Below are 44,967 nucleotides of genomic sequence, written 5' to 3'. Positions count from 1 at the left end.
CCCCCCCCCCCCCCCCCGCCGCGCCCCCCCCCCCCCCCGCCCGGCCGGGGCGCCCCCCCCCCCCCCCCACCCCCCCCCCCCCCCGCCCCCCCCCCCCCGGGGGGGGGGGGGGCCCCCCCGCGAAAGGGCCGGCACAGACAAAAAGAAAGCCCCGCTTCGATCGCGGGGCTTGTCGTCTCAGCCAGCCTTACTGCTGCGCCTGGCTCACCGAACGCGGGGCCACCGGCTGGTTATCGTTGGAGATGGTCACCTCCACCCGACGGTTCTGCGCACGCCCCGAGTTGCTCGAGTTGTCCGCTACCGGGTACTCCTTGCCGTAACCCTGCGAGACGATGCGCGCCGGGTCGACGCCAGCCCGTACCAGGGCCATGCGCACGCTGTTGGCGCGGCGCTCGGAAAGGGTCTGGTTGTAGTTGGCCGAGCCGACGCTGTCGGTGTAGCCCTCGACGATCACCTTGCGCTCCGGGTTTTCCTGGAGGAACTGCGCCAGCTTGGTGACGTTCGGGTAGGCATTGCTCTTGAGTTCGGCCTTGTTGAAGTCGAACAGCACATCACCGAAGGTGACCAAGGTGCCGCGGTCGGTCTGCTTGGCGTTGAGGCTGTCCTGCAGCTTGGCGATCTGGGCGTCGCGGGCGTCCAGCTTGGCCTGGGCACGCTGCGCCGAAGCGTTCTTCAGGTCACCCTCGGCAGTGCGCAGGGCGATGGTCTGTTTGGCCACTTCGACGCGCTGGTTGGTCAGGTAGGCCAGTTGGTCGACCTTCTGCTCGTCCTCACGCTCCATGAAGGCCTTGTCGGCCTTGTTCAACCAATCCTGGGCGTCTTTGGTTTCCAGCGCCGCGACCTTGCTCGCCTGCGGGTCGCTCTGCAGCGAGGAGAAGTTGCTGCGGGCCGCTTCCAGGTTGGCATTCGGGTCGTGCGAGCAGGCGGCGAGGCCGACGCTCAGGGCCAGCAAAGCGGGAATCATGACGTAGTTGCGCATAGTGTTCATCCTTTGATCGTGTGCGAAGACAGAGGCGGGCGGGGCAGGGCTCACTGAGCGCTGCGCAGGCCTTCCTCACGTACGTCCTGAACGCCCTCGCGGGCATCCTGCACAGCCTTCTGGGCCTTGGCCGCCTGGGCCTTGCGTTCGGCCAGGCGAGCGTCCCATTCGGCCTGTTCGGCCAGGCGCCTGGCTTCGTCGTACTGCTTGTCGTGCATGGCGATTTCGGCCTGCTTGAACTTGTCCTGCGCCGCTTTCATCTCGACGGCGGCGAACTCGGTGCCGCCAGCGCTGACGGCGGAGTTCACGGCGGACTGGGTGACGGCATACTGCTCGGTGGGCGGGTTGCCCGCACAGCCGGCCAGGACCAGGCTACTGCCCAGGGCCAGCGCTGCCAGCTTGAACCCGCGCACAGGCGTGGATGACGGTTTGCAAGTGCGGGTTTTGATGGTGGTCAGTTCCATTGGATCACTCCTGTTTACGACGATGTCCGTAGCAGTCCATCGCTCATTCCCTGGCACGTCCGCGCGCTTCAGCTCAACGGTGCACAACGGCGGTGTGCAGGGTTTTAGCGTGATGGCTATTGGCTGTGACTGAGGCGTTTTTCGAATAGTTCAGAAAAAAAGCCCGCTGCGGGGCAACTATTTCTGACTGATCGGTCAGCGGTTTTGGCCTGGAACTTTCGTCAACCGGAGCGGTATTCCGGGCCCTGGGCGAGCCCGGAAAAGGCGGTGGCCGTTACTTTTCGCGGTCAGCGCTGGTGCTGCTCATGGCGTGCAGGTGTTGGCGGGACAATGTCAGAAAGCGCGGCGTGGGGCCGATGTCCTCGTACAGCGGGTCGCCTTCTTCGTCGGTGGCGATGACCTGGCGCCCCTGCACATACGGGAAGCTGGCTTCGAGTTCTTCGAGGGCGGCGGCTACCAGTTCGCCGAGCAGTTCCTCGGCGGTGCGCTTGGGGTACATGTCGATCAGCGCGGCCAGGCGCGCTTCCGATTCCAGGTCCAGGTGCAGGACATGGCCGGTGGGGCTGAGGGGGCCGGCGGCATTCTGTTCCCAGTGCCGGGCAAGTTCACGGATTTTCATGGTGACCTCTGTTTACGCCTGCTGGTCTGCATTGCATGGGAGTGCTGTGCTTTCACTTTAGTTTGCTTTGGCCGATCACGGCTTGCCATTGCCGCTCGGCTGTGGGCACTCTTGCCGCGAATAGCGCGCACCCTAGTGGGAGCGGGTAAAGCCTGAAAAAGGATGCAGTGCGCCAGAGCCGCGCCGGGGAGAGGCCGATGACCGATATCGATGTGCGTTTGCGTGAAGATGTCCATGTGCTGGGTGAGCTGCTCGGTGAAACCATTCGCCAGCAGCACGGTGACGCGTTCCTGCAGAAGATCGAGGACATCCGCCACAGTGCCAAGGCCGACCGCCGTGGGCCCGGCGAGCAACTGAGCTCGACCCTGGGCGACCTCGCCGAGGAAGACCTGCTGCCAGTGGCCAGGGCCTTCAACCAGTTTCTCAATCTGGCCAACATGGCCGAGCAGTACCAGTTGATCCGCCGTCGCGATGCCGAGCAGGCGCAGCCGTTCGAGGCCCGCGTGCTGCCCGAGCTGCTGGCACGCCTGAAGCAGGCCGGGCACAGCAACGATGCGCTGGCCCGGCAGCTGGCCAAGCTCGACATCCAGCTGGTGCTGACTGCGCACCCGACCGAGGTGGCCCGCCGCACCTTGATCCAGAAGTACGACGCCATCGCCGGCCAGCTGGCCGCCCAGGACCACCGCGACCTGACCCCGGACGAACGCCAGCAGGTGCGCGAGCGCCTGCGCCGGCTGATCGCCGAGGCCTGGCACACCGAGGAAATCCGCCGTACCCGGCCAACCCCGGTGGACGAGGCCAAATGGGGCTTCGCGGTGATCGAGCATTCGCTGTGGCACGCCATCCCCAGCCACTTGCGCAAGGTCGACAAGGCCCTGCTCGACGCGACCGGCCTGCGCCTGCCGCTGGAAGCAGCGCCGATCCGCTTCGCTTCGTGGATGGGCGGCGACCGTGATGGTAACCCCAACGTCACCGCAGCGGTAACCCGCGAGGTCTTGCTGCTGGCGCGCTGGATGGCCGCCGACCTGTTCCTGCGCGACATCGACGCGCTGGCTGCCGAGTTGTCCATGCAGCAGGCCAGTGCCGCCCTGCGCGAGCGGGTGGGCGACAGCGCCGAACCCTACCGCGCCGTGCTCAAGCAGCTGCGCGAACGCCTGCGGGCCACGCGCGCCTGGGCGCACTCGGCGTTGGCCAGCGACCCGCCGGCCACTGCCGAGGTGCTGGTGGACAACCGTGACCTGATCGCGCCGCTGGAGCTGTGCTACCAGTCGCTGCACGAATGCGGCATGGGCGTGATTGCCGAAGGCCCGCTGCTCGACTGCCTGCGCCGCGCGGTCACCTTCGGCCTGTTCCTCGGCCGGCTGGATGTGCGCCAGGACGCCGCCCGGCACCGTGATGCGCTGACCGAAATCACCGACTACCTGGGCCTGGGGCGCTATGCCGACTGGGATGAAGAGCAACGCATCGCCTTCCTTCAGGCCGAGCTGAAAAACCGCCGGCCGCTGCTGCCTGCGCATTTCCAGCCGCAGGCGGATACCGCCGAAGTGCTGGCCACCTGCCGGGAAATTGCCGCTGCGCCGGCCGCCTCGCTGGGCTCTTACGTGATTTCCATGGCGGGTGCCGCCTCGGACGTGCTGGCGGTACAGCTGTTGCTCAAGGAGGCCGGCCTGACCCGGCCGATGCGCGTGGTGCCGCTGTTCGAAACCCTGGCCGACCTCGACAATGCCGGCCCGGTGATGCAGCGCCTGCTCGGCCTGCCGGGCTACCGCGCCAACCTGCGCGGCCCGCAGGAGGTGATGATCGGCTACTCCGACTCGGCCAAGGACGCCGGCACCACGGCGGCCGCCTGGGCGCAGTACCGGGCCCAGGAAAACCTGGTGCGCATTTGCGCCGAGCACCAGGTCGAACTGCTGCTGTTCCATGGCCGTGGCGGTACCGTCGGCCGTGGCGGTGGCCCGGCCCATGCGGCGATCCTGTCGCAGCCACCGGGTTCGGTGGCGGGGCGTTTCCGCACCACCGAGCAGGGCGAGATGATCCGCTTCAAGTTCGGCTTGCCGGGGATCGCCGAGCAGAACCTCAACCTGTACCTGGCCGCAGTGCTGGAAGCCACCTTGTTGCCACCGCCACCGCCACAACCGGCCTGGCGCGAGCTGATGGACCAGCTGGCCGCCGACGGGGTCAAGGCCTACCGCAGCGTGGTGCGGGAAAACCCTGACTTCGTCGAGTACTTCCGCCAGTCGACCCCGGAACAGGAGCTGGGCCGCCTGCCGCTGGGCAGCCGCCCGGCCAAACGCCGTGCCGGTGGCATCGAAAGCCTGCGGGCCATCCCGTGGATCTTCGGCTGGACCCAGACCCGCCTGATGCTGCCGGCCTGGCTGGGGTGGGAAACCGCATTGAGCAATGCCCTTAACCGAGGCCAGGGTGAACTGCTGGCGCAGATGCGCGAACAGTGGCCGTTCTTCCGCACCCGCATCGACATGCTCGAGATGGTGCTGGCCAAGGCCGATGCACAAATCGCCGAGGCCTACGACGAACGTCTGGTGCAACCGCACCTGCTGCCTTTGGGTGCGCAGCTGCGCGACCTATTGTCGCAGTCCTGCCAGGTGGTGCTGGGCCTGACCGGGCAACCGGTGCTACTGGCGCACAGCCCCGAGACCCTGGAATTCATCCGCCTGCGCAACACCTACCTGGACCCGCTGCACCGCCTGCAGGCCGAGCTGCTGGCCCGCTCGCGCAGCCGCGAAGCCGCTCTGGACAGCCCGTTGGAGCAGGCCCTGCTGGTAACCGTGGCCGGTATCGCCGCCGGCTTGCGCAATACCGGGTGAGGGCCTGCGCAGGCCGTGCCGGGTAGTCACCCGGCAGGCCGGGCAGCGGCACGGTGAGGGTGGTTGCGCCTGGCGCAACCACCTGCGTGGTCCGCCGCAAGTGGCGCATTCCTGCAACTTTGGGACGCTTGTCTGGCTGCCGGGCGCTGTGTATCTTGAGCAGCCTTCTGACCGATTTATGGTCATACCCGATTTTCCGGACTTGGCCCTGGTCGCCGAATCCATTGAATTTCATAAAAAAATTTGAGGAGCACGAGATGCGCGTAATTCTGCTGGGAGCTCCCGGGGCCGGTAAAGGTACTCAGGCAAAGTTCATCACCGAAAAGTTCGGTATTCCGCAGATCTCCACCGGCGACATGCTGCGTGCCGCCGTCAAGGCGGGCACCCCGCTGGGCCTGGAACTGAAGAAAGTCATGGATGCCGGCCAGCTGGTCTCCGACGAGTTGATCATCAGCCTGGTCAAGGAGCGCATCGCCCAGCCTGATTGTGCCAAGGGCTGCCTGTTCGACGGTTTCCCGCGCACCATCCCGCAAGCTGAAGCCATGGTCGCTGCCGGTGTCGATATCGATGCCGTGGTCGAAATTGCCGTGGACGACGAGGAAATCGTCGGCCGCATGGCTGGCCGCCGCGTGCACCTGGCCTCGGGCCGCACCTACCACATTCAGTACAACCCACCGAAAGTGGCAGGCAAGGACGACGAGACCGGCGAAGAGCTGATCCAGCGCGACGACGACAAGGAAGAGACCGTGCGTCATCGCCTGTCGGTCTACCACAGCCAGACCAAGCCGCTGGTGGACTTCTACCAGAAGCTGTCGGCTGCCAATGGCGGCAAGCCGAAGTACAGCCACATCGAAGGCGTCGGCTCGGTCGAGGCCATCACCGCCAAGGTTCTGGCAGCCCTGAGCTGATCCAGCGCCTGACGCACCTCGACAACGGCCCGCTAGCGGGCCGTTGTCGTTTTTGGGCTGCTTACGCAACCCATCGCCGGCAAGCCAGCTCCCACAGGTACTGTGCAACTTTCGGAATTGTCGCGCTCCTGTGGGAGCCGGCTTGCCGGCGATGGGCCGCACAGCGGCCCTCCTGGGACACAACGCCTGCACTGCTCTATACTGCCGCTCTTTTCATTCGCACCTGGATACCCGTTCGATGACCACCCTGCTGGCCCTGGATACCGCCACCGAAGCCTGTTCCGTCGCGCTGCTGCATGACGGCAAGGTAACCAGCCATTACGAGGTGATCCCGCGCATGCACGCGCAAAAGCTGCTGCCGATGATCAAGCAGCTGCTGGCCGAGTCCGGCGTGGCGCTGAATGCGCTGGATGCCATTGCCTTTGGCCGTGGCCCGGGCGCATTCACCGGTGTGCGCATCGCCATCGGCGTGGTTCAGGGCCTGGCCTTCGCCCTCGAGCGCCCGGTGCTACCGGTGTCCAACCTGGCTGCGCTGGCTCAGGGGGCGTTGCGCGAACATGGTGTGCAGCAAGTCGCGGCGGCCATCGATGCGCGCATGGATGAAGTGTATTGGGGCTGCTATCAGGCCAGCGCAGGCGAAATGCGCCTGGTCGGCCACGAGGCCGTGCTGCCACCCGAGCAGGTGGCGCTACCGGCGGGCAGCAGTGGCGAGTGGTTCGGTGCCGGTACCGGCTGGGGCTACGCCGAGCGCCTGGCGGTGGCGGTGGCGGCCAGCAATGCCAGTGCATTGCCCAACGCCCTCGACATCCTCAGCCTGGCCGGCTTCGCCTGGGCCCGCGGCGAGGCGATCGTCGCCGAGCAGGCGCAACCGGTCTACCTGCGCGACAATGTCGCCACGCCGAAGAAGCGCTGAGTGCTGTTCGTCGGGTATCACCGCTGCCGCTAAACCTTTTAGCCGATCTGTGGTCCAGTTATCACTCGAGCATTAGCGATAGAACCCTGATGCTGCTAAATTGCCATCATTGGTCCTGAGTGCTCATGCCATGCGTATCGACGGTTTTTCCTCGCAGTCCTACCCGATCAAGCGCACCCCGCGCAAGGCAGCGGTGCGTGACGACGCGATCGAGGACGCCGAGCTGGTCGAGGAGGTCGAAGCCGCCCCTCAGGAAGCCACCGCCCGCCGTCGCAGCGGTGGCCTGCCAGCCCGCCAGCAGGACATGATCTTTCCGCGCGCCCGCGACCGGCGCACCGCCACCGCACTGGCCAGCTACCTGAGCACTGCCGGTTTTACCGACTGGGACATGGAAGTACTGGGGCTCGACCTGTACATTTGATGGATGAATCCATCCCCCCTGCCTTATTTTCTCGGTTGCCCTTCGTGGAGCGAAAACGCCTGGCGCGAATACCTGTATCCCGCCGAGGCCAGCAGCAGTGAAATGCTTGGCTACTACAGCCAGGTGTTCAATGCCGTCGAGGGCAATACCACCTTCTACGCACGCCCCGCACCCGCCACCGTAGCGCGCTGGGCGCAGTTGATGCCCGAACACTTCCGCTTTACCGCCAAATTCCCCAGGGACATCAGCCACGAGGGCGACCTGCGTGATCAGCTTGAGCCCGCCTTCGATTTCACCCGCCTGATGGCGCCGTTGGGCCCGCGTGTCTCGCCCTACTGGTTGCAGTTGCCGGCCCAGTTCGGCCCTGCGCGCTTGGGCGAGCTGTGCCATTTTCTCGACCAGATCGGCCTGCCGGTGGCCGTCGAGGTGCGCAACCAGGCGTTCTTCGCCAAGGGTGAAGAAGAGCGCTTGCTCAACCGCTTGCTGCACGAGCGCGGCGTGGAGCGTATCTGCCTCGACCCGCGGGCCTTGTTCAGCTGCACTTCGCGCGACCCTGCCGTGCTGCACGCGCAGGCAAAGAAGCCCAAGGTGCCGCCGCGCCCGGCGGCGTTCAGCCAGCACCCGCAGGTGCGCTTCATCGGCCATCCGCAGCTGGAGGCCAACGAGGCCTTCCTCACCCCTTGGGTAGCCAAGGTCGCTGCCTGGATCGAGGAAGGGCGCAGCCCCTACATCTTCCTGCACACATCGGACAATCGCCTGGCTGCGGCGCTGGCCCAGCGTTTTCACCAGCGCCTGATGCAGCGCCTGCCGGGGCTTGCCGCCCTGCCGGAATTGCCGCGCGCCCCTGCGGTCGAACAACTGGGGCTACTCTGACTCTTCCCTGACTGCCGGAGGTTGAACCATGGATGTGCAAACCCTGCGAGCCGAAGCCTTCAAGGCCCTGCACGAGCGCGACGGCGCCTTCGTCATCCCCAACCCGTGGGACGCAGGTTCGGCCAAATTGCTCGCCAGCCTGGGCTTCGAGGCGCTGGCTACCACCAGTGCCGGCCTGGCTTTCAGCCTGGGCCAGCCGGACGCCGAGGGCGCCTTGAGCCTGGACGATACCCTTGATAACGCCGGCGAGATCGTCGATGCCACCGCGTTGCCGGTGGCCGCCGACCTGGAGAACGGCTTTGGCGACCTGCCCGAAGACTGTGCGCAGACCATTCTGCGCGCTGCCGAGGTTGGCCTGGTAGGGGGCTCCATCGAGGATGCCAGTGGCCGCAATGATGCGCCCATCTATGACTTCGGGCTGGCAGTGGAGCGTGTTCGCGCCGCCGCGCAGGCCGCGCGCAGCCTGCCGTTCCCGTTCACCCTGTGTGCCCGGGCACAGAATTTGCTGCACGGGCGGCTCGACCTGGATGACACCATCTCGCGCCTGCAAGCCTATGCCGAGGCCGGTGCCGATGTGCTTTACGCGCCCGGGCTGCGCACGGTCGAGGAGGTACGCGCCGTGGTGCAGGCACTCGCACCCCGGCCGGTCAATGTGCTGATGGGCCTGGCTGGGGTGCCGCTGAGTGTCAACCAGTTGCAGGACCTGGGCGTGCGCCGCATCAGCGTCGGCTCGTCGCTGGCGCGTGCCGCACTCGGCGCTTTCTACCGGGCTGCACAGGAAATCCGCAACGAGGGCACTTTTGCCTACGCTGAGCAGGCGCTGCCGTTCGCCCAGCTCAACGACCTGTTCCGCCGCTGATGCGGGCCGTGCTGGCGCTGCTGGCCGGCCTGCTGGTGCTGGGCGGCCTGGCCTGGCACTTCGGCTGGCGCCTGCCCGCTGCCTGGAACCCCTGGGCGCCGCTGGACCTGCGCCAGCCGCCCAACCTGCTGACCCCGTACAAACTGTCGCGCCTGCGCGATGACCCGGCGCTGTGCCGCCAGGCGCTGGAAACCAGCCAGCTGCGCTACCGCGCGCAAGCCGACAGCCCACCGTCGGCGGCCTGCCCGCTGCAAAATGTGTGGCGCATCGAAAGCGCCCAGGCGCGGCTCAGCAGCAGCTTTCTGGCCAGTTGCCCGCTGGCGGTGGCTTTTGCGCTTTTCGAAAGGCACGGCTTGCAGCCTGTGGCACAGCGGGTACTGGGCCAGCCGGTGGCGCAGGTCGAGCACCTCGGCAGTTTTGCCTGCCGTAACGTCTACCACCGCAAGCAGGGGCGGCTGAGCCAGCACGCCACGGCCGATGCTTTAGATATCAGCGGTTTTCGCCTGCAGGATGGCCAGCGCATCGTGCTGGCGCGTGACTGGCAGGCGGGCGGGCAGAAGGCGCAATTTCTGCGTCAGGTGCAGCAGGCGGCGTGTGACAGCTTCAACACGGTATTGGGGCCGGACTACAACGCGGCGCACCACAACCACTTTCACCTGGACATGGGGCGTTGGCAGATCTGCCGCTGATCAGGCGTGAACGCGCACGTTGTTCAGAACCACCGGGCGAGCCCAGTGCAGGTCGAACTCCAGGTCGTTCTGCTGCTTGGCCAGGGTGGTGGTGTCGAATGGCTCCGGTGCCGGGTCGAGCAGATCGCTTTCGAGCTCGGCGATGGGCAGGAACAACGGCCGTGGCGCAGGGCCAGGGCCGGGCTCGGGGAGGGGCTGGCCCTGGTTGATCACCACTGGGCGCAGCCAGCTGTTGCTGATGTCGAGCTGGCGCTGCTGCTCGATCATTTCGATGGCGCTGAACGGCTCGGGGGCGGGCGGCAGCAGGTTGGCCTCGAGCTCGGCCTTGGGCAGGAACAAGGGCTCCGGCGGGGCTACCACGGTGTCACGCACCGGGCAGGTGCGCTGGGCGTCGATCAGGGCCAGGGCGCGGGCGCCTCCGATCGGTTCGCCGCTTTCCTGGTCGTAGCGCACGAACGACTGGCTGACGCTATCGGCGGGCTCTTCCTGCTGCTCGGCCATGGCCCGGGCGAAAAAATCCTGCCACAGGTGGCTGACGCCGCCGAGTGCCTGGGTGTTGTGCTGACTGTAGTTGCCGACAGGCGACAGGTAGGTCAGGCCGATGGGAAGAGTATCTGTCATGGCAGTCGCGCGCGTTGTGCTCTGGCAGAATAGCGGAATATTGCCTGTATCGGCCGTGGCGGCCGATACATTAACGGCTGGGTTCAATTTCTAGGTGTGAATGATGGAAGAGCAGGGCACAGGTATCCGGGTCGAGGCGTTGTCGGCGGAATTCGAGGCGCAAGCCAGGGCATGGGCCGAGCGCCTGGCGCTGCCGCTGCAGGACGATGCCGCCGGCTTTGCCGTGCAGGTCGGCGCGGATGGCTTGCAGATCCAGCAATTGGGCCCGCAAGCCCCGGGGCCGGTACGGGTGGACTTCGTTGAAGGCCAGGCCGCGCACCGCCGCCAGTTCGGCGGTGGCAACGGGCAGATGATCGCCAAAGCGGTGGGCATCGCCCAGGGCGTGCGGCCGCAGGTGCTGGATGCCACGGCGGGCTTGGGCAAGGACGCGTTCGTGCTGGCCAGCCTGGGCTGCCAGATGACCCTCATCGAACGCCAGCCGCTGATTGCCGCACTGCTCGAGGACGGCCTGGCGCGGGCGCGGGCGGACGAAGAGGTGGGGCCGATTGTCGGGCGCATGCGCCTGCTGGCCGGCAATGCCATCGAACGCATGCGCGCCTGGGAAGGCGAGGCGCCGCAGGTGATCTACCTCGACCCAATGTTCCCGCACCGCGACAAGAGTGCCCTGGTGAAGAAGGAAATGCGCGTGTTCCGGCCCCTGGTCGGCGACGACCTGGACGCCCCGGCCCTGCTCGAAGCCGCCCTGGCACTGGCCAGCCACCGGGTGGTGGTGAAGCGGCCGCGCAAGGCGCCGATCATCGACGGGCCGAAGCCGAGCCACAGCCTGGAGGGCAAGTCGAGCCGCTATGATATTTACCCGAAGAAGGCGTTGAAGGGCTGATTCGTTTGCCTGCGGGCCTCTTCGCGGGTAAACCCGCTCCCACAGCTGCTGCGCAATCTTCAGTAGGGCATCGAACCCTGTGGGAGCGGGTTTACCCGCGAAGAGGCACCCACAGACACCCGGATATCAAGGTCGGAACGCCCGCAAGAACACCCCCACCACCTCGCGCACATGCGCCTCGGCCTCATCCCCCTCCAGTGGCCCCGCGCACCCCAGCAGCAAGCGATAATCCGGCGCCCCCTTCACCAGGCAGAAAAAGTGCTCCGCCGCCCGCAGCGGGTTGTCGACACGCAGTAACCCACGCTCATCCGCACCGCGCAGCAGCGCTTCCATCCCCGCCAGCACGCGCTTGGGCCCGGCCTCGTAAAAGTACTCGCCAAAACTCGGGTCCAGGCTGCCCTGGGCCATGATCAGGCGGCACAGCTTGACCGCTTCGTCGCTGCTGATCAGCGCCTGGAAACCACGGGCGATGGTCAGCAGAACCTCCTCCACCGGCGCCCCGTCCGGGTACTCGAACAGCAGGTCGGGCAACTGGATCTGACAAGTGGCCATTACCGCCGAGCAGAACAGGGTCTGCTTGTCGGTGAAGTGGCTGTACACAGTGAGCTTCGAAACACCTGCCGCCGCAGCGACCGCATCCATGCTGGTGTTGGCATAGCCAAGGCTGAGGAACAGGGCCTTGGCCGCTTCGAGAATCGCCTCGCGCTTGGCCAGATCCTTGGGCCGGCCCGGGCCGATGGGTGCGTCGTTGGACATTGGAATCCGCATCTTTGCAAATGGACGACCATCTTACCGGCTTGCACAGCTTCCGGCTGCAGATCGCGTCCTGGGTTGATATGGATTTTCTTCCGGGCGTGGCTTCCCGGCTCCGGTTCGCTGATTTAATATACTGGTCAGTATAAATATTCAGTCGTACTCGTTGCGAAAGGATTCATCATGTTGCGCCATGCCTTGTCCATCGCCCTGCCTACCGTCGCTGCGCTGTTGCTGGCGGCATGCGGCCAGCAAGCCGCCCCCCCTGCCGCGCCGCGCCCGGCGCTGGTGGTGCAGCCGCAGCCGGCCGAAGCCGCTGCCGACAGTTACCCCGGCGAAGTGCGTGCGCGCTTCGAGCCGGAGCTGGCCTTCCGCATTGGCGGCAAGGTCAGCAAGCGCCTGGTCGAGGAGGGGCAGCGGGTCAAGGCCGAGCAGCCGCTGGCCGAGCTGGACCCGCAGGACGTGCGCCTGCAACTGGAAGCCAACCGCGCCCAGCTGGCCGCTGCCGAGGCCAACCTGGCGTTAGTGCGCGCCGAGCGCGATCGCTACCAGAAGCTGCTGGAGCGGCAGATGGTCAGCCGTTCGCAGTACGACAATGCGGAAAACCTCTACCGGGCAGGCCTGGCCCGCCTGAAGCAGGCCAAGGCTGAGTTCGACGTGGCCGGCAACCAGGCCGAATATGCCGTGCTGCGCGCGCCGCAGGCCGGGGTGGTCGCCAAGCGCCAAGTTGAAGTGGGCCAGGTGGTCGCCGCCGGGCAGACCGTGTTCACCCTCGCCGCCGATGGAGAGCGGGAAGTGGCCATCGGCCTGCCGGAGCAGCAGTTCGCCCGCTTCGCCGTCGGCCAGCCGGTCAGCGTGGAACTGTGGTCGCACCCGCAGGAACGCTTCCAGGGGCGCATTCGCGAACTGTCACCGGCTGCCGACCCGCGCTCGCGCACGTTCGCCGCGCGCATCGCGTTCAGCTCGGCAGCCGCCCCGGCGGAGCTGGGCCAGAGCGCCCGGGTGTTCATCGCCCACGACGGGCTGATCCCGCTGGCGGTGCCGCTGTCTGCCGTCACGGCGGAAAACGGCCAGGCCTATGTCTGGCGGGTCAACCAGGACAGCCGCCTGGAGCGGGCAGTGGTGCGCCTGGGTGCATATGGTGCCGACACGGTGCCGGTGCTCGAAGGCCTTGCCCCGGGCGACTGGGTGGTCGCCGCAGGTGGCCATGTATTGCGCGAAGGCCAGGAGGTACGCCCCGTGGACCGCAGCAACCGTGTAGTGAACCTGACGGCCAAGGAGTAAGTCCCGATGGGTTTCAACCTTTCTGCCTGGGCGCTGCGCAACCGCCAGATCGTCCTGTTCCTGATGATCCTGCTGGCGGCCATTGGCGCCATGTCCTACACCAAGCTCGGCCAGAGCGAGGACCCGCCGTTCACCTTCAAGGCCATGGTCATCCGTACCCTGTGGCCCGGCGCCAGCGCCGAGGAAGTGGCGCGCCAGGTCACCGAACGCATCGAGAAGAAGCTGATGGAAACCGGCGAGTACGAGCGCATCGTGTCGTTCTCTCGCCCGGGCGAATCGCAGGTCACGTTCATGGCCCGCGACTCGCTGCATTCCAAGGACATCCCCGAGCTGTGGTACCAGATCCGCAAGAAGGTCGCGGACATCCGCCATACCTTGCCGCCGGAAATTCAAGGCCCGTTCTTCAACGACGAGTTCGGCACCACCTTCGGCAATATCTATGCGCTGACCGGGGCGGGCTTCGACTATGCGGTGCTCAAGGATTATGCCGACCGCATCCAGATCCAGCTGCAACGGGTCAAGGATGTGGGCAAGGTCGAGCTGATCGGCCTGCAGGACGAGAAAATCTGGATCGAGCTGTCCAACCTCAAGCTGGCCACCCTCGGCGTACCGCTGGAGGCGGTGCAGCAGGCCCTGCGGGAACAGAATGCCGTCAGCACCGCCGGCTTCTTCGAAACCCCCAGCGAGCGCCTGCAATTGCGCGTGAGCGGGCGCTTCGACAGCGTCGAGCAGATTCGCCAGTTCCCCATTCGCGTGGGTGACCGCACCTTCCGTATCGGCGATGTCGCCGAGGTGCACCGCGGCTTCAACGACCCACCCGCACCGCGCATGCGCTTCATGGGCGAGGACGCCATTGGCCTGGCGGTGTCGATGAAGGACGGCGGTGACATTCTGGTGCTGGGCAAGGCCCTGGAAGCCGAGTTCGAGCGCCTGGCACGCAGCCTGCCAGCCGGTATGGCGCTGCGCAAGGTCTCCGACCAGCCGGCAGCGGTCAAGGCCGGCGTTGGCGAGTTCGTCCAGGTGCTGGTCGAGGCGCTGGTCATCGTACTGCTGGTGAGCTTCTTCTCCCTGGGCCTGCGCACCGGGCTGGTGGTCGCGCTGGCGATTCCGCTGGTGCTGGCCATGACCTTCGCCGCCATGCACTACTTCGGCATCGGCCTGCACAAGATTTCGCTCGGCGCGCTGGTGCTGGCCCTGGGCTTGCTGGTCGATGACGCGATCATTGCCGTGGAAATGATGGCGATCAAGATGGAGCAGGGCTACGACCGCCTCAAGGCGGCCAGCTACGCCTGGAGCAGTACCGCCTTCCCGATGCTTACCGGCACCCTGATCACGGCAGCGGGCTTCCTGCCGATTGCCACGGCGGCCTCTAGCACCGGCGAATACACCCGCTCGATCTTCCAGGTGGTGACCATCGCCTTGCTGACCTCCTGGGTGGCCGCCGTGGTGTTCGTGCCGTACCTGGGCGAGCGCTTGCTGCCGGACCTGGCCAGGCAGCAGGCCGCGCGCCATGGCACCGACGGTTGGGCGCCAGACCCTTATGCCACGCCGTTCTACCAGCGTGTGCGGCGTGTGGTGGAGTGGTGCGTGCGCCGGCGCAAGACGGTGATTCTGCTGACCATTGCCGCGTTTGTCGGCAGCATTCTGTTGTTCCGTTTCGTGCCTCAGCAGTTCTTCCCGGCTTCAGGGCGCCCGGAGCTGATGGTCGACCTGAAGCTGGCCGAAGGCGCTTCGCTGGTCAACACCGCCGAGCGGGTCAAGCAACTGGAGGCGCTGCTCAAGCAGCAGGAGGGCATCGACAACTACGTGGCTTATGTGGGGACCGGTTCACCGCGTTTCTACCTGCCGCTGGACCAGCAGCTGCCGGCAGCCAGCTTTGCCCAGTTCGTGGTGCTGACCCGCTCGATGGAGGACCGCGAGCGCCTGCGCAGCTGGCTGATCAGCACCGTCGACCAGCGGTTCCCCGACCTGCGTGCACGGGTTACCCGCCTGGAAAACGGCCCGCCCGTGGGTTACCCGGTGCAGTTCCGGGTGACCGGCGAACACATCGAAAAAGTCCGTGCGCTGGCCCGCGAAGTGGCCGACAAGGTGCGGCAGAACCCACATGTGGTGAACGTGCACCTGGACTGGGAGGAGCCGAGCAAGGCGGTGTTCCTGGAAATCGACCAGGACCGCGCTCGCGCCCTGGGCGTCAGTACCGCGCACCTGTCGAGCTTCCTGCAAAGTTCGCTGACCGGTACCACGGTCAGCCAGTACCGCGAAGACAACGAGCTGATCGAGATCCTGTTGCGTGGCACCCAGCAGGAGCGCAGCGAGCTGGGCAGCCTCGGCAGCCTGGCGCTGCCGACCGACAATGGCCAGAGCGTGGCGCTGGCGCAGGTGGCGACCCTGGAATATGGCTTCGAGGAGGGCATCATCTGGCACCGCAACCGCTTGCCGACGGTGACCGTGCGTGCCGATATCTACGACAAGGAGCAGCCGGCGACGCTGGTCAGGCAGATCGAGCCGACCCTGGACGAGATCCGCGCCAGGCTGCCGGATGGCTACCTGCTGGAAGTCGGCGGCACGGTGGAAGACTCCGAGCGCGGGCAGAAGTCGGTGAATGCCGGCATGCCGCTGTTCGTGGTGGTGGTGCTGAGTTTGCTGATGATCCAGCTGCGCAGTTTCTCGCGCACGCTGATGGTGTTCCTCACCGCGCCGCTGGGGCTGATCGGCGTGACCCTGTTCCTGCTGGTGTTCCGCCAGCCGTTCGGCTTTGTCGCGATGCTCGGGACCATTGCCCTGGCGGGGATGATCATGCGCAACTCGGTGATCCTGGTGGACCAGATCGAGCAGGACATCGCGGCGGGGATGGAGCGTTGGCAGGCGATCATCGAAGCGACGGTGCGGCGCTTCCGGCCGATCGTGCTGACCGCGCTGGCGGCGGTACTGGCCATGATTCCGTTGTCGCGTAGCGTGTTCTATGGGCCGATGGCGGTGGCCATCATGGGTGGGTTGATCGTGGCCACGGTGCTGACCCTGTTGTTCCTGCCGGCGTTGTATGCGGCGTGGTTCAGGGTCAAGAAGGGCTGAACACCGCAGGGGGAGGGCTTTTGCCCTCCTGTGGGAGCGGGCGAGCCCGCGAAGCCGACAACGCGCTGTATGGCACCGGCTTCGCCGGTGTTCGCGGGCGTGCCCGCTCCCACAAGGGCTGCAAAGCAGCCCCCAGGGCATCAGAGGGCGCCGAAGACCTTCTTGGCCAGGCTGGTAGCCGCCTGTGCCGGGTTCTGGCGAATGCTCTGCTCCTGCTTGGCAATCATCTCGAACAGGCCGTCCAGCGCCTTCTCGGTCACATAGCTCTCGATATTGGCGTCATCCTTCACCAGGCCCAGCCCTTTGGCCTGGGCGGCGAAGGCGTTGTATTGCTGGGCCACGCCGACCTTGTCGGTGGCCTGCTTGACGATCGGCAGGAACCTGGCGCGGATCTGCTCGCGGCTGCTCTTGTTCAGGTACTGGGTAGCCGAGTCGTCACCGCCGCTGAGAATGCCCTTGGCATCGGTCACGCTCATGTTCTTCACGGCATCCAGCAGAATCGCCTGGGCCTGCGGCACAGCTGCTTCGGCGGCTTTGTTCATGCTGGTTTCCAGGGCTTCGACCTGTTCACCTTTGCCGAACATCTTCATCGCCTTGGCGGCCTTGCCCAGGTTACCGGGCAGCTCGATGCGCACGTCCGGGTTGTTGCTGAAGCCGCCCGGGCTGCTCAGTTGCTTGACGGCCAGCTGCGCACCTTGGGTCAGGGCATCTTTCAGGCCGCCGGTGGCGTCCTTCTGGCTGAGGTCGCCCAGCGACAAGGCCAGGGCGCTGGCCGACAGCAGCAGGCCGGCGCACAGGGTGGTGAAGCGCAGGGAAGTACGGATCATGAATCTTTCCTTGTTGATGAATGATCACAAGGTGGAGGTTTCCAGCCCGTCGTCGCGGTGCAATGCCACTTGGCGGATCGACAGGCGCAGTTCGGCCGACAGTACGCGCTTGGCCACGCCTTCGGCCAGTTCGCCAAGCTTGTCGTGATAACCCAGCTTGCCTTGGGCATCGGCGTGCAGCACGCCTTGCTCGACCAGGGTCTGGATGAAGTGGCGGAACAGGGTCTTGTCGAAGAACTCCGGGGCGTTCAGGCCATGCAGGATCGACAGGCGCTGGGCCATCATTACGCACAGGTCTTCCAGCTCTTCGGCGCTGAGGCTGTTCTGCCCACTGTTGAGCAGCAGCGAGGTGGCCATGTAGAAGCGCTGCAAGGTCTGGGTGATGGTGCGGGCGAGCAGGGTCAGCAGCACGAACTGCCGCGAGCTGGGCGCCGGGCGAATGTAGATGTCGTTGTCCTGGCGCAGCAGCCCCTGTTCCACCAGCGCGGCCAGCCACTGGTCGATCACCCCGTCCAGTTGCTCCGGCGCCCAGCGCAGGAACAGTTCGGCCTGCAAGTACGGGTACAGCGCGTGCACATACTGGCCCAGCAGTTCCCGGCTCATGCGCGAACTGCTGAGGAAGAAGCTGGCCAGCAACGCCGGCAGGGCGAAGATGTGCAGCACGTTGTTGCGGTAATAGGTCATCAGTACCGCGTTGCCTTCATCCAGATAGAGGATGCGGCCCAGGGCGTCCTTCTGCTCGGCGACCAGGTTCATGCTGCGCACGTGTTCGATCAGCGCCTGGCCGTCGCCCTCGGGCAGGGTGGTGTGCGGCGAGTAGGGCACCTGGCGCAGCAGGGCCAGGTACAGGTCGAGCACGCGGGTCAGGGCGCGTTCGTCCAGGGCCAGGCGGCTGGTGGAGAGCAGCGCCAGCGCCACCAGGTTGACCGGGTTGACCGCAGCCGCCTCGTTGAGGTGACGGGCCACGGTTTCGCCCAGGCGGGTGGTGGTCGCGTTGAGCCAGGCCGGGCGGTACTGCGGGCCGTGGTCCTGCTCACGCCAGCCAGGCTGTTGCTGGTCGAGGAAGCCGGCCAGGCGAATCGGCTCGCCGAAGTTCACGTACACCTGGCCGAAACGCTGCTTGAGCGCGCCGAACACCTTGAAGATGTCGAACACCGACTCTTTCTTCTTGCTGGCACCACGCAGCTCGCCCAGGTAGGTGCGGCCCTCGAGCACCCGCTCGTAACCGATGTACACCGGCACGAACACGATCGGCGTGCGCGACGAGCGCAGGAAGCTGCGCAGGGTGATGGCCAGCATCCCGGTGCGCGGCTGCAGCATGCGCCCGGTCCGCGAGCGGCCGCCTTCGACGAAGTACTCGACCGGGAAGCCCTTGGTGTACAGGGTGTGCAGGTATTCATTGAACACGGCGGTGTACAACGGGTTGCCCTTGAACGTGCGGCGCATGAAGAACGCGCCGCCACGGCGCAGCAGGTTGCCCACTACCGGCATGTTGAGGTTGATGCCTGCCGCCACGTGGGGCGGGGTGAGGCCGTTGCGGAACAGCAGGTACGACAGCAGCAGGTAGTCGATATGGCTGCGGTGGCACGGTACGTAGATCACTTCGTGGCCCGGGGCGATGCCCTGCACCTGCTCGATGTGGTTGACCTTGATGCCGTCGTAGATCTTGTTCCAGAACCAGCTGAGCACCACTTCGAGGAAGCGGATGGCGGTGTAGGTGTAGTCCGAGGCGATTTCGTTGCCGTAGCGCAGGGCCTGGGCCTCGGCCTTGGCCAGCGGCAGGTTCTCGCGCTGTGCCTCTTCGACGATGGCCTGGCGCACCTGGGGCGCGTGGATCAGGCCCTTGACCAAGGTGCGCCGGTGCGAGATGTCCGGGCCGATGACGGCGGTCCTGAGGTTGCGAAAATGCACGCGCATCAGGCGCTGGGCCATGCGCACGGTGCGCTCGTGGCCCTTGTTGTGTTGCACCAGTTCACGCAGGTGAATGGGCGCAGAGAACTGCACGCGGGTCTTGCGCCCCAGCACCAGCACGGTCAGCAGCCGGCGCAGGCGCCCGGTAACTGCCCAGCTGTCGGCGAACAGCAGCTTCCACGGGCTGGACTCACTGGCCGGGGTCTGGCCCCAGAACACGCTGACCGGAATGATCTGCGCATCTTCTTCGGCGTGCTGGCTGACGGCGGCGACCAGGCGTTCCAGCGTGGGCGGGGCGCCGCGCTTGTCATGGCGGCCAAGCCAGTCCGGGTCGGGGGTCAGGTAGAAGAACGCCGCCGGCTCCTGCAACGCGCCGACGGCTACTGGCAGCACCGGGCGCGGCAGCCCCGCCTTGGTGCATTCGTGGTCAAGGACGGCCAGGTCGGTGAGCGCCGGCGACGGCAGCGCGTAGAACACCGGCCGGCTACGATCCAGGTTCAACGACATGGATGACTGGTTGATGGTCTCGGAGCGCACCCACAGGTACAACAGGCGACGCAGGGCGCCGAAGATCAGGCGGCGCAGGGGGGAACGGGTCATGGGGTGTCTGCCCTGGGTGTGATGTTCAGAGGGGTATCCAGCCAATTAGTCTGCCGTATCTGCGCAAGTTCAGCAAAAATCGCCGAACCACGCGGCGGTCATCAAATTTTTTTGTTCTGTGTCATATACTCGGCCTGCCGCTTGCAGGATATTTCCCAAGCGGCGTCGGCACAGGGACAAGACCCTGTGTCAACAAGGCGATCTTCACAATAAAAATCCGGAGTAGTTCAGATGTCGTCTCGTGAGACTGGGAATGTAAAGTGGTTCAACGATGCCAAGGGTTATGGCTTCATTCAGCGCGAAGGTGGGGCGGATGTGTTCGTCCACTATCGGGCGATCCGCGGTGAGGGGCATCGTACCCTGGTCGAAGGGCAGCGGGTGGAATACGCCTGCGTGCAGGGCCAGAAAGGCCTGCAAGCTGAAGACGTAGTAGGGCTCTGAGCCTCAGGCTGTAAGGCTTGTTGTGGGAGCTGGCTTGCCGGCGATCACCGGCGAAGCCGGTGCCAGGCACCGTGTTGCCTGCATCGCCGGCAAGCCGGGCTCCCACGAAGAATGCACGGCATTCAGGTACGCCAGGTGATTTCCTCTTCACCATCGGCACTGATGCGAACCCAGCGGTCGGCATCTTCTTCCCCGTCTTCTTCCACCCAGCCACCCGGCGCACAGCGCACTTCCACACCCAGTGCGGCAAATGCGGCGCGGGCGCAGGCGACGTCATCAGCCCAAGGGGTCTGGTCGCTTTCCAGGTACAGGCTGTTCCATTTCCCTACAGCCTTGGGTAACCAGGTGACCGGAATGTTACCGGCCTGGCATTTGAAGGTCTGGCCTTTCTGCTTCCATTCGCTGCACGGGCCGATCGCCTCGGCGAGCCACTGGGCGATCTGCTTGTGGTCGACGTCGGTGTCCTTCAGGTAGATCTCGATATCAGGTTGGCGCATAAGGGCTCCGGGTATGCTCAGTCTTGGCGCACGAAATAGTCATAACGCATGGAAACCGTGACTTCGAACGGCTCGGGCTGGTCGATCACCCGGGCCCGCTTCTCGGCACTGGCGCGCCAGCCGTGCGGGGTCATGGCCAGCAGGTCGGCGCGGGCCCCGGGCGCAGCCAGGCTCAGGCGGAACTCGAGGGTTTCGCTGTGGGCATGGGCCATGCCGTCGGGTACCAGGGCCAGGTGCTTGTCGTCGCTGTAGGGGCGCACTTCATCGTAAAGCACTTCGCGCAGTTCCATCAGGTGGCCGCTGGTCGGGCCGACCCGCATCAGGCCGCCGCCGGGGCTGAGCAGGCGCTTGGCCTCGGCCCAATCCAGCGGGCTGAACACGCTGGCGAGGAACTGGCAGCTGGCATCGGCCAGCGGCACACGGGCCATGCTGGCGACCATCCAGGTCACCTCGGGGGTACGGCGGCAGGCACGCTTGACCGCCTCGCGGGAGATGTCCAGGGCGTAGCCGTCGGCGCCCGGCAGGGCCTGGGCGATCTGCGCGGTGTAGTAACCCTCGCCGCAGCCGATGTCCAGCCAGGCGCCGGGCTGGCGCTCGGCGGCCAGTTCGGCCAGGCGGCGCGCCACCGGTGCGTAGTGGCCGGCGTCGAGGAAGTTGCGCCGGGCCTCGACCATGGCCTGGTTGTCACCCGGGTCGCGGCTGTTCTTGTGTTGCACCGGCAGCAGGTTCAGGTAACCCTGGCGGGCGCGGTCGAAGCGGTGGCCGGCCGGGCACACCACACCGTTGTCGAGGCGGCTCAGCGGCGCCTGGCAAAGAGGGCAGGCGAGCATCAGGCGAGCAACCGGACCAGGGTCTGATAGTAGATTTCGGTCAGCAGGTCGAGGTCGCTGGCCAGAATCCGCTCGTCCACCTGGTGGATGGTGGCGTTGACCGGGCCGAGCTCGACCACCTGGGTGCCCATGGTGGCGATGAAGCGACCGTCGGACGTGCCGCCGCTGGTGGATGGCCGGGTGTCGCGGCCGGTGACGCCCTTGATGCTGGCCGAAACCGCGTCGAGCAGCTCGCCGGGTTCGGTGAGGAACGGCAGGCCCGACAGCGCCCAGTCAATCGACCAGTCCAGGCCGTGCTTGTCGAGAATCGCCGAAACCCGCGCCTGCAGGCCTTCGACGGTCGATTCGGTGGAGAAGCGGAAGTTGAACAGCGCGGTCAGCTCACCCGGGACCACGTTGGTGGCGCCAGTGCCGGCGTTGAGGTTGGAGATCTGGAAGCTGGTCGGCGGGAAGAACGCATTGCCTTCGTCCCAGTGCTCGGCGGCCAGCTCTGCCAGGGCCGGCGTGGCCAGGTGGATCGGGTTGCGCGCCAGGTGCGGGTAGGCCACATGGCCCTGCTTGCCGCGCACGGTCAGCTTGGCGCCCAGCGAGCCACGGCGGCCGTTCTTGACCACATCACCCAGCAGGGTGGTGCTGGAGGGTTCGCCGACGATGCACCAGTCCAGGCGTTCGTTGCGCGCTTTCAGGCGCTCGACCACGGCCTTGGTGCCATGGTGGGCCGGGCCTTCCTCGTCGCTGGTGATCAGGAAGGCGACCTTGCCGCGGTGGCCAGGGTAGTCCTGCACGAAGCGCTCGCTGGCGATCACCATCGAGGCCAGGCTGCCTTTCATGTCGGCGGCGCCACGGCCGCAGAGCATGCCATCGGCGTCGATCAGCGCCTCGAACGGCTCATGCTGCCATTGCTGTACCGGGCCGGTGGGCACCACGTCGGTGTGGCCGGCGAAGCACAGCACCGGGCCTTCCTGGCTGCCATGGGTCGCCCAGAAATTGTCGACGTCCTCGATGCGCATCGGCTCCAGCTGGAAGCCCACGGCGCCCAGGCGGTTCATCATCTGCGCCTGGCAGTCGGCGTCGACGGGGGTGACCGAAGGGCGACGGATCAGGTCGCAGGCCAGTTGAAGGGTGGGCGAGAGCTCGGCAGGGGCCGTCATGGGGGACTCCGGGGCAAGGCAAGGCGGGGAAATCTGAGGGGCGTTATCTTATATCAAATGGTTTCAGGCTTCACGGCCCAATCGCCGGCAAGCCACCTCCCACAGGTACACCACAGACCCTGAGGCCTGCACTATACCTGTGGGAGCTGGCTTGCCGGCGATTGGGCTGCAAAGCAGCCCCAAAAATCTCAAGCCTGCTGCGCCTCGGCGGCCTTCTCCCCGGGCTTGGGCAGCGACGACAGGAACGCCATCACCAACGCCGCCACATAAGGCAGCGACTGCACCAGCAGCATCGCCACCCAGAAGCGCATGTCCGAGCTCGGCAGCCCCTGTACCAGGTAGATGCCCAGCGCCGCGCCCCACAGCAGCAACATGATGAACAGCTCTTCGCGCGCTTCGGATATCGCCACCAGCAGCCCGTGGCTGTCGGCGTTCTTCGGTGTGCGGAAGAACGGCATGCTGCTGGTGAAGAAACCGTACAGCACCGCCTTGGCGATGGTGTGCGACAACGCCAGCCCCGCCAGTGCCGCCGCAAAAGCATCCTTGAGGTTCACCCCCACCGCGCGGCGGTAAAGGAAGATGATCTTGCCGACCTTGAAGAAGAACAGCGCCAGCGGTGGAATGGCGAAGATCATCAACGGCGGGTCGACCCGATGCGGCACGATGATCATCGCCGCCGACCACAACAGTGCGCCGATGGTGAAGAAAATGTTCATGCCGTCGGCGATCCACGGCAGCCAGCCCGCCAGGAAGTGGTAGCGCTGGCCGCGGGTCAGTTCGCTGCCCTTGCCGCGCAGCAGGGCGCTGGCGTGGTGCTTGATGATCTGGATGGCGCCATAGGCCCAACGGAAGCGCTGCTTCTTGAAGTCGATGAAGGTATCGGGCATCAGGCCCTTGCCATAACTGTTATGGGCGTAGGCCGCCGACAGGCCCTTCTCGAACACCCGCAGGCCCAGTTCGGCGTCCTCGCAGATGCACCATTCGGCCCAGCCCAGCTCCTCCAGCACGCTGCGCCGGGTCATGGTCATGGTGCCGTGCTGGATGATCGCGTCACGGTCGTTGCGGGTGACCATGCCGATATGGAAGAAGCCCTTGTATTCGGCGTAGCACAGCTTCTTGAAGGCGCTTTCGTGCTGGTCGCGGTAGTCCTGCGGCGACTGCACCACGGCAATCTTCGGGTCGGCGAAGTGCGGCACCATGTGCTTGAGCCAGTTGCGGTCGACGCAGTAGTCCGAGTCGATCACCGCGATCACTTCGGCATCCTTGGCGGTGTGCGGGATCAGGTAGTTCAGCGCGCCGCCCTTGAAGCCCGCCAGCGGGGCGACGTGGAAGAAGCGGAAGCGCTCGCCGAGCTTTTCGCAGTGGGCCTTGAGCGGCTCCCATACCGCCGGGTCCTTGGTGTTGTTGTCGATTACCAGCACTTCGTAGTCGGGGTAGTCCAGTGCGGCCAGGGCATCCAGGGTCTGCTTGACCATTTCTGGCGGCTCGTTGTAGCACGGCACATGCACCGATACCTTGGGCCTGTAGGCGCTGTCGGCCTGCACCGGCAGGAACTCGCGGCGGCGCTTGTGTATCCACACCGCCTCGGCCAGTTCGTGGGCTTCGGTGAGCAGCACGATGAACACGCCCAGCGCGCCCAGGGCCAGCAGCACGCCCACGGTCAGGCTGAACCAGGTGCTGTATTGCTGGCTGTAGTCGTAGGCGATCCACACCAGCACCGACCCGCACAGGAAGGTGATGAAGGTGAGGAAGGTGCGGCCACGCTGGCGCAGGGCCGAACCGTCGATGAACAGCACCATCAGGGCGATCATCGCCAGCACCACCGAGGCGACCGCCAGGGCGCGCCATTGCGGGATCGCCACCACCGGGCCGTCGAAGTTGAATTTCTGCTGGCGCTCGGCGTTGTACACGCCCCAGTAGGCGCCCACCGAGCCCTCGTCGCTGGCCTTCCAGGGCTGGTCATAGGCTTCGATGACGAAGTAGTTGTAGCCACGGCGGTTGAGGGTGTTGACCAGCGTGCGCAGGTAGATGGCCTGGTCGGCCTGGGTGGCATCGGCACCACCGCGCATGCGCCCGTTGCTTGGCCAGCCGACTTCCGAGAGCAGCAGCGGTTTACGCGGGAACTGCTGCTTGAGCTCGCGGGCACGGTCGAGCACGAACTCGACCGAATCCTTCATCGGCACGAACTCCCAGTACGGCAGGATGTGCGCGGCAATCAGGTCGACGTGCCTGGCCAGCTGCGGGTTTTCCTTCCAGATGTGCCATTGCTCACTGGTGGTGACCGGCACCTTGACCGCGGCGCGTACCCGGTCCAGGTACTTGATCAGGTCTTGCGGGGTGATTTCTTCACGGAACAGCGCCTCGTTGCCGACCACCACCCGCACCACGCTGCGCGAGGTGTTGGCCAGCTGGATGGCGGTGGCGATCTCGCGCTCGTTGCGCTCGAGGTCCGGGCTGATCCAGATGCCCAGCGTGACCCGCAGGCCGAATTCCTCGGCCAGGCGCGGGATATCTGCCTGGGTGCCTTCCACGGTGTAGATGCGGATGCTGTCGGTCAGTTTGCTCAGTTGCTCCAGGTCCTGGCGCATCTCGTCGTCACTGGGGTACTGGCCCTTCTGCGGGCTTTCGCCCAGGCGGAACGGCGAATACGAGAAGCCAGAGATCTGTTCTGGCCAGGCAGGGGCGGAGACCGGGCGGTTGATCAGTGCCCAGAACCCGGTGAACAACGCGGCAATGGCCAGGACCACGACCAGGTTGAGGCCGAATTTGCGTGAAGACATTGTCGTCCATAAGTGTCGAAGTGGTAGGACATTAAAGCAGGGTTCGTAGGCTCTTTCCTAACGATGCAGGCGGTGAGCCCGCTGGCGTATACTGCGCGCCGGTTTTTTGGGGTATGAGCATGAGCACAGAAGATCCACGCTTCGCCGGCGTTGCCCGGCTGTATGGCGACCAGGGGCTGCAGCGTCTGGGCCAGGCCCATGTGGCCGTGGTCGGTATTGGCGGGGTTGGCTCGTGGGCGGCCGAAGCGCTGGCCCGCAGCGGCGTGGGCGAAATCACCCTGTTCGACCTGGACGACGTCTGCGTCAGCAACACCAACCGCCAGGCCCATGCCCTGGAAGGGCAGGTGGGGCGGCCCAAGGTCGAGGTCATGGCCGAGCGCCTGCGGGCGATCAACCCGGCGTGCACGGTGCATGCGGTGGCCGACTTCGTCACCCGCGACACCATGGCCGAGTACATCACCGAGCACCTGGACTGCGTGATCGACTGCATCGACAGCGTCATGGCCAAGGCTGCGCTGATCGCCTGGTGCCGGCGGCGCAAGATTGCCGTGGTCACCACCGGTGGTGCCGGCGGGCAGATCGACCCGACGCAAATCCAGATCGCCGACCTGAACAAGACCTTCAACGACCCGCTGGCTTCGCGGGTGCGTTCCACCCTGCGCCGTGATTACAACTTCTCGCGCAATGTCAGCCGCAACTATGGCGTGCCGTGTGTGTTTTCCAGTGAGCAGCTGCGTTATCCCAAGGGCGATGGCAGTGTCTGCCTGCAAAAAAGCTTCGTCGGTGAAGGTGTGCGCCTGGACTGCTCGGGTGGTTTTGGCGCGGTAATGATGGTGACCGCGACGTTTGGCATGGTGGCGGCGAGCAAGGCGGTGGAGAAGCTGGTCGCCGGTGCGCGGCGGCCTTCGGAACGGGTCAGGCCTGAATAGACCGCGTCGGGTTCTTCCCGGCCTTGCCCGCTCCCACAGCTACAGCGGGGCCTGTGGGAGCGGGCAAGCCCGCGAAGAAGCCAACGCTGAATCAGCGGTTGGACGCCAGTTGCGCCATCCGCTGCAACACCGCATGCAGCCCGTTGCTGCGCGACGGCGACAGTTGCCGCTCCAGCCCCAGCTGTGTGAACCACGCCCGCAGGTCGATCGCGGCCAGCTCGTCACTGGCCAGCCCTTGCACCCGCACCAGCAACAGCGCCAGCAGCCCACGCAGCAGACGCGCATCACTGCTGGCCTTGAACCGCCACAGCCCTTCGACATGCTCGGCCACCAGCCAGACCAGGCTTTCACAGCCATGCACCCGGTTGGCCTCGGTCTTTTCGGCGTCAGTCAGCGGTTCCAGGCGGTCGCCCCATTGCATCAGCAGCCGTGCGCGCTGCTCCCAGCCTTTGCTCTGCGCGAAAGCTTCAAGCGCCTGGCATGCCTGTTGCGACAGGCTCATCGCAGCAACTCCAGGCCTTGATCCAGCGCCTCGAAGAAACGCTGCAAGTCATCGCTGTCGCTATACAGCGCCAACGACACCCGGATCGCGCCCTCCAGGCCCAGGCCTTGCAACAGCGGCATGGCACAGTGATGCCCGGCACGCACGGCAATGCCTTGCTCGGTCAGCAGGTGGGCGATGTCGGCGTTGTGCACCCCTTCGATGACGAAACTGGCAAGGGCCGCCTGTGGCGTGCCGAGAATGCGCACGCCCTCGCGATCCGCCAGGCCGCCCAGCAGGTGCTGGTGCAGCCGGGTTTCATGGGCTTCGACTGCCTGCGCATCCAGGCTGGCCAGGTAATCCAGGGTCGCGCCCAGGCCAATCACCCCGGCAATTGGTGGGGTGCCGGCCTCAAAGCCCAACGGGGCCGGGCGAAAGCTGGCGCTCTGGTATTCGGCCAGTTGCACCATTTCGCCACCGAACTGCCAGTGGCGCAGCAGCGTCAGCGCCTGGCTGCGGCCATACAGCACGCCAACGCCTTCCGGGCCGTACAGCTTGTGGCTGGAGAACACATAGAAGTCGCAACCCAGTTGCTGCACATCATGGCGCCCATGCACCACGCCCTGGGCGCCGTCGATCACGGTCAGCGCGCCTTGGGCGCGGGCATGCGCCAGCAGCGCCGGCAGCGGCTGCCAGGTACCCAGCACGTTGGACAGCTGGCTGACCGCCAGCACCCGGGTGCGTGGGCCGATCAGCTGTAGCGCCTGCTCCAGGTCGATGCGGCCATGGGCGTCCAGCGGCAGCACCACGAGGCGCAGGTTGCGTCGCTGCGCCAGTTGTTGCCAGGGCAGCAGGTTGGCATGGTGCTCCAGGGCACTGACGGCGATTTCGTCACCGGCTTCGAAGCGGTGCTCCAGGCCATAGGCCAGCAAGTTAAGCGCCGAGGTGGCGCCATGGGTGAAGATGATCTGCCCTGATTGCGCGGCGTTGAGCCAGGCGGCGACCTTGTCGCGGCTGGTTTCGAAGGCCTGGGTCGCCAGTGCGCCGGGCAAGTGCTGGGCACGGTGCACGTTGGCTGCGCCATGCCCGTAGTAATGGCTCAGGGCATTGAGCAGGGCTTGCGGCTTCTGGGTGGTGGCGGCGCTGTCCAGGTAGGTCTGGTGCTGCCGTTGCAGGGCGGCGATGGCGGGGAAATCGGCACGCCAGGGGGAGGGCTGGAACATGGTCGCGGGGCCTGGAATGAAAATCGGGTCTGGCACCTTGGCGCCAGACCCGATCTTAACACTTCAAACCGCCGAGGGTTCTCAGTTGTGCGCGTGCAGCGCCTCGTTCAGCTCGATGGCCGACTTGTGGGTCTTGCACTCCACCGCGCCGTTCAGCGAGTTGCGGCGGAACAGCAGGTCGGTCTGGCCGGCCAGGTCGCGGGCCTTGACCACTTTGACCAGCTCGTTGTGCTCGTCCAGCAGGTTCACCTTGGTGCCGGCGGTGATGTACAGGCCGGCTTCGACGGTGTTGCGGTCGCCCAGCGGGATGCCGATACCGGCGTTGGCGCCGATCAGGCAGCCTTCGCCGACCTTGATGACGATGTTGCCGCCACCGGACAGGGTGCCCATGGTCGAGCAGCCGCCGCCCAGGTCCGAGCCCTTGCCGACGAATACGCCAGCGGAAACGCGGCCTTCGATCATGCCCGGGCCTTCGGTGCCAGCGTTAAAGTTGACGAAGCCTTCGTGCATGATGGTGGTGCCTTCGCCGATGTAGGCGCCCAGGCGCACACGGGCGGTGTCGGCGATACGCACGCCGGCCGGGACCACGTAGTCGGTCATTTTCGGGAACTTGTCCACCGAGAACACTTCCAGCAGCTCGCCTTTCAGGCGCGCTTCCAGTTGCAGCTCGGCCAGTTCGGCCAGGTCGACCGCGCCCTGGTTGGTCCAGGCCACGTTCGGCAGCAGCGGGAAGATGCCGGCCAGGCTCACGCCGTGCGGCTTGACCAGGCGGTGCGACAGCAGGTGCAGCTTGAGGTAGGCCTCTGGGGTCGAGGTCAGCGCGGCGTCTTCGGCCAGCAGGGTGGCGACCAGCGGCTTGTGGCTTTCGGCCAGGCGGGTCAGCAGCGCGGCCTGGGCGGCGTCCACGCCCTTCACGGCTTCGGCCAGCTGGGCGGCCTGGGCGTTGCTGAAGGCGATGGCCTGGTTGCCACCCTGGTAACCGAGAACAGGGGCGACCGCGGCGATCAGTTCGACGCTCGGGTTGAGCAGCGGTTGTGCGTAGAACACTTCCAGCCAGGCGCCCTGGCGGTTCTGGGAGCCGACACCGAAGGCCAGGCTGAACAGGGTATTGGACATGTGATTACCTCGTGCGAAATAGGGTAGAAGCTCAGGCCAGGGCAGCGGCGTACAGGTCAGGCTTGAAACCCACCAGGGTACGCGCGCCAAGGTCGAGCACCGGGCGCTTGATCATCGACGGCTGGGCCAGCATCAGTTCGACGGCCTTGGCCTGATCGAGGTCGGCCTTGCTGGCGTCGTCCAGCTTGCGGAAGGTGGTGCCGGCACGGTTGAGGATGACTTCCCAGCCGTGTTCGTCGCACCAGCGGTTCAGGCTGTCACGGTCGATGCCTTGGGTCTTGTAGTCATGGAATTCGTAGGCGATGGCCTGGTCGTCGAGCCAGGTACGTGCCTTTTTCATGGTGTCACAGGCTTTGATGCCGTAGAGCGTGTAGGTCATTGTGCGCATTGGGGATCACAGGCTGCCCCAATCTCTCCGTTTTCCGATTTCAGTCGCGGGATTATGCGGGAACGAAGTTGTGAGCGCCACGGGTGTGCTTGCCTTGAGTCTTGCAGCGCCTGTGAGATCGAGCGCCGCCCGCGCGGCGCATCGCGACGCAAGGCCGCTCCCACATTTGTTTCGGGCCAGTCCATCCTGTGCCAAGCGCGCGCGACCGCCTTGTTTGTACGACGCGATATCGCTCGGTCTCATAGGCGCTGCAAGACTGACGGCAGGCCCACGCCCCCAACCGAAGTATCATCATGTTACATATTCCCCAGCCACCTGCGACTATCGTGCAGCGGCCCGCAATCGCCAAGCACCGCTAACATATTGTTTCAATGGCGATGTTTCGCCCTGTTGTCGTTTATGGTTCACAAAGGAAGCTTTCCCGGATGCAGTCCGCCTACACCGTTCTCATCCTGCTGACGCTGGTCAGCGTGTCGAAGCTGGTCGGTCGCATGATCCCGCTGCCCTTGCCGCTGGTGCAGATTGCCGCTGGTGCCTTGCTGGCCTGGCCGACGCTGGGCCTGCATGTGGCCCTGGACCCTGAGTTGTTCCTGTTCCTGTTCCTGCCGCCACTGCTGTTCGCCGACGGCTGGCGCATCCCCAAGCGTGAACTGTGGCGCATTCGCGGGCCAGTGGTGGCGCTGGCCGTGGGCCTGGTGCTGTTCACCGTGGTCGGCGCCGGCTACTTCATCCACTGGCTGATGCCGAGCATCCCGTTGCCGGTGGCCTTCGCCTTGGCCGCCGTGTTGTCGCCGACCGATGCCGTGGCGGTGTCGGCAATTACCCAGGACCGTCTGCCGACACCGCTGATGCACATGCTGCAGGGCGAAGCGCTGATGAACGACGCCACGGGCCTGGTGACCTTCAAGTTTGCCCTGGCCGCAGCCATCACCGGGGCGTTCTCGCTGGCCGATGCCAGCTTCAGCTTTGTCCTGGTCGCCCTCGGCGGCCTGGCGGTGGGCGTGGCCCTGAGCTGGCTGATCGGCCGCCTGCGCGCCTGGATGATCGCCCGTGGCTGGGATGACCCTGCCACCCACGTGGTGTTCATGCTGTTGTTGCCGTTCGCTGCCTATGTGCTGGCCGAGCGCCTGGGGGTGTCGGGCATCCTCTCGGCGGTAGCGGCCGGCATGATGCAGAGCTGGCTCGACCTGTTGCCCCGGCAGACCAGCACCCGCCTGCTCAACCGCAGCGTCTGGTCGCTGCTGGAGTTCGCCTTCAACGGCCTGATCTTCCTGCTGCTGGGCCTGCAACTGCCGGACATCATCAAGGCGGTGGTCAGCCACGAAGCTACTGTGTGGCCGACCCTGGCCTGGCGCTGCCTGGATGTGCTGGCGATCTTTGCCGCGTTGATCCTGCTGCGCTTCGTCTGGGTGCAGAGCATCTGGCGTTCGATCGGCGTGGTGCGCCGCTGGCGCGGCAAGCCGGCGCTGGTGCTGATGCCGACCGCGCGTTCCTGCTGGCTGCTGACCCTCGGCGGGGTGCGCGGTGCGGTGACCTTGGCCGGTGTGATGTCGATCCCGTTGCTGATGGGGGCGGGCAAGGCCTTCCCGGAGCGGGACCTGCTGATCTTCATTGCCGCCGGGGTGATCCTGCTGTCGTTGATCGGTGCCTGTGTCGCCCTGCCGCTGCTGCTGCGTGGGGTGACCAGGAGCCCGGACGAGCGCCTGCATCAGGAAGTGCAGGAGGCTTGGCGGCGCACTGCGGAGGCGGCGATCCATGCCCTGGAGGCAGAGGAAGTGATCGACAGTGCGGCGCCGCAAGATGCCGCACAGGCGACCCTGGCGACTGAGCTTAAAGCGCGACTGATGGCCGAATACCGGGACGAGCTGGACAGTTACAACGACACGGCCGAAGCCAAGGCCCTGGCACAGCAGATGGACCTGCTGGAGCGGCGCTTGCGCTTGCGGGCGCTGCGGGCACAGCGGCTGGAACTGTACAACCTGCATCGCCAGCATCTGGTGGGGGATGAGGTGGTGCGGCAGGTGCTGGGTGAGCTGGACATGAGTGAGGCGAACCTGGGGCAGGTCCGGTAGACCGGTTCAAGGCCGTTCGCGGGCACGCCCGCTCCCACAGATATTGCACAGCTTTCAGGTGTGGGAGCGGGCATGCCCGCGAATGGGGCTATCAGCGGTTCTGCAAGAATTCGCGAATCCGCTGCGCAGCCTCGATGCACTCGGCCAGCGGTGCGACCAGTGCCATGCGCACACGCCCGGCGCCGGGGTTCACGCCGTCCACTTCACGCGACAGGTACGAGCCTGGCACCACCGTCACATGCTGGGCTTCGAACAGGTCACGGGTGAACTCGGCATCGCCACCTGGCACCTTGGCCCATAGGTAGAAACTGCCATCCGGGCGCTGCACATCCAGCACCGGCTGCAGGATTTCCAGCACCGCGTCGTACTTGGCGCGGTACTGGTCACGGTTCTCACGCACATGCGCCTCGTCCTGCCAGGCGGCGATACTGGCCAGCTGGGTTTGTACCGGCATGGCGCAGCCGTGGTAGGTGCGGTACAGCAGGAACGGCTTGATGATCGACGCGTCACCGGCGACGAAGCCCGAACGCAGGCCCGGCAGGTTGGAGCGCTTGGACAGGCTGTGGAACACCACGCAGCGCGCAAAATCGCTGCGGCCGAGTTCGGCGCAGGCGCTCAGCAGGCCCGGTGGCGGCGCGTCTTCGTCGAAGTACAGCTCGCTGTAGCACTCGTCGGCGGCGATCACGAAGTCGTGCTCATCGGCCAGCGCAATCAGCTTCTTCAGGGTGTCCATCGGCACCAGCGCGCCGGTCGGGTTGCCCGGCGAGCACAGGAACAGGATCTGGCAGCGCTTCCACACCTCGGCCGGTACGGCATCGAAGTCCGGGTTGAAGCCGTTGTCTTCCAGGCAGGGCAGGTAATGCGGGGTGGCACCGGCCAGCAGGGCCGCGCCTTCGTAGATCTGGTAGAACGGGTTGGGGCTGACCACCAGGCCGTCATCGGCGCGGTTGACCACGGCTTGGGTGAAGGCGAACAGCGCCTCACGGGTACCATTGACCGGCAGGATGTGGCGGTCGGCATCCAGCCAGCCGGCCGGCACGCCGAAGCGCCGTTCGCACCACTGGCCGATGGCCTGGCGCAGGGCTGGCAGGCCGAGGGTGCTCGGGTACACCGCCAGCTTGTCGAGGTTGTCGGCCATGGCCTGGGCGACGAACGCCGGCGATTCGTGCTTCGGCTCACCGATCGACAGGGCGATGGCGCGTTTGTCCGCCGTCGGTTTCACGCTGCCCAGCAGGGCGCGCAGTTTCTCGAACGGGTAGGGCTGAAGCTGGGTCAAGGCATGGTTCATCGGCGCAAGGTCTCGTCAATCGTCTAATCGTTAAAAAGTCACGCGGGTCGGGCTGGCATCACTGGCCTGGCCGGCCTGCAGCTGCTGGACGATGGCTTCCTGCAGGCGGCTGCACAGCTGTGGGTCGGACAGCGGCTGGTTGTCGGCATCGGTGATGAAGAACACGTCTTCCACCCGCTCGCCAAGGGTGGCGATCTTGGCGTTCTGCAGCGACAGGTCGAACTCGAGGAAGATCCGCCCCAGCCGGGCCAGCAGGCCTGGGCGATCGGGCGCGGTGATTTCGAGGATGGTCACCGGCCGCTGGGCATCGTTGAGAATGGTCACCTGCGGCGGGAAGTCGAAGTGCTTCAATTGCCGCGGTACCCGGCGCTGGATGATGGTCGGGTAGTCCTCGGGGTTGCGCAGCGCTTCGGTCAGGCCGTCGCGAATCTGCCTGACCCGCTGCGGGTTGTCGCCAATCGAGCCGCCGTCGTTGTCCAGCACGATGTAGGTGTCGAGGGTGAACTGGCTGCTCGAGGTGATGATCCGCGCATCATGAATGTTCAGGTTCAGCTGCGACATGGCGGCCACCGTCACGGCAAAGAAGTCGTGCTGGTCGGGGGCGTAGATGAAGATCTGCGTGCCACCTTCGAACTCGCGCTGGGTGGTTTCCTTGATCAGCACCAGCGGCCCGCCATCGGCCGGCTGCTGGAGAATCGCATCACTGTGCCAGGCCACATCGGCGGCGTTGTGCTTGAGGAAGTAGTCATCGCCCAGCTGCGACCACAGCTGCTCGACGTCGTCCGGGTCGGTGCCCTCGCGCACCAGGATGTCCAGCGCCGCCGACTGGGTCTGGCGAATCTGCTCCTCGCGGTCCAGCGGGTTTTCCAGGCCACGGCGCAGGGCGCGCTTGGTCTCGGTATACAGCTGGCGCAGCAGGCTGGCCCGCCACGAGTTCCACAGGCTGGGGTTGGTGGCGTTGATGTCGGCCACGGTCAGCACGTACAGGTAGTCCAGGCGCGTCTCATCGCCCACGTGCAGGGCAAAATCGTTGATTACCTGCGGGTCGGACAGGTCCTTGCGCTGAGCGGTGGTCGACATCACCAGGTGGTTCTGCACCAGCCAGACGATCAGCCGGCTGTCCCAGGCCGGCAACTGGTGGCGTTCGCAGAACTTCTGCGCATCCACCGCGCCCAGCTCGGAATGGTCGCCCTGGCGGCCCTTGCCGATGTCGTGGTACAGGCCGGCGAGGTAGATCAGCTCGGGCTTGGGCAGGCGGCCCATGAGCTTGCTGGCCAGCGGGAATTTCTCGGACACCGGCGTGTATTGCAGCTTGCGCAGGTGCTTGATGAGGTTGAGGGTGTGCGCATCGACCGTATAGATGTGGAACAGGTCGTGCTGCATCTGCCCGACGATCAGGCCGAACTCCGGCAGGTAGCGGCCGAGGATGCCGTAGCGGTTCATCCGCCGCAGGTTGCGGTGGATGCCGATTTCGCACTTGAACAGCTCGATGAACAGGCTGGTATTGCGGATATCGGTGCGGAACGTGTCGTCGATCAGGTGGCGGTGTTCACGCAGCAGGCGCACGGTGTCGGCACGTACGCCCTTGATCTCGGGGTGCTGGGCCATCAGCACGAAGATTTCCAGCATGGCGAACGGCGTGCGCTTGAACACGTTCGGCCTGGTGGCTTCTATATAGCCATCATGCAGGCGGAAGCGCGCATTCAGCGGCTGGGTGGTGCCGCTGTCGTCATCGGCGAGGATCACCTCCTCGAAGTGCTGGATGATCAGGTCGCACAGCTGGCTGATGCTCATCACCACCCGGTAGTACTGCTGCATGAACTGCTCGATCGCCCGCTTGGGGTTGTCGTCGCTGTAGCCCAGCAGCGCGGCGATGCTGCGCTGGTGGTCGAACAGCAGGCGGTCCTCGGCGCGCCCGGCCAGCATGTGCAGGGCGTAGCGCACCTTCCACAAAAAGTCCTGGGACGAGGCCAGCAGCTCGTTCTCGCTTTCCAGCAAAAAACCTTCGCCGGCCAGCGCATGCAGGTTGAGGGTGCCGTACTGGCGGCGGGCCACCCACAGCACGGTCTGGATATCGCGCAGGCCACCGGGCGAGCCTTTGACATTGGGCTCGAGGTTGTATTCGGTGTCGTTGTACTTGTGGTGGCGGGCCTTGAGTTCGGCGCGCTTGGCCAGGAAGAAGTCCTTGCTCGGCCACATGTGCGCGGTGCTGGTCACCTCCAGCATGCGCTGGCGCAGGGCCTCGGGGCCGGCGATGGTGCGGCTTTCCATCAGGTTGGTGATCACCGTCAGGTCGGCGCGGGCCTGCTCGGCGCATTCGTCGACGGTGCGCACGCTCTGGCCCACTTCCAGGCCGATGTCCCACAGCAAGGTGAGGAACCGTTCGATGGCGTCGCGGTACTGCTCGTGCTCGGCGGCGCCCAGCAGAATCAGCAGGTCGATGTCCGAGTGCGGGTGCAGTTCGCCGCGCCCGTAACCACCGACGGCGACCAGGGCGATGCCGCTGTGGTCGCCCCAGTCGAACTGGTTCCAGGCCTGTTGCAGGATGTTGTCGACGAGCCAGGCGCGCGCCTGGATCAGCGGGCGGATGTCGCTGCCGCTGCGAAAACGCCTGTCGAGCACCTCGCCAGCCTGGCGGATGGCCTTCTTGAAGGCGGCGATGGGGCTTGCCTTGAGGGCCAGTTCCGCCTGGAACTGGCCACGGTCGAACAGCTCGGGGTCCACCTGGGGCATCGCGTCACGTTCCTGTCGTGGGGTGGCCTGTCGGAGTGCGGTCAGGCCGAGGTGCGCGGGATGGTGTCGTCCTTGCGCAGGGTGAAGATCTCGTAGCCGGTCGCGGTGACCACCAGGGTGTGTTCCCACTGCGCCGAGAGCTTGCGGTCCTTGGTGATGGCGGTCCAGCCGTCGCCCAGCACCTTGGTATCGGCCCTGCCCTGGTTGATCATCGGTTCGATGGTGAAGGTCATGCCTTCCTTCAGTTCCATGCCGGTGCCGGCGCGGCCGTAGTGCAGGATCTGTGGTTCTTCGTGGAACACCTTGCCGATGCCGTGACCGCAGAATTCGCGTACCACCGAGAAGCCGTTCTTTTCCGCATGCTTCTGGATCACTTCGCCGATGTCGCCCAGGCGGCAGCCCGGCCTGACCAGTTCGATGGCCTTGTACATGCACTCCTGGGTGACCTTGGACAGGCGCTCGGCCCATACCGGCACGTTGCCGACATGGAACATGCGGCTGGTGTCGCCGTGGTAGCCGTCCTTGATCACGGTGACGTCGATGTTCAGCGTGTCACCGTCCTTGAGCGGCTTGTCGTTGGGGATGCCGTGGCAGACCACATGGTTGATCGAGGTGCAGATCGACTTCGGGTAGCCCTTGTAGTTGAGCGGTGCCGGGATCGCCTGCTGAACGTTGACGATGTAGTCATGGCACAGGCGGTCGAGCGCTTCGGTGGTGACCCCGGGCTTGACGTGCTCTTCGATCATTTCCAGCACTTCGGCGGCCAGACGGCCGGCGATGCGCATCTTCTCGATGTCTTCTGCGGTCTTGATGGTGACGGTCATTACAGGCTCTCTACGGCGCCGTAAACGGCGCGAACAAACGGGAAAGGCCGGATTCTAGCAGAGCAGGGCGCCGATCGGGCGGGATACGGGTGGAGAATTGGGACTGCTGCGCAGTCCATCGCCGGCAAGCCAGCTCCCACAGGAATAGTATTACGCTTGTGGGAGCTGGCTTGCCGGCGATGGGGCGCGCAGCGGCCCCAACTGCTCTGAAAGCTGCCATCCATGAACTGGCATTCTGGCGCGAAAGCCGGGGTGCTGCAAAAGCCGCTGACGGACGCAACAGTACGCGGGTTCCGTTCGGCCGCAGTCTGTGGTATAAAATGCGCCGCTTTCGGGGACGACCCCGTCAGCACTTAAACCCACACACGTGTCGACACGATGACCTGGGTGCCCCGAGTTGCAGAATTCGCGGGTTGGTCATTGGGATACGTGGAGGCCCAACCCGACTTACCAAGGAACTATCATGTCCCAAGTCAACATGCGCGATATGCTGAAGGCCGGTGTGCACTTCGGCCACCAGACCCGTTACTGGAACCCGAAAATGGGCAAGTACATTTTCGGCGCGCGCAACAAGATCCACATCGTCAACCTGGAAAAAACCCTGCCGATGTTCAACGACGCTCTGTCGTTCGTAGAGCGCCTGGCCCAGGGCAAGAACAAGATCCTGTTCGTCGGCACCAAGCGTTCCGCTGGCAAGATCGTCGCCGAGCAAGCTGCTCGTTGCGGTTCGCCGTACGTTGACCACCGTTGGTTGGGCGGCATGCTGACCAACTACAAGACCATCCGCGCTTCGATCAAGCGTCTGCGCGACCTGGAAACCCAGGCCGAAGACGGCACTTTCGCCAAGCTGACCAAGAAAGAAGCCCTGATGCGCTCCCGCGACCTGGAAAAACTGGATCGCAGCCTGGGCGGTATCAAAGACATGGGCGGTCTGCCTGACGCTCTGTTCGTGATCGACGTTGATCACGAGCGCATCGCGATCACCGAAGCCAACAAGCTGGGCATCCCGGTTATCGGCGTTGTCGATACCAACAGCAGCCCAGAAGGTGTTGACTACATCATCCCAGGTAACGATGACGCCATCCGCGCTATCGAGCTGTACATGACTTCGATGGCTGACGCAGTCATCCGCGGCCGCAACAACGTTGCCGGTGGCACCGAAGTCTACGCTGAAGAAGCGGCTGCACCTGCTGCTGAGTAATTAGACGCTAGCGTCGACTTGGCACGCGAAAAGGGGGCTCTGCCCCCTTTTTGCCACCTTGAAATCCTGCTGTCAGCATCGGCCCCGCATCATGGGCCCGCTGAGACAAACACAGCGGATTTGCAGAATTTAACGCCCGTGACGAACGGGTGGAATGGTTGAAAAACTTTCCAAGAGGATTTTGAAATGGCAGCAATTACTGCAGCGCTGGTCAAAGAACTGCGCGAGCGTACCGGCGAAGGCATGATGGATTGCAAGAAGGCCCTGGAAAAGGCCGGCGGCGACATCGAAAAAGCCATTGACGACATGCGTGCCTCGGGCGCCATCAAGGCCGCCAAGAAGGCTGGCAACGTCGCTGCTGAAGGCGCTATCGCCGTCAAGACCGACGGCAAAGCCGCCGTCCTGCTGGAAGTGAACTCGCAGACCGACTTCCTGGCTCTGCAAGACGACTTCAAGAACTTCGTGGCCGAAAGCCTGGAAGAAGCCTTCGCCCAGAAGCTGACCGACGCTGCTCCGCTGATCGCCTCGCGTGAGTCGGCTCGTGAAGCCCTGGTTGCCAAGTGCGGCGAAAACGTCAACATCCGTCGCCTGGTGCGCGTTGAGGGTGACGTTGTCGGCGCCTACCTGCACGGCAACAAGATCGGTGCTGTCGTTGTCCTGAAAGGCGGCGACGTCGAGCTGGCCAAGAACATCGCCATGCACGTTGCAGCTTCGAACCCAGAGTTCCTGGATTCGTCGGAAATCTCCGCCGAGGCCATCGAGCGCGAGAAGGGCGTCTTCCTGCAGCTGAACGCTGACAAGATCGCCGGCAAGCCGGAAAACATCGTTGAGAACATGATCAACGGTCGTATCACCAAGTTCAAAGCCGAAGCCTCGCTGAAAGAGCAAGCCTTCGTCATGAACCCAGAAGTCAAAGTTGGCGAGCTGGCCAAGAAAGCCGGCGCTGAAATCGTTTCCTTCACCTACTTCAAGGTTGGCGAAGGCATCGAGAAGCCAGTCGACGACTTCGCTGCTGAAGTTGCCGCTCAGGTAGCTGCTGCCAAGCAGTAAGACAGCCCCGTCTGTCGCCCCGAAGAGGCTGCCCGCTCACGCGCGCAGCCTCTTTGTCAAAACGGCAAAGGGTTTATGAAAACCCGGCGCCGCTGGCACCCAAACGGTGCCACGCTACAGTTAGCAAGCCGAAAACGGCTCGCACGAATTTTCTAAAAGTACGCCGCAGGAGAGACTCGCAATGGCTCAGCAGGTGAGTGGTCGCCAACCTCGCTATAAACGCATTTTGCTCAAACTTAGCGGCGAGGCCCTGATGGGCTCGGAAGACTTCGGGATCGACCCGAAAGTGCTGGATCGCATGGCCCTTGAAGTCGGCCAGCTGGTCGGGATCGGTGTCCAGGTCGGCCTGGTGATCGGCGGTGGCAACCTGTTCCGCGGCGCCGCGCTCAGTGCCGCCGGCATGGACCGCGTCACCGGTGACCACATGGGCATGCTGGCTACCGTGATGAACGCCCTGGCCATGCGCGACGCGCTGGAGCGCTCGAACATCCCGGCCCTGGTCATGTCGGCCATTTCCATGGTCGGTGTCACCGATCATTACGACCGCCGCAAAGCTATTCGTCACCTCAACTCTGGGGATGTGGTAATTTTCTCCGCCGGTACCGGCAACCCGTTCTTCACCACCGACTCCGCGGCCTGCCTGCGCGCCATCGAAATCGATGCCGACGTGGTGCTGAAAGCGACCAAGGTCGATGGCGTGTACACTGCCGATCCATTCAAGGACCCGCATGCCGAGAAGTTCGATCACCTGACCTACGACGAGGTCCTGGATCGCAAGCTGGGCGTGATGGACCTGACCGCAATCTGCCTGTGCCGTGACCACAAGATGCCATTGCGGGTATTCAACATGAACAAGCCTGGCGCCCTGCTGAACATCGTGGTGGGTGGCGCTGAAGGCACTTTGATCGAGGAAGGCCAAGCATGATCAACGACATCAAGAAAGACGCGCAGGAGCGCATGACCAAGTCCCTCGAGGCCCTGGCTCGCAACCTCGCGGCAATCCGCACCGGTCGCGCCCACCCCAGCATCCTGGACAGCGTCAAGGTCACGGCCTGGGGCAGCGAGATGCCGCTGAACCAGGTGGCCGCGATCACCGTCGAAGATGCCCGCACCCTGAAGATCGTCGCCCACGACAAGAACCTCAGCGCCGCCATCGAGAAGGCCATCCTCACCTCCGACCTGGGCCTGAACCCGTCCAGCGCCGGCACCACCATCCGTGTGCCGATGCCGGCCCTGACCGAGGAAACCCGCAAGGGCTACACCAAGCAGGCCAGCGGCGTTGCCGAGGATGCCAAGGTGGCCGTGCGCAACGTACGCCGCGATGCCCTGGCCGACCTGAAGAAGCTGACCAAGGACAAGGAAATCAGCGAAGACGAAGAACGTCGCGCCGCTGACGAGATCCAGAAGCTGACCGACAAGTACGTTGCCGAAGTCGATGCCGCCTTCAAAGCCAAGGAAAAGGACCTGATGGCCGTCTAAGGCCGGGGTTTTTTAATGGAAAAGACCAAGCCAGCGGTGCCGTCCTCGGTGCCGCGTCATGTCGCGATCATCATGGATGGCAACAACCGCTGGGCGAAAAAGCGCCTGCTGCCCGGCGTTGCTGGCCACAAGGCGGGTGTCGACGCCGTTCGCGCGGTCATCGAAGTCTGTGCCGAGTCCGGGGTCGAGGTGTTGACCCTGTTCGCCTTCTCCAGCGAGAACTGGCAGCGCCCCGCCGAAGAGGTCGGTGCGCTGATGGAGCTGTTCTTCTCGGCCCTGCGCCGCGAGGCCAGGCGCCTCAACGAGAACAACATCAGCCTGCGTATCATCGGCGATCGTTCGCGTTTCCATCCCGAGCTGCAGGCTGCCATGCGCGAGGCCGAGGCGCTGACTGCCGGAAACAACCGCTTCATCCTGCAGATCGCGGCCAACTATGGTGGCCAGTGGGACATCGCCCAGGCTGCCCAGCGGCTGGCGCGGGAAGTGCAAGCCGGGCACCTGCGCCCGGAAGACATTACCCCGGGCCTGCTGCAGACCTGCCTGGCGACCGGTGAGCTGCCGCTGCCGGACCTGTGCATTCGCACCGGTGGCGAGCATCGCATCAGCAACTTTCTGTTGTGGCAGCTGGCTTACGCCGAGCTGTACTTCTCCGACCTGTACTGGCCGGACTTCAAACACGAGGCCATGCGCAACGCCCTGGCCGATTTCGCTTCGCGCCAGCGCCGCTTCGGTAAGACCAGCGAGCAGGTCGAGGCTGGAGCTCGTGCTTAATGCTTAAACAACGCATCATTACCGCGCTGATCCTGCTGCCGATCGCGCTGGGTGGCTTCTTCCTGCTCAACGGTGGGGATTTCGCCCTGTTCATCGGCTTCGTGGTGACCCTCGGCGCCTGGGAGTGGGCGCGTCTGGCCGGGCTGATGGCCCAGCCGCTGCGCATCGCTTATGCCGTGGTGGTCGCCGGCGCGCTGATGCTGCTGTATATCCTTCCGGAGCTGGCGCCTTGGGTGCTGGGTGCTGCCGTGATCTGGTGGGGGCTGGCCACCTGGCTGGTGCTCACCTACCCGCGCAGCAGCGAACTGTGGGCCAGTGCCGCCTGTCGGCTGCTGATCGGCCTGCTGGTCCTGCTGCCTGCCTGGCAGGGGCTGGTGCTGCTCAAGCACTGGCCGCTGGGTAACTGGCTGATCCTGTCGGTCATGGTGCTGGTATGGGCCGCCGATATTGGCGCGTACTTCTCTGGCCGGGCCTTCGGCAAGCGCAAGCTGGCGCCGCAGGTCAGCCCGGGCAAGAGCTGGGAAGGCGTGTATGGCGGCCTGGCGGTCAGCCTGGTGATTACCCTGGTGGTTGGCATCAGCCGTGATTGGGGTATCGGCCAGATCCTCCTCGGTTTGCTCGGCGCTGCGCTGCTGGTCATGTCTTCGGTGGTCGGTGACCTGACCGAAAGCATGTTCAAGCGCCGCTCCGGCATCAAGGACAGCAGCAACCTGCTGCCCGGCCACGGCGGGGTGCTCGACCGCATCGACAGCCTGACCGCGGCGATCCCGATTTTCGCCGTGCTGTTGTGGGCGGCCGAATGGGGTGTGATGTGAGTCGTCCCCAGCGTATTACCGTGCTCGGGGCCACCGGCTCGATCGGCCTGAGCACGCTGGATGTGATTGCGCGCCATCCTGACCGTTACCAGGTGTTCGCCCTGAGCGGCTATTCGCGTATCGACGCGTTGCTGGCCCTGTGTCTGCGCCACCGCCCGGCCTTTGCCGTGGTGCCTGGCGCCGAAGCGGCTGCGCAGCTGCGTGAAGGCCTGGCTGCGGCGGGCTGCGCCACCGAAGTGCTGGAAGGCGAGGCCGGACTGTGCCAGGTGGCGTCGGCGGCGCAAGTGGACGCGGTGATGGCGGCCATCGTTGGCGCCGCCGGCCTGCGTCCCACCCTGGCGGCGGTCGAGGCGGGCAAGAAGGTGCTGCTGGCCAACAAGGAAGCGCTGGTCATGTCCGGCGCGCTGTTCATGGACGCGGTGCGGCGCAGTGGCGCCGTGCTGCTGCCGATCGACAGCGAGCACAACGCGATCTTCCAGTGCATGCCAGGCGACTACGCGCGCGGCCTGAGCGCCGTCGGCGTACGCCGCATCCTGCTCACCGCTTCCGGTGGCCCGTTCCGTGAGACGCCGGTCGAGGCGCTGCTGGACGTCACCCCGGAACAGGCCTGCGCGCACCCCAACTGGTCCATGGGGCGCAAGATTTCCGTGGATTCGGCCAGCATGATGAACAAGGGCCTGGAACTGATCGAGGCCTGCTGGCTGTTCGATGCCGCACCGGCCAAGGTCGAGGTGGTGGTGCACCCGCAGAGCGTGATTCACTCGCTGGTGGATTACGTCGACGGTTCGGTGCTGGCCCAGCTGGGTAACCCGGACATGCGCACGCCCATCGCCAACGCCCTGGCCTGGCCCGAGCGGATCGATTCCGGGGTGGCCCCGCTGGACCTGTTCGCCATCGCCCGTCTGGATTTCCAGGCGCCCGACGAACAGCGCTTCCCTTGCCTGCGCCTGGCGCGGCAGGCTGCCGAAGCCGGCAACAGCGCGCCGGCCGTGCTCAATGCGGCCAACGAGGTGGCGGTGGAGGCATTTCTCAAGCGGCGTATCCGCTTCCCGGAGATCGCGGGTATGATCGAACAGGTGCTCGATCAGGAGCCCGTCGTACCGCTGCCGTCGCTGGACGCGGTGTTCGCCGCCGACCAGCGTGCCCGGGAGCTTTCCCGCGAGTGGCTGAGGCGTCACGGTCGCTGATGCAAGCCCGCCACGGTTCACGAGGGGGCTGGGCATGACGCCGGCCCGCTGAACATCATTCGGAGATGGACATGACAGCGCTCTACATGATTATCGGCACCCTCGTCGCTTTGGGTGTGCTGGTCACATTCCATGAATTCGGCCATTTCTGGGTGGCGCGCCGCTGCGGTGTCAAGGTGCTGCGCTTCTCGGTGGGCTTCGGCACGCCACTGTTGCGCTGGCACGACCGCCACGGCACCGAGTTCGTGGTCGCGGCGATCCCGCTGGGTGGCTACGTCAAGATGCTCGATGAGCGCGAAGGCGATGTGCCGCCGGCGCTGGCCGGGCAGTCGTTCAACCGCAAGTCGGTGCGTCAGCGGATTGCCATCGTCGCGGCGGGCCCGATTGCCAACTTCCTGTTGGCCATCCTGTTCTTCTGGGTGTTGGCGATGCTGGGTACCCAGCAGATCCGTCCGGTGATCGGCGCGGTCGATGCTGGCAGCCTGGCAGCTTCGGCAGGCCTGACCGCAGGTCAGGAAATTGTTTCCATAGATGGCGAGCCGACCAATGGTTGGTCCGCGGTCAACCTGCAGCTGGTGCGTCGTCTGGGCGAGAGCGGCACCTTGCAGGTTGGCGTGCGCGAAGAGGGCGCGAGCGCCGAGCGCCAGTTGCAGGTGAGGCTGGACAGCTGGCTCAAGGGCGCCGACGAGCCGGACCCGATCCAGTCCCTGGGGCTGCACCCTTGGCGCCCGGCGATCGTGCCGGTGCTGGCCGAGATCGATCCGAAGGGGCCGGCTGCCGCTGCCGGCCTGAAAACCGGTGACAAGCTGCTGGCCCTGGACGGCGTTGCCGTGAACGAGTGGCAGCAGGTGGTCGATGCCGTGCGGGCCCGCCCGCAGGCCAAGGTGCTGGTGCGTGTGGAGCGTGACGGCGCTGCCCTGGAAGTGCCGGTGACCCTGGCCAGCAAGGGCGAGGGCAAGGCGGCCGGCGGCTATCTTGGCGCCGGGGTGAAGGGTGGCGAATGGCCTGCCAACATGCTTCGCGAGGTCAGCTACGGCCCGCTGGATGCGCTAGGTGAGGGCTTGTCGCGTACCTGGAACATGAGCGTCCTGACCCTTGAATCGCTGAAGAAAATGCTGTTCGGGGAGCTCTCGGTAAAAAACTTGAGTGGACCGATAACCATTGCTAAAGTGGCGGGCGCTTCAGCCCAGTCCGGCGTGGGGGATTTCCTGAATTTCCTGGCCTACCTGAGCATAAGCCTGGGGGTTCTTAACCTGCTGCCCATTCCGGTTCTGGATGGGGGGCATTTGCTGTTTTACCTGGTCGAGTGGGCGCGCGGTCGTCCGCTGTCGGATCGGGTGCAAGGTTGGGGGGTCCAGATCGGTATCAGTTTGGTCATAGGGGTGATGTTGCTCGCCCTGATCAACGATCTGGGTCGACTATAAAGCTTCGCTCAATTGCGAACCTGCCGTGTTGTCGCGGCGGGTTGTTTATTGCCAGTTGGAATAAAAGGACTTCATGAAACGTCTGCTGCTAACTGCGGTCATGTCCGCACTGATGATCGCTGAAGTTCACGCCGAGTCCTTCACCATCTCCGATATCCGCGTCAATGGCCTGCAGCGGGTTTCCGCCGGCAGTGTCTTCGGTGCCTTGCCGCTGAACGTCGGCGATCAGGCCGATGACCGCCGCCTGGTGGAGTCGACCCGTTCCCTGTTCAAGACCGGTTTCTTCCAGGACATTCAGCTGAACCGCGATGGCAATGTCCTGATCATCAACGTGGTCGAGCGCCCGTCGGTGTCGAGCATCGAGATCGAAGGCAACAAGGCGATCAGCACCGAAGACCTGATGAAGGGCCTGAAGCAATCGGGCCTGGCCGAAGGCGAGATCTTCCAGCGTGCCACCCTCGAAGGCGTGCGTAACGAACTGCAGCGCCAGTACGTGGCCCAGGGCCGCTACTCGGCCGAAGTCGACGCCGAGGTGGTGCCGCAGCCGCGCAACCGTGTGGCGCTGAAGATCAAGATCAACGAAGGCACCGTCGCTGCCATCCAGCACATCAACGTCGTTGGCAACAACGTGTTCGACGACGAGACCCTGGCGCAGCTGTTCGAGCTGAAGACCACCAACTGGCTGTCGTTCTTCAAGAACGACGACAAGTACGCCCGCGAAAAGCTCTCCGGTGACCTGGAGCGCCTGCGTTCCTACTACCTGGACCGCGGCTACATCAACATGGACAT

40 protein-coding genes (1 of these 40 cut by a window edge) are annotated in these 44,967 nt (G+C 65.1%); 22 read left to right on the top strand and 18 right to left on the bottom strand.

Features of this window, described 5'->3' with window-relative positions; genetic code table 11:
• Positions 1 to 187: 187 nt before the first annotated feature.
• The 3 genes from C6A77_RS07960 to C6A77_RS07950 form a co-directional block, all read right to left on the bottom strand.
• A complete protein-coding gene (locus C6A77_RS07960) occupies positions 188 to 979 on the bottom strand; it encodes an OmpA family protein (protein ID WP_114168959.1) in 792 nt (263 codons plus the stop codon).
• Between the two features lie 50 nt (positions 980 to 1,029).
• The gene (locus C6A77_RS07955; protein ID WP_114168958.1) at positions 1,030 to 1,443 is read right to left on the bottom strand and encodes a DUF4398 domain-containing protein; all 414 of its coding nucleotides are present in this window, start codon (positions 1,441 to 1,443) and stop codon (positions 1,030 to 1,032) included.
• Between the two features lie 274 nt (positions 1,444 to 1,717).
• Entirely contained in the window at positions 1,718 to 2,062 is a 345-nt protein-coding gene (locus C6A77_RS07950) for a pilin assembly protein (RefSeq protein ID WP_114168957.1), read from the bottom strand.
• Positions 2,063 to 2,259: 197 nt separating this feature from the next.
• On the opposite strand from C6A77_RS07950, the gene ppc reads away from it, so the two are divergent.
• From ppc to C6A77_RS07915, 7 genes are all read left to right on the top strand, one after another.
• Positions 2,260 to 4,887 carry a phosphoenolpyruvate carboxylase gene (ppc, locus tag C6A77_RS07945; protein WP_114168956.1) on the top strand — a complete coding sequence of 876 codons (2,628 nt, stop codon included), beginning with the start codon at positions 2,260 to 2,262 and terminating at the stop codon, positions 4,885 to 4,887.
• A gap of 257 nt (positions 4,888 to 5,144) precedes the next feature.
• Complete coding sequence (gene adk, locus C6A77_RS07940; protein ID WP_114168955.1) at positions 5,145 to 5,795, top strand: adenylate kinase; 651 nt, start codon at positions 5,145 to 5,147, stop codon at positions 5,793 to 5,795.
• Positions 5,796 to 6,033: 238 nt separating this feature from the next.
• The gene (tsaB, locus tag C6A77_RS07935) at positions 6,034 to 6,708 is read left to right on the top strand and encodes a tRNA (adenosine(37)-N6)-threonylcarbamoyltransferase complex dimerization subunit type 1 TsaB (protein ID WP_114168954.1); all 675 of its coding nucleotides are present in this window, start codon (positions 6,034 to 6,036) and stop codon (positions 6,706 to 6,708) included.
• A 130-nt stretch (positions 6,709 to 6,838) separates the two neighbouring features.
• Positions 6,839 to 7,129 (top strand): hypothetical protein, encoded by a 291-nt coding sequence (locus C6A77_RS07930; RefSeq protein WP_114168953.1) that lies wholly within the window; start codon positions 6,839 to 6,841, stop codon positions 7,127 to 7,129.
• A gap of 3 nt (positions 7,130 to 7,132) precedes the next feature.
• Positions 7,133 to 8,002: a DUF72 domain-containing protein gene (locus tag C6A77_RS07925; RefSeq protein WP_114168952.1), complete on the top strand. Its 870-nt coding sequence runs from the start codon at positions 7,133 to 7,135 to the stop codon at positions 8,000 to 8,002.
• A 28-nt stretch (positions 8,003 to 8,030) separates the two neighbouring features.
• Entirely contained in the window at positions 8,031 to 8,861 is an 831-nt protein-coding gene (locus C6A77_RS07920; RefSeq protein ID WP_114168951.1) for an isocitrate lyase/phosphoenolpyruvate mutase family protein, read from the top strand.
• Complete coding sequence (locus C6A77_RS07915) at positions 8,861 to 9,550, top strand: extensin family protein (protein ID WP_114168950.1); 690 nt, start codon at positions 8,861 to 8,863, stop codon at positions 9,548 to 9,550. The genes C6A77_RS07920 and C6A77_RS07915 overlap by 1 nt, the downstream gene beginning before the upstream one ends.
• On the opposite strand, the gene C6A77_RS07910 is transcribed toward C6A77_RS07915, so the two are convergent.
• The gene (locus C6A77_RS07910) at positions 9,551 to 10,171 is read right to left on the bottom strand and encodes an energy transducer TonB (protein WP_114168949.1); all 621 of its coding nucleotides are present in this window, start codon (positions 10,169 to 10,171) and stop codon (positions 9,551 to 9,553) included.
• Between the two features lie 103 nt (positions 10,172 to 10,274).
• On the opposite strand from C6A77_RS07910, the gene C6A77_RS07905 reads away from it, so the two are divergent.
• Positions 10,275 to 11,051, top strand: a complete 777-nt coding sequence (locus C6A77_RS07905; protein ID WP_114168948.1) for a class I SAM-dependent methyltransferase — start codon at positions 10,275 to 10,277, stop codon at positions 11,049 to 11,051.
• A 126-nt stretch (positions 11,052 to 11,177) separates the two neighbouring features.
• Here C6A77_RS07905 and C6A77_RS07900 read toward each other — a convergent pair whose 3' ends face one another.
• Positions 11,178 to 11,819, bottom strand: a complete 642-nt coding sequence (locus tag C6A77_RS07900) for a TetR/AcrR family transcriptional regulator (RefSeq protein WP_114168947.1) — start codon at positions 11,817 to 11,819, stop codon at positions 11,178 to 11,180.
• Positions 11,820 to 11,987: 168 nt separating this feature from the next.
• Here C6A77_RS07900 and C6A77_RS07895 point away from each other — a divergent pair, with 168 nt between their 5' ends.
• Complete coding sequence (locus C6A77_RS07895; protein WP_114168946.1) at positions 11,988 to 13,088, top strand: efflux RND transporter periplasmic adaptor subunit; 1,101 nt, start codon at positions 11,988 to 11,990, stop codon at positions 13,086 to 13,088.
• Between the two features lie 6 nt (positions 13,089 to 13,094).
• On the top strand, positions 13,095 to 16,160 hold the full coding sequence (locus tag C6A77_RS07890; protein WP_114168945.1) for an efflux RND transporter permease subunit: 3,066 nt from the start codon (positions 13,095 to 13,097) through the stop codon (positions 16,158 to 16,160).
• Between the two features lie 140 nt (positions 16,161 to 16,300).
• On the opposite strand, the gene C6A77_RS07880 is transcribed toward C6A77_RS07890, so the two are convergent.
• Both C6A77_RS07880 and plsB read right to left on the bottom strand, forming a co-directional pair.
• Positions 16,301 to 16,987: a DUF4197 domain-containing protein gene (locus C6A77_RS07880; RefSeq protein WP_114168944.1), complete on the bottom strand. Its 687-nt coding sequence runs from the start codon at positions 16,985 to 16,987 to the stop codon at positions 16,301 to 16,303.
• A 24-nt stretch (positions 16,988 to 17,011) separates the two neighbouring features.
• On the bottom strand, positions 17,012 to 19,498 hold the full coding sequence (gene plsB, locus C6A77_RS07875) for a glycerol-3-phosphate 1-O-acyltransferase PlsB (protein WP_114168943.1): 2,487 nt from the start codon (positions 19,496 to 19,498) through the stop codon (positions 17,012 to 17,014).
• Between the two features lie 231 nt (positions 19,499 to 19,729).
• Here plsB and C6A77_RS07870 point away from each other — a divergent pair, with 231 nt between their 5' ends.
• Positions 19,730 to 19,939, top strand: a complete 210-nt coding sequence (locus C6A77_RS07870; protein WP_003252255.1) for a cold-shock protein — start codon at positions 19,730 to 19,732, stop codon at positions 19,937 to 19,939.
• Between the two features lie 122 nt (positions 19,940 to 20,061).
• Here the strand turns inward: C6A77_RS07870 and C6A77_RS07865 are convergent, their stop codons facing one another.
• The 4 genes from C6A77_RS07865 to C6A77_RS07850 form a co-directional block, all read right to left on the bottom strand.
• Positions 20,062 to 20,436, bottom strand: a complete 375-nt coding sequence (locus C6A77_RS07865; protein ID WP_114168942.1) for a hypothetical protein — start codon at positions 20,434 to 20,436, stop codon at positions 20,062 to 20,064.
• Positions 20,437 to 20,453: 17 nt separating this feature from the next.
• Positions 20,454 to 21,266 carry a putative RNA methyltransferase gene (locus C6A77_RS07860; protein ID WP_114168941.1) on the bottom strand — a complete coding sequence of 271 codons (813 nt, stop codon included), beginning with the start codon at positions 21,264 to 21,266 and terminating at the stop codon, positions 20,454 to 20,456.
• Positions 21,266 to 22,417, bottom strand: coding sequence for a succinyl-diaminopimelate desuccinylase (dapE, locus tag C6A77_RS07855; RefSeq protein ID WP_114168940.1), 1,152 nt, complete (start codon positions 22,415 to 22,417; stop codon positions 21,266 to 21,268). Before dapE ends, C6A77_RS07860 begins: the two co-directional genes overlap by 1 nt.
• Before the next feature lie 188 nt (positions 22,418 to 22,605).
• On the bottom strand, positions 22,606 to 25,197 hold the full coding sequence (locus C6A77_RS07850) for a glycosyltransferase (RefSeq protein WP_114168939.1): 2,592 nt from the start codon (positions 25,195 to 25,197) through the stop codon (positions 22,606 to 22,608).
• 119 nt (positions 25,198 to 25,316) lie between these two features.
• On the opposite strand from C6A77_RS07850, the gene tcdA reads away from it, so the two are divergent.
• The gene (tcdA, locus tag C6A77_RS07845) at positions 25,317 to 26,126 is read left to right on the top strand and encodes a tRNA cyclic N6-threonylcarbamoyladenosine(37) synthase TcdA (protein ID WP_161959655.1); all 810 of its coding nucleotides are present in this window, start codon (positions 25,317 to 25,319) and stop codon (positions 26,124 to 26,126) included.
• A gap of 91 nt (positions 26,127 to 26,217) precedes the next feature.
• Here tcdA and C6A77_RS07840 read toward each other — a convergent pair whose 3' ends face one another.
• The 4 genes from C6A77_RS07840 to C6A77_RS07825 form a co-directional block, all read right to left on the bottom strand.
• Positions 26,218 to 26,628, bottom strand: coding sequence for a SufE family protein (locus C6A77_RS07840; RefSeq protein WP_114168937.1), 411 nt, complete (start codon positions 26,626 to 26,628; stop codon positions 26,218 to 26,220).
• A complete protein-coding gene (locus tag C6A77_RS07835; protein ID WP_114168936.1) occupies positions 26,625 to 27,830 on the bottom strand; it encodes a cysteine desulfurase in 1,206 nt (401 codons plus the stop codon). The genes C6A77_RS07840 and C6A77_RS07835 overlap by 4 nt, the downstream gene beginning before the upstream one ends.
• Positions 27,831 to 27,911: 81 nt before the next feature.
• Positions 27,912 to 28,946, bottom strand: coding sequence for a 2,3,4,5-tetrahydropyridine-2,6-dicarboxylate N-succinyltransferase (gene dapD, locus C6A77_RS07830; protein WP_114168935.1), 1,035 nt, complete (start codon positions 28,944 to 28,946; stop codon positions 27,912 to 27,914).
• Positions 28,947 to 28,977: 31 nt separating this feature from the next.
• Complete coding sequence (locus C6A77_RS07825) at positions 28,978 to 29,325, bottom strand: ArsC family reductase (protein WP_161959654.1); 348 nt, start codon at positions 29,323 to 29,325, stop codon at positions 28,978 to 28,980.
• A 434-nt stretch (positions 29,326 to 29,759) separates the two neighbouring features.
• Here C6A77_RS07825 and C6A77_RS07820 point away from each other — a divergent pair, with 434 nt between their 5' ends.
• The gene (locus C6A77_RS07820) at positions 29,760 to 31,406 is read left to right on the top strand and encodes a Na+/H+ antiporter (protein WP_114168933.1); all 1,647 of its coding nucleotides are present in this window, start codon (positions 29,760 to 29,762) and stop codon (positions 31,404 to 31,406) included.
• Positions 31,407 to 31,497: 91 nt separating this feature from the next.
• Here the strand turns inward: C6A77_RS07820 and dapC are convergent, their stop codons facing one another.
• From dapC to map, 3 genes are read right to left on the bottom strand one after another with little or no spacing between them, the layout of a single operon-like run.
• Complete coding sequence (dapC, locus tag C6A77_RS07815) at positions 31,498 to 32,694, bottom strand: succinyldiaminopimelate transaminase (protein ID WP_114168932.1); 1,197 nt, start codon at positions 32,692 to 32,694, stop codon at positions 31,498 to 31,500.
• Between the two features lie 30 nt (positions 32,695 to 32,724).
• The gene (locus C6A77_RS07810; protein ID WP_114168931.1) at positions 32,725 to 35,427 is read right to left on the bottom strand and encodes a [protein-PII] uridylyltransferase; all 2,703 of its coding nucleotides are present in this window, start codon (positions 35,425 to 35,427) and stop codon (positions 32,725 to 32,727) included.
• Positions 35,428 to 35,468: 41 nt separating this feature from the next.
• Positions 35,469 to 36,251: a type I methionyl aminopeptidase gene (gene map, locus C6A77_RS07805; protein ID WP_114168930.1), complete on the bottom strand. Its 783-nt coding sequence runs from the start codon at positions 36,249 to 36,251 to the stop codon at positions 35,469 to 35,471.
• Between the two features lie 463 nt (positions 36,252 to 36,714).
• Here map and rpsB point away from each other — a divergent pair, with 463 nt between their 5' ends.
• The 9 genes from rpsB to bamA form a co-directional block, all read left to right on the top strand.
• Positions 36,715 to 37,452, top strand: coding sequence for a 30S ribosomal protein S2 (rpsB, locus tag C6A77_RS07800; protein ID WP_003252287.1), 738 nt, complete (start codon positions 36,715 to 36,717; stop codon positions 37,450 to 37,452).
• Between the two features lie 186 nt (positions 37,453 to 37,638).
• Positions 37,639 to 38,502 (top strand): translation elongation factor Ts, encoded by an 864-nt coding sequence (tsf, locus tag C6A77_RS07795; RefSeq protein ID WP_060512638.1) that lies wholly within the window; start codon positions 37,639 to 37,641, stop codon positions 38,500 to 38,502.
• A 181-nt stretch (positions 38,503 to 38,683) separates the two neighbouring features.
• Entirely contained in the window at positions 38,684 to 39,427 is a 744-nt protein-coding gene (pyrH, locus tag C6A77_RS07790; protein ID WP_056796398.1) for a UMP kinase, read from the top strand.
• Complete coding sequence (gene frr, locus C6A77_RS07785; protein ID WP_013971251.1) at positions 39,424 to 39,981, top strand: ribosome recycling factor; 558 nt, start codon at positions 39,424 to 39,426, stop codon at positions 39,979 to 39,981. Before pyrH ends, frr begins: the two co-directional genes overlap by 4 nt.
• Before the next feature lie 15 nt (positions 39,982 to 39,996).
• Positions 39,997 to 40,752: a polyprenyl diphosphate synthase gene (gene uppS, locus C6A77_RS07780; RefSeq protein WP_114168929.1), complete on the top strand. Its 756-nt coding sequence runs from the start codon at positions 39,997 to 39,999 to the stop codon at positions 40,750 to 40,752.
• The gene (locus tag C6A77_RS07775; protein WP_114168928.1) at positions 40,752 to 41,567 is read left to right on the top strand and encodes a phosphatidate cytidylyltransferase; all 816 of its coding nucleotides are present in this window, start codon (positions 40,752 to 40,754) and stop codon (positions 41,565 to 41,567) included. The genes uppS and C6A77_RS07775 overlap by 1 nt, the downstream gene beginning before the upstream one ends.
• A complete protein-coding gene (ispC, locus tag C6A77_RS07770) occupies positions 41,564 to 42,754 on the top strand; it encodes a 1-deoxy-D-xylulose-5-phosphate reductoisomerase (RefSeq protein WP_114168927.1) in 1,191 nt (396 codons plus the stop codon). The genes C6A77_RS07775 and ispC overlap by 4 nt, the downstream gene beginning before the upstream one ends.
• Before the next feature lie 71 nt (positions 42,755 to 42,825).
• Entirely contained in the window at positions 42,826 to 44,178 is a 1,353-nt protein-coding gene (gene rseP, locus C6A77_RS07765) for an RIP metalloprotease RseP (RefSeq protein WP_114168926.1), read from the top strand.
• A 73-nt stretch (positions 44,179 to 44,251) separates the two neighbouring features.
• A protein-coding gene (bamA, locus tag C6A77_RS07760) for an outer membrane protein assembly factor BamA (protein ID WP_114168925.1) crosses the window boundary here: on the top strand, positions 44,252 to 44,967 show its 5' end (the start). 1,645 nt of this gene lie beyond the right edge of the window; 716 of the gene's 2,361 nt are visible here — the first part of the coding sequence; it begins with the start codon at positions 44,252 to 44,254; its stop codon lies off the right edge, out of view.

This window comes from Pseudomonas sp. AFG_SD02_1510_Pfu_092, assembly GCF_003331055.1.
Lineage (GTDB): Bacteria > Pseudomonadota > Gammaproteobacteria > Pseudomonadales > Pseudomonadaceae > Aquipseudomonas.
The sequence above is the reverse complement of the archived record's forward strand: the minus strand, read 5'-3'. Positions and strand labels throughout refer to the sequence as shown.

Coding starts and splice junctions, on each gene's coding strand:
- C6A77_RS07960 (WP_114168959.1), bottom strand. CDS start 979: ATGCGCAACTACGTCATGATTCCCGCTTTGCTGGCCCTGAGCGTCGGC.
- C6A77_RS07955 (WP_114168958.1), bottom strand. CDS start 1,443: ATGGAACTGACCACCATCAAAACCCGCACTTGCAAACCGTCATCCACG.
- C6A77_RS07950 (WP_114168957.1), bottom strand. CDS start 2,062: ATGAAAATCCGTGAACTTGCCCGGCACTGGGAACAGAATGCCGCCGGC.
- ppc (WP_114168956.1), top strand. CDS start 2,260: ATGACCGATATCGATGTGCGTTTGCGTGAAGATGTCCATGTGCTGGGT.
- adk (WP_114168955.1), top strand. CDS start 5,145: ATGCGCGTAATTCTGCTGGGAGCTCCCGGGGCCGGTAAAGGTACTCAG.
- tsaB (WP_114168954.1), top strand. CDS start 6,034: ATGACCACCCTGCTGGCCCTGGATACCGCCACCGAAGCCTGTTCCGTC.
- C6A77_RS07930 (WP_114168953.1), top strand. CDS start 6,839: ATGCGTATCGACGGTTTTTCCTCGCAGTCCTACCCGATCAAGCGCACC.
- C6A77_RS07925 (WP_114168952.1), top strand. CDS start 7,133: ATGAATCCATCCCCCCTGCCTTATTTTCTCGGTTGCCCTTCGTGGAGC.
- C6A77_RS07920 (WP_114168951.1), top strand. CDS start 8,031: ATGGATGTGCAAACCCTGCGAGCCGAAGCCTTCAAGGCCCTGCACGAG.
- C6A77_RS07915 (WP_114168950.1), top strand. CDS start 8,861: ATGCGGGCCGTGCTGGCGCTGCTGGCCGGCCTGCTGGTGCTGGGCGGC.
- C6A77_RS07910 (WP_114168949.1), bottom strand. CDS start 10,171: ATGACAGATACTCTTCCCATCGGCCTGACCTACCTGTCGCCTGTCGGC.
- C6A77_RS07905 (WP_114168948.1), top strand. CDS start 10,275: ATGGAAGAGCAGGGCACAGGTATCCGGGTCGAGGCGTTGTCGGCGGAA.
- C6A77_RS07900 (WP_114168947.1), bottom strand. CDS start 11,819: ATGCGGATTCCAATGTCCAACGACGCACCCATCGGCCCGGGCCGGCCC.
- C6A77_RS07895 (WP_114168946.1), top strand. CDS start 11,988: ATGTTGCGCCATGCCTTGTCCATCGCCCTGCCTACCGTCGCTGCGCTG.
- C6A77_RS07890 (WP_114168945.1), top strand. CDS start 13,095: ATGGGTTTCAACCTTTCTGCCTGGGCGCTGCGCAACCGCCAGATCGTC.
- C6A77_RS07880 (WP_114168944.1), bottom strand. CDS start 16,987: ATGATCCGTACTTCCCTGCGCTTCACCACCCTGTGCGCCGGCCTGCTG.
- plsB (WP_114168943.1), bottom strand. CDS start 19,498: ATGACCCGTTCCCCCCTGCGCCGCCTGATCTTCGGCGCCCTGCGTCGC.
- C6A77_RS07870 (WP_003252255.1), top strand. CDS start 19,730: ATGTCGTCTCGTGAGACTGGGAATGTAAAGTGGTTCAACGATGCCAAG.
- C6A77_RS07865 (WP_114168942.1), bottom strand. CDS start 20,436: ATGCGCCAACCTGATATCGAGATCTACCTGAAGGACACCGACGTCGAC.
- C6A77_RS07860 (WP_114168941.1), bottom strand. CDS start 21,266: ATGCTCGCCTGCCCTCTTTGCCAGGCGCCGCTGAGCCGCCTCGACAAC.
- dapE (WP_114168940.1), bottom strand. CDS start 22,417: ATGACGGCCCCTGCCGAGCTCTCGCCCACCCTTCAACTGGCCTGCGAC.
- C6A77_RS07850 (WP_114168939.1), bottom strand. CDS start 25,197: ATGTCTTCACGCAAATTCGGCCTCAACCTGGTCGTGGTCCTGGCCATT.
- tcdA (WP_161959655.1), top strand. CDS start 25,317: ATGAGCACAGAAGATCCACGCTTCGCCGGCGTTGCCCGGCTGTATGGC.
- C6A77_RS07840 (WP_114168937.1), bottom strand. CDS start 26,628: ATGAGCCTGTCGCAACAGGCATGCCAGGCGCTTGAAGCTTTCGCGCAG.
- C6A77_RS07835 (WP_114168936.1), bottom strand. CDS start 27,830: ATGTTCCAGCCCTCCCCCTGGCGTGCCGATTTCCCCGCCATCGCCGCC.
- dapD (WP_114168935.1), bottom strand. CDS start 28,946: ATGTCCAATACCCTGTTCAGCCTGGCCTTCGGTGTCGGCTCCCAGAAC.
- C6A77_RS07825 (WP_161959654.1), bottom strand. CDS start 29,325: ATGACCTACACGCTCTACGGCATCAAAGCCTGTGACACCATGAAAAAG.
- C6A77_RS07820 (WP_114168933.1), top strand. CDS start 29,760: ATGCAGTCCGCCTACACCGTTCTCATCCTGCTGACGCTGGTCAGCGTG.
- dapC (WP_114168932.1), bottom strand. CDS start 32,694: ATGAACCATGCCTTGACCCAGCTTCAGCCCTACCCGTTCGAGAAACTG.
- C6A77_RS07810 (WP_114168931.1), bottom strand. CDS start 35,427: ATGCCCCAGGTGGACCCCGAGCTGTTCGACCGTGGCCAGTTCCAGGCG.
- map (WP_114168930.1), bottom strand. CDS start 36,251: ATGACCGTCACCATCAAGACCGCAGAAGACATCGAGAAGATGCGCATC.
- rpsB (WP_003252287.1), top strand. CDS start 36,715: ATGTCCCAAGTCAACATGCGCGATATGCTGAAGGCCGGTGTGCACTTC.
- tsf (WP_060512638.1), top strand. CDS start 37,639: ATGGCAGCAATTACTGCAGCGCTGGTCAAAGAACTGCGCGAGCGTACC.
- pyrH (WP_056796398.1), top strand. CDS start 38,684: ATGGCTCAGCAGGTGAGTGGTCGCCAACCTCGCTATAAACGCATTTTG.
- frr (WP_013971251.1), top strand. CDS start 39,424: ATGATCAACGACATCAAGAAAGACGCGCAGGAGCGCATGACCAAGTCC.
- uppS (WP_114168929.1), top strand. CDS start 39,997: ATGGAAAAGACCAAGCCAGCGGTGCCGTCCTCGGTGCCGCGTCATGTC.
- C6A77_RS07775 (WP_114168928.1), top strand. CDS start 40,752: ATGCTTAAACAACGCATCATTACCGCGCTGATCCTGCTGCCGATCGCG.
- rseP (WP_114168926.1), top strand. CDS start 42,826: ATGACAGCGCTCTACATGATTATCGGCACCCTCGTCGCTTTGGGTGTG.